Genomic DNA, 56248 nt, shown 5'->3' with positions numbered 1-56248 from the left:
GGGTGTCCGACCCATATCGGGGAGACGAAAGAGGACGGTTGTCAGATCCCGCTGGCCAAACCACAGGACGAAGTTACTGTCAGCATTGATGGCGTCTGCTAGAAGTTCAGCCGCGGCGAAGCACGCTGCTATCATTCGCTCGAAACCGAGGCGGCCAGTGGCGCGCAACGTAGTTGCTAATTTGAACAAATCGGGGCGCCGTGACGTTCGGATAGATCGTCCTAGCATATCTGGGAATCCACGACCAACGTCGTCCTTTGAGTTCAGATATTCTGCTGTAACTTCCAGCGGTTGCAAATATTCCCGATTGTGAACGACCAGGACACCACAGGATATTGGTTGCCACCCAAATTTGTGGAAATCCATCGCAACCGTCACACTGCGATCAATATTTCTTAGGTTGTGAGCATATGCGTCGCATAAGATGAGTGGTCCCCCATAAGCTGCATCTACATGAATGTCAAACCCATACTTCCGCGACAGATCGGCTATAGGGGCAAGTGGATCGATGCTGCCTGTGTCGGTAGTTCCTGCGGTAACAACCATCAACGTCTGTTCGCCTGGCTGTTCGCTCTTGAGTACATGCTCAGCGTGCTCGACATCGAGCTTGCCCGCGGTTGACCTGATCATTACCGGTGGCTCTACTCCAGCTAGCCACGCAGCGCGGGCAATACTGTGATGGGCATTCTCGCCGCAGACCACGCGCATTTTCATTCCTGCTCTGCGCGCGCCTTCCCTAGCAAGGAGTATCGCGACGAAGTTTGATTCGGTGGCGCCGGTGGTCGCGATTGCATCAGGAGTGGCCGCATCAGGATAGACCAGTGCAGCCAGTGCCTGGCATACTCGTGCTTCGATCAATGATGCGCCGGGGGCCTGATCCCACGAATCGAGAGATTGATTTGTGGCGGAAGCACTCATGTCGGCTGCCACAGCGGCAGATAGAGTTGGGCAGTGCAGATGGGCCACACACTTCACATCGTTTGGGTCAGATGCGTATGCCGCAAGAAACCTGCTGTATTCATAGACGGCCTGCTCTTCACCCACGCCCTCATCGGGAATCATCTCGGTCCATGCCCGTAGGCCGGCAGCAACGACCTCGGGTGGCCCACCGCGTGGCGCTGGCCCCTTCCTGTCTTCGCTCCCGTCATGCAAACCGATGCTGGCCGCATTGAGGGCCATCTCGAGTGAGCCGTCATCCGAGACAAACCCAACTATTCCCTCCGTCCGAGGGATGATGTTCTGTCGGGCCGGGTGTTGTTGTCCCATCTCAAATCTCCTCTGAGGCATTCGCTCGATGGGTCGCATGAGTGTGGCGAAGACATTCGAACGGCCAACTGGGGCCGGCTTCGATGCCAGGTATGTGGGCGGATAACGCTCATGCGAGTTCGAGGTTCTTTGAAACTTGAATCGGGCAGGCCAAACATTGCGTCTACAAATGAAATTTGTCGATGAGCACCTTGCGTATACCGCGTCACTTCACGGTAGCCGATGGCGCGCGAATCCGGACGAACCAGCTTCGAGGACGAGAGCGAGTGGACTCCCAGCAGATCAATTGTCGCCCCTGGACATATTTTTGGCCTCGGAACGTGTTCACCGACCTCGATCTGATCAATCTTTTCTGCGTGACGGCTTGCGCATTTCCCATCCTTTCGCAGGCATACCTTGCAACTGAGGACGTGCGGGCTGCGCGCGGGCTTGGCCGACGAAGAGAGTCAGCGAACGTCGCACGGGCGAGCTGAGATTTCGATGAACCGAACTATTCGGTCTGTTGCTAGATTTCTATCAACATCCGTTGATTCTGTCAAGAATTCGACGGGGGGCTGGCGGACCGTGCAACACGGCTGAATCAATATCTAGCTGTTGCTGCCCTTACGGTTTCACCCTTCGACCTTCCTCCGGCTGCCCGTTGAGTATCGCGCTTGTCGCGGAAAGGTAGGCGCGGGGCCACCCGCTTTTGTGGACCTCCCACTTCAAGGGCGGCAGATTCGAATCGGATTGGGGATCTCGACAAAGCGCGGTGACTCTGCGGATCCTACGAGTCGGCTGACCAGGTTCGCTTTCGCAGGAAGAGTTTGACTGCACAGCAGGTCCTCGGCATACGGACTTGCAGAACTGGAATCACCCAGGCTAGCAAGTACACCCGCAACTACACACCACAGCTTGTGTTCGTCCCTCTCCGCATGCCCTAGTACCGACACGACGCCAGCAAGCTGGTTCACGACTGCGTGGTAACGAAGTCGCTGCCAGGCATCATCTTCCGTATAGACCAGCGGACTATCTGCGGCAAGCCCAGCTGGAAGACGATCGCGACTTACGTGCGCGCCCTCCATATCTCGCACCCAGAATTGCGCTGGGCGTCCAGCCTCAGTGTGTAGCAGGCTGTTCTGGAGATGTGCCTCGAAGCCAAGACCATCCGAGCCAAAGACTTCAAGGAGGGGGACCAGTGAAATCCTCAAGTATGCCTCCAGCCAGGCGGTGCGGCCCATTCTCGCCCTTCGTACTTCGTCAACTAACGTAGGCGGCTTACTCCCGCTACCTGCCTCCACCAGTGCCGCAAGGACTCTCGGCGCGGCGGAACCGGTTGCGAACGGATTGTCCCGGTAGATCACGGTGGACTCGGCTGCCAGTTCTTCGCCGACAAAGAGTGGGTTCAAACCTTGCCAGCCAGTTTCTGACAGGACGCCGAACCCTGAGTGCCTCCAATCACTCCTCAGCCGCGCTACCAGTGCGCTTGCGTCTGCCGCCCGCCGCGCGTGCTCGGTCGGTATGTTGCGCGTGAAGTTCGTTATTCGGAGGTGGAGCGGGAGCTTCCAAGCTGTTGGAAACGCAGGATTGCACACAGTACGGACCGACGACGTCGGGTACACCAAACTGCCGATCGGGCCGAGGGGTATCAATGCGCCATCAGCGACAAGCATCGATACGACCGGATGATGTTGCAGATATTTCGCTTGTAGTGGGTGGACCGGAACCACCGGCCATCCACTGGGTCCTTCTCGTAGGACCTCCGCCGGGATCCATTGGCCTGGCCCTACCCTTTCTCCTGCAACTACTTCGGGCGACAAGGCCATGTAGTGCAGTTGAAAAGACGTTCCGAGTTCGGGTGCAAAGCGAGCAAGATCGCTTGCTAGCGGACCGTCGGCACTTTTCGGTGTCGGATGAAAGGGATGTCCCAATATTAGCGATTGTTCCGCACGCCGGGTTATTTCATGACCACAGACCGATGGTGCCTGTGCCTGGCTCGACGAGAGAAAATTTGCCGTCCGCTCGACGCTGTTGGCGATTTGGTCGAGCAACGCGTCGAATTCATGTTGAGGAATCCTCTTGCCGGCACCAACGGCCGCACCGACTTCATCCAAAAGTAGGTGGACGACGTCGGCATGCGCGACTGAACGGCGCCCTGTCCCGCGATCGACCTCAATTTCGTGCTCCCACCGGTGGTTTCCTGAAATCGACCACCATTGCAGTCGGGCGACAAGTTCGACGCCCGACGCTAGCCGGAAGTACACCGGGCCTTGCCTTTGGGCGGGCAGAGGATGGACTTCACGCACCAAACAATTCAGCAGCGACGATCGCGCGGCGTGCTCAGCGATCGCGTATGAAGTCCCATCGGTGGCTCCCTCTTGCGACGTGATCAACTCCGACCTTCCTATTGCCTCAACGGATTTGGAATGGACCCGGTACCCGCCGGCATACTCAAAGCCAACGACCGACCCGACTCCAACAAAGGGCGCATGACCGTCCTGCTTGGCCACATGGGTGCTCTCAAGAAACAATCCGCCAGCACGTCGGATACTGCACGAGGTAGGTCCAGTGCACTCAACGCGCGCTCGATCGCTCTACGAACACAGGACCACAACTCCCGCTCGTCGAGCGCATAGTGTCGTGCCAACGCAACTGCGATACCGTTAAGGTTTACTTGGAAAGCGAGCGTTTGCGCATAGCCCACCAGGTCCTCTGGAGAGTCTGGCCTCAATGATTGACTTCGCCCCGGGCGAATGATCTGTTGAGGATCTAGTGTGCCGGCAGCCTTCATCCAACCTTCGTTCACCCGAAGGGCATCATGGTCGCGCAGCACGAAACCCAGAATCCGACCTTGCAAAGACATTCGTAAAACTGTGTTCTGGCCGTGTAATTCTGGAAATACACCGCGGCTGAGGAAAGCCAAGGTGATGACGGCAAAGACGTCCGCCAACGCACCGAACCACTCGACCGGATCGGTCATGCCAATCGACATTGCCAAACTGCTCCACTCGTGCGCAGCGAGCGCCGCCATTGGAACAGCAAAATCGGCGTGAGTATTCGCGGGATAAGTGCGTACTTGAGCAGCGAGATGCCCCTCTCTTTCCAAGGAAGGGTCCCGCACACTCGATTCGTCCCATCCGACCCAAGCACCTTCGGCGCAAACATCCACAAGTGCGTGCAACCGCGTATCCGACTCAATAATTGCGCGCATGGTGCGTTCGTTCCTGACCCCGTTCTCCCGATTGCGAACCGGGAGTAGGCGTGTGGCGCCTAGTGTCGCCACGGCTAAAGGCAACTTGACATGATGCTGCGGTGCGACGGTAGTGATAAGGGTTCGCAATGAGACGGTGGGGTGAAATTCGCCCAAATCAGCACTGATCGGAACGATCTCGCGACGGGTGTACGCGGCTGCGTACAACTCAGGCAATACATTGATCGCCTGCCATGGATGCACAGGAAGCAACTGATAATCTGTGCCGTCCACCCCAGCAGAAGCCATTTCGTTTTCCAGAACCGTTTGATCTGCTCGGCTCAGTAGTTGCTGGTGAATGGATCCGGAAATTGGCTCAGGGCCGAGCCTCAATTGACTTCGCCGTACAGCAACCCATGCCAGAGCAAGAGGTTCACGCCGCATTGGCCCATACGTGAGGATATCGCTAACGCTCCATCCGCTGACTGCCTGAGAGGTCGGATGAAATGGCCGCCCACGGGTTGCCGCTAGGCGCTCGCCTTCGAGCAATCTCCCTGGCCGCAACGCTAGATCGACATGTGCGCGCTGTCGTGCAGTTGCGGTCCCATGATCAGCGGCGGTAACGATATCGTCTGAAAACTCACCGAGTGCCGCCCCACATAACCCTAGCGCAAGTACCGCATCACGCGGGGATACCCTGGTACCGTCTGCATCGAGCACCGGGCCCCTGGCAACCCGCCAGCCAGCAGCGCCGCCGGGTTGAAATCTCGCCCATAGCTTTCCAATACGGAACCACCGCGTACCGTCGCCAGCTGGCAACGCCCACTCTGGTGGGTCAGTCTGGCATAGTTCGACCAGTCCCTCAGATATTGCAACGTCGATGAGGTCATGGAGAACCGAATCGACTGCAAGGTGAGAGCCGACGGAGTCGACTACCGTATCGTCCCACGGCACGACTGATCTCGGATTTCGCCGCAGTTCGTTCGAATTTCCTACGCCTACAGAATAATTCGTCGGTCTGTTCACTAGGACCTAACCACTACCCTGACATCAACGGTGCTGCTCGCTCGGGCAACAACTGAACTTAATAGAGCAGACGCACCGACGCAGAAACCGCCCTTCAGCGACGCGCAATCGTCAAATCTTGACCCACGCCTCCTGCAAGAATGGTCTACCTTCACACTTTGCAGTGCACCCAGCTGCTTCCGAGTTTTGAGCGGTGACCGAAGACGAACCCGGGTATGGGGCGCATTCATGCACCCCATCATTGTGTGGCTTGCACGATAAAGTCAAGGAAAACCTCCGCGTGGCATAACCCCCAATGTGGCGACTGCCATGCCAAGTGGCGCAACAGGTCCGATGCCGGGCCAGCTAAGAATATGGTGCACCTATGAGCGATCTCCCCCGATTGGCTATCTTCGATTGCGACGGCGTTTTGGTTGACACCGAGCGAATAGCACTTCGGGTACAAGTCCGAATCGGAACGGAACTCGGGTGGCCGCTGACAGACAGCGAAGCCATCGCGCGCTTTACAGGGCACTCGCTCGCATCCATTGAGACTGTGGTCAAGGCACGACTTGGGGAGAAGTTGGCTGCAACGTGGGTTGAGCTCTTCGATCTCTATCACAGAGCTGAAGTCGACAACGGCCTAGAGCACATCGCGGGCGTACCTCGTGTTCTAGCTGAGCTGGCCGAGATGAATATATCGACCTGCGTTGCATCCGGCGGAACTCACGAAAAGATGAAACACACCCTTGGTCGGACAGGCCTTTACAAGCTATTTGTTGGCCGAATCTTCAGCGTGACCGAAGTTGATCGAGGAAAACCGGCACCTGACCTCTTTTTGCACGCAGCTCAGAGCATGGGCGTCCCGGCTTCATCGTGCGTTGTGATCGAGGACAGCTATCCTGGCGTGGTGGCGGCCCGAGCTGCTGGCATTCACTGCTTCGCATTCGCGGGCGGAGTGACGCCCGCAGATCGACTGAATGGTGATGGAACCACCGTATTTCACGAAATGAAGGAACTTCCATCCCTTGTGAACGATCGCTTGTCAGTCGATCCCGCTCTCGACTGATGCCCACCTGTTCTGGCTCCGTTCCAGGAAAAATCCCCAGATCTTCACCAAAATTGCGTAGCTTCACGATTACGCCTGATCGACCACCTCACCGGAAACCGGCGATCGCATCTTCTTGCGAGACCTTCGCCTGTTCAATTTTGACACGCCGATGACCGACCCGCGAGAAATTGGGCCCCTTGGACCAAAACTTCTGCCACTCGCGTGCCGCAGGGCTGGCTGACTTCCCATCATGCCGGCAAGTTTGTCGCCACGAGAGTCTCGGCTCGATCGAAACATGCGGGGGCAGCGAGGAACTCGGAGAATATCAAGCGCATCGTGTTCGCTTGATGTACTTTCGGAGTGAACGTCCGGTACCTTTTGCGTACGAATGCCTGACCACCGATTCCGGAGGGGCTACTTCAGCGTGACTATCAAAGCTGCTGCTCTCGAACGAGGGGCCGACGTTGACGATCACCCGTCAACGTTTGCACAAGAATTGCTATTCCCAAAAATGACATCGAATCCTGATCAAAACCGCGCCCACAACATCGAGAACATTCATGTTGTTCGCGGACTATTGGATGTCGCCGCTCTTAGTCACGCTATAGATCACATAATCGCGCGCCACGAGTCTCTGCGAACGGTATTCACTGTTAGTCCTCGTGGCCTTCGTCTCCGCGTTTTGCCTGCTAAGAGCGGCTCACTGATTGTCCGCGACCACCTCGCTTCAGGCTCCGCCGACCCATCTGAGATCGATGTCGCTGTGCGCGCAGACGCAGAACACCTTTTCGACTTAACAAGTGAACGGCCGAGCCTGTTCACCCTTCACAAGACCAGCGAATTAGAATACATTCTAGTAATTGTGGTGCATCATTTGGTCGTCGACGGTTGGTCAATGGGCATCCTGTTAAATGAGCTGGCCACCGCCTACGCGGCAGCCCGAACTGGACACGACTCCACCTACAGCCGCAAGCCCGCACAAATGAGTACGTTCGCGCGGAATCAGCGGGAACTCGCGGCATCCCCGGAAGTCGCACCGTACGTAGACTATTGGGTCGCACAGCTGGCCGGACTGCAGGAAGGTCCTACTGTCCCATACGACAACTTGGAGGATCCCGAGCGAACCTTCCTCGGGGACCGCCTGGACTTCGAATTGCCGGGAACACTAGTCCAGAACCTCCGGGAGATCGCCCGTTTGGAACGGGTCACAATTGCGGCAGTCGCACTGCTCGGTTTCCAGTTGCTGCTGCGCGACCATTCAGGTCAGGACGACATTTCCATCGGGGTGCCATTCGCGAACCGCACGACGCCGGAAGTTGAAGACTGTGTGGGCTTTCTGATCAACATTCACTGTGTTCGGGTGAGGCTGCCCGCACGCACTCCTACACGAGATCTGCTTCACAAAAGTTCCCGCTCTTTAACTGGCGCCCTTCGACACCAAGAAGTACCACTGATTGTCGTATACGAGGACCTAGTCTCTCGATTCGGCGCTGCGAGCCTGCCAAACCGTTTTTACCGCACAATGTACATCTGCCATACGCACCAAGTTGGGCCATTGCACCTGCAGGGCACTGTCTGCCTGAGGAAACCATTCTCGCAGCAAACGAGCAAGACTGATATTACGCTCAACGTGTGGCCTGACGACTCCAGTATCCGCTGTCAAATTGAATACAACACGGCGCTCTACGACTCCGTCACAATCGACCATCTAGCTGAATGCTATCGCGAAACAATGGCGAGAATAGTTGATGATCTCGTCTGGTAGCGCAGCAAGTTAGTGCGTCAACCTATGCCGGGAATCTCACCATTCCCCGTCACCGACTGAACGAGGAACCGCAATGTCTATCATCCCGGAAATTCTGCCTACGTTCGCCGAACACGACCCTGCCGAGCAGGCCGTTACTGCGCTACTTACCTCTCTCGGAGTGGACCTTAGCGGTGAATCCCTCGCTGACACGCCTCGTCGGGTTGTGGCCGCATACCGGGAGATGCTGGAACCTCACGAGTTCAAGGCAACCACATTCCCCAACGAGAGCGGATCGGACGATCTAATCCTTGTCCGCGCCATTCCATTTCATTCATTGTGCGAGCATCATCTTCTACCGTTCTTTGGCGTCGCTCATGTTGGCTACGTGCCCGGTGAGCGTGTCCTCGGGCTATCCAAATTGGCGCGTGTTGTGCAGGCGTCTGCGCGAGGACTTCAGATCCAGGAGCGAATGACTACCCGAATCGTGGAGCAAATGACCGATGAACTGGCACCCTTGGGTGTGGGCGCGGTCGTCGAGGCTCAACACACATGTATGGCAATCAGGGGAATCAGAGCAATCGGCTCCTGGACCACTACTTGTACCCTGCGTGGGGTCCTTCGTAGCGACCAGCAGCGGAGAGATGAATTTCTGCGGCGCACAGAGAATACGGGCAATGGGAATGCGTGGCGATGACATTCCAACCGTCAGAGCAATTGCCGAACGCCCACCAGAACCACCTCCGAACTGCGGCACCTCTTGACTTCCTCGATTTCTTCGTTGGAACTGGTCTGAAAACAAGCGACGCTCCCGCGCTTCGCGATAGTGCCGGTTATGCACTCACTTATCGGCAACTGACAGATGCGATCGCTGGTCGCGCACGTGACCTCAGTTCCGCTGGAGTCGGCCCGGGTCAACTGATTCGTGTCAGCGCTGCACGAAATTCTGCATCGGTGGTAGAACTTCTGGCGGTACTCGCTGTTGGCGCAGCCTTCGTCGCCTTGGCTCCGGACGCCGTCCCTAGCCCACGCATTCAGGAGGCATTGGGCGGCGCGGCCATGCCTCCAGATGCCGCCTACGTGATGTCCACATCGGGCAGCACTGGCGAGCCCAAAGAAACTGTCGTTACGCGTACAGGGCTACGACATGTGTTCCACGCCTTACGAAAATCACCTGAGATCGACTTTCCTTCTGGACTTGTCTGGACACAATTCCATCCACTTACTTTCGGCTACGCGATGTGCGAGATCCTCGGCGCGCTCAGCTTCGGCGGCGAGATCGTCATTGTGGACAGAGAAGAATCACTCACATGCTCCGGACTCTGCCATACACTAATTTCCGCACGCGCCGGGGGGCGCCGCGTTGCGGTCTGCCTAACTCCCTCAGAGCTATCTTTGCTCACGACTAGGATTGGCGAATCGGACGTGCGCGCGCCTGAGTTCGTTCTACTTAGCGGGGAACCTGCCTATCGTGGACAACTCGCCGAGTTCTTTGCCCTTCCCGCCGCCAATCAAAGCGTTGTCGTCAATACTTACGCCGCCACAGAGACCGCCGGTCAGGTTACGGCGCATAGAGTTACAGAAAACTCAGTTCCGGAGTTAATGGCCGGGTATGTGGGCCACCCACTTCCAGGAGTAGGTGTAACGCTTGTTGCGTCCGATGGGAAAACCTTGCGGCGCAGCAATTCTGACACACCGGGTGATATCTACGTAGAAGGTCCGATGGTGGCGGCCGGGTATTTGGACGCAGAGCAGACAGCCGCGAGGTTCCGCCCTACGGAAACAGGCGGGGCAGCTTTTCGTACGGGAGACATCGGCCAATGGGCGAAGGATGGGGGTTTGCGCATCGTTGGCCGCAATGGGAGGCGGTATAAGATCGCGGGCCGCTGGGTTCCGCTCGATTTCATCGAACGGTACATCCTCACCTCCGAATGCGTTAGCGATGTCGCCGCATCGATTGCCGAGGTGTGCCTCGATGGCGCTACGCCACTGGAATGCCTCCAGATCGTCGCGGTTCCATGCGACCGTTCCGTCGCGGGTGCCGAGCGGATTCGGAGGCAAGTCGTTGCTAGCCTTGCTGCACCGCTCACAATTCGTTTGATTCTCGTAGATGCGTTGCCCCGCAACCTCAATGGCAAGCTCTCTTCGGAGTACATTTCAACTGCCACTCTGAATCCTCCGACGATGGACGTTGCGACCGCAGTGTGTGCTGTGTGGGTCGAGATCCTCGGGGCGGGAGTCGGCCAGCGGACCAATCTGTTCGAATCGGGCGTCGATTCCCTTGGCATTGTGACCGCCGCGGCCCGACTGACACGAGCGCTTTGCCGCCCTGTCAGTGCGGAATTCCTCCTCGATCACCCCCGGATAGAACTCCAAATTTCAGCGCTCACAACACCATCCAGGAAAGTAAGTGATCCCCCGGCTTCTACTGGAGCAGCGCGGAGAGTGTCGCTCCCAGATCGAGGTGCGCAGCGTCGGAACGCGCGAAGAACCCTCCCTGTTCAGCCTCTAGCCAATGTCAAACCGTCACCGCACGAAGAGGAGTCACCAACTTGAACGGCAAAGGGATTGCAGTACTCGGCTACGCCTGTCGCGCGCCGGGTGCCCGCACTGTTGAAAACCTGTGGGACATCATTGCTGCGGGCCGTGACTGCGTTACTCGCGCCTCAACCAATGTTGGTGCCACAACCGGAGGGCGCGTACACGCTTACGGTGTACTCGACGATATCGGTCAATTCGATGCAGAGTTCTTCGGGTACTCTCCACGTGAGGCCTCGGAGATCGACCCGCAACAGCAAATGTTGCTCGAATGTGCTGTGGAAGCCCTTGAAGCCGCCGGCATCCGCGTAAGTGGACTCAACCACGACATAGGCGTCTATGCCGCGACTGGGTTGAGTAGCTATCTACTTGCGACGCATAGCGGAGCGATCGACGACCAAAACCTCTCCACTCTAATGGGTGGCGACGGCCACTACGCAGCAACGCGCATCGCGTACAAACTCGGACTGACCGGACCGGCAATGTCTATCGGATCCGCGTGCTCTTCGTCCCTCCTCGCCATCCACACTGCCGCACAAGCAATCGCCGCGGGTGAATGCGATCTTGCACTCGCGGGGGGCATGGATGTCGAATTTCCGCAGCCCATCAGCTACCTGTATCAGGCCGGCGGCATCATGTCCAAAGACGGTGTTTGTCGCCCCTTTGACGCCGCCGCGAGCGGCACAGTTTTTGGGTCCGGCGGCGGCCTCGTACTTCTTGCAGACTTTGACGTCGCAACGGAGCGTGGTTGGCCAATCCGGGCAATTCTCGCGGGCTCTGCCGTGAACAATGACGGATCGGAGAAGGCATCCTTTACGGCCCCCCGTGCCAGTCGTCAGGCCGACATTATACGCCAGGCTTTGGAGATTGCCGAATTGCATCCCGCACAGGTCAGTTATCTAGAATGCCATGGCACAGGCACTCAACTCGGGGACCGCAGCGAGATATCCGCTCTGACTAGTGTATTCGCGGACTCTCCCCTGCCCCCACTCGGTTCAGCTAAGGCGAACTTCGGGCATCTTCGAGTTGGCGCTGGCGTCGTCGGCTTCATCAAAGCATGCGAAGTCGTAAATCGCGGCGAGATTCCTCCTCTCACTAATCTCCACCAACCGATGGACTCCGTTTACACAGGCGATCTCTCGCTGCCCCGCACTCTGAGCAGCCTGGATCTGCCAGATGCTGAACGCGTCGCGGGCGTCAGCTCATTTGGATTCGGAGGCACGAACGTCCACGCCGTCCTGCGTGGACACAAGAACTCACCGATGGAGCATGGCAGCAGCAGCGGCCCTTTCGTTTTGCAATTGTCTGCCGCTGACCCAGACGCTTGTCTGGGTAACGCCAGTGCGCTTGCCGCTGCTTTGCGCTCAGACCCTGACCTCTCACCGGCTGATGTCGCGTTCACGCTCCAACACGGTCGCGACGATCATGCTTACCGATTGGCTACCGTTGGTGATAGCGACGTTGAGTTGCGTGCCGGGTTGGACGGAATCGGGGAACACACCGTCGAGGGGTGGCGTCAGGAAGGTGCTCAGGTTGTGCTGATGCTGCCGGGGCAGGGCAGCGACCTACTCCCCACAGCCCGCGCCCTCTACGGCTGGGAGCCTATATTCACTGCCTCACTTGAGAATTCATGGAACACTGCGCGCAGCATAGATTCATCGCTCGCTACTCTAGGGGTAGCGCTAAGTGGTGACTGTGAAGGCATGGTGACGACTCATACTCTGCACACTGCCGTTCTCTTGGCCTTGGCAGAACAACTCTCGGCGCGCGGGGTACATCCAGACCAAGTGGTGGGATATTCGCTGGGCGACTACGCAGCAGCAGCCACAGCTAAAGCAATTCGTAACCACGACGCCCTCCGCCTTGTCATTGAGCGGGCGCGAATCCTGAAACGTGCCCCAGAAGGATCAATGGTCGCGGTGCGCTTGTCGTCCGCCGAAATCGCGTCCCTACTGCCCAGCGACATTGCGCTGCCTGCAATCACCCTTGCTGACAAGCACACCGTGCTGGCGGTCGCCGCAGAGTCGCTATTACAGGTCACCCAACGACTTAGTGACGCCGACGTCCCACACCGAGTACTCGACCTCACCTTGCCCTACCATTCCCCGATTATGGCAGAAGCAGCCATGGAGCTTGCCCCATTCGCATCCGCGGTCCAAGTTCAACCGTCTTCATCGTTCATCCCCACAGTCGTTGGCCGCGACGCACTGGATGACGACTATTGGTCAGCTCACCTAGCCGGTCCGCTCGACCTGAGGGGAGCTGCCGCAGAGATCACACGGGCAGCCACTAGCCGAGGATGCATCGTCGTCGACCTTAGCCCCGACGGCTTCCTCTCTCGAGCCGTGGCGGACCAAAACGCGGGCCCAGTCATACGTCCACTGCGGGCCGATAAGGAACCAAAAACCGCTTGGCTTCACGGCCTCGCCTCCCTATGGGTGGCCGGCGTGCGGGTGGATACTGGCAACGCCGCCGGCCGAACGGTCATGCTGCCGAACCGTGTGTTCTCACGTGCGCAACATACAAAGGAAATTAGCCCGACGAATAGCCTCCCCGACAACCAAAACGGGTCCGGCGGCACCATCCGCCGAGAGAAATCGTTGGATCGCTGGGCCTATTACCCGAGCTGGAGATTCCGTCGTCGGGGACCAGGCGCGCACGACGGCAGCGGCGAACGATGGTTGATATTGTCCGAAAATGGCGGCCAAAGCGCTCATGTCGTAGAGACGCTCAGGGCCCGAGGGATCGAGTGCATTCAATTTGTGCCGGACGAAGGGGAACGCGAAGCCTGCGACAATGTGCTACCCGTCCATCCGGGAGATGAACACTCGGTGAAATCCGCCATCCGTGCTCTTCACCTGGAGCGGCGTCCGATAGACCGCGTGGTGCATATGTGGTGCACCAGCTCACTCGGAGAAAGCGAGACACTCGACGGACGACTGGCAACCCTACACAGCGAGTACGAACGAGGCTTCTACACCCTGTTGTTCGCGGTCCAAGAAATAGGTCTGCTGCAGGGATCTCGACATGTTCGCTTAGACATCGTCGCGCGCGGTATGCACCCGGTCGGCACCAACGCCGTCGACATCGTGCCAGATCGCGCTCTCCTCGCTGGGCCCGGCCTTGTCATTCCCCAGGATTTCCCGGCGATGTCAGCACGCACCGTAGATATATCCGGACTTTCGCCTGATAGCTGGTCCGCCGAGCTCGTTTCTGAATTGCTCAGCTCATCATCTGATCCCACGGTCTCTCTGGCTCCAGGGGAGAGATGGGTGCGCTGCTACGAACGCGATGAGCTGCCGCCTGTTCCAGAAGGCCAACTCCCTTTGCGTCTACGTGAGGGTGGCGTCTACCTCATCACCGGAGGGCTCGGTGGCATTGGAATGACCCTGGCCGAGTACTTAGTCCGAACCTGCCGCGCTCGTCTGATTCTCACAGGATTGGAAGCAGTCCCAGATGCCTCCTTGTGGGAGAACGGAAACTGCGAACCGATTGATAGCGACGACGAAGTTCTCGTCGAACGGGTTTCGCGAATTCGTAAATTGACTGGCTTGGGTGGGGAAATCCTTGCTGTCAGTTGCGATGCCGCCGATCGCGGGCAGACTGCGGCACTCTTCAAGACGATCGAAGAACATTTCGGTCGCCTAGACGGCGTCGTTCACGCAGCTGGCGTGTTCGAGACACAACGCGCCTTCCGTGGACTCGATGACACCGGCCGTGAAGACTGCATTCGCCGCCTACGCCCAAAGGTCGAAGGTACGCTTGTTCTCGCTGAGTTTCTGCGCGGGAAAAAACTGGATTTTGTACTTATGCAATCGTCCCTTTCCTCTCATCTTGGTGGTCTCGGTTTCTACGCTTACACCGCTGGAAACGCATTCATGGATGCGTTCGCCGAACGCCACCGCGATGCCGAGGTTCCTTGGATGACAGTGAACTGGGACGGCTGGATCTTCCGCGAACGCGACGACGATTCCTTGCACCAATCCGTCGTCTCGCCATCCTTCGCATCACCGGACTTCGGTGTGGTAGCCGAAATCGCCATTCGCCCAACCGAAGGCCAAGACTTCTACAGCCGCCTCATGAACATGGCCGAGCCACACCAAGTACTAATCTCCACTGCTGACTTCGAGCATCGCATCCACCAGTGGGTACGCGGCACGGTCGGCCGGCATGCACCATCACCCGTCCAGGACGAGGAACCCAAACCCGTCACAGACTCCAACATCGAGACGGGTGTCGTTGAGGTTTGGACCGATGTTCTCGGAGTCACGAACCTCAATGGCGGCAGTGATTTCTTCGCACTCGGAGGCGACTCACTGCTCGGTGTCACTGTCGCTCACCGGCTCAGCCTCCGTTTTGATGTTGTGCTGTCAGTGATCACGATGTTCGACAACCCAACAATCGCCCAAACCGCAACGGAGATTCGGCGCCTGCGTCGCCGTGTAGCAAATGAAGGAGCGAAATGAATGCCCGCTCGTATATCGCAACTGTGCCGGCTAGGACCTACACGCGTACGTCCGATGAATCCGAAACAGCCTCTCCCGGGGGGTACCCCGCCGCAGCCTTCACTGTCACAAAATTCTTCGACGACTTACCTTGTTGCCACCGCTCGTGGGCCCATGATGGAAAGTGCCGTTTCCTCCATGGGTATGAGCGATCCTTCGAAGTCGAATTCGCTTGTTCAGCATTGGATTCCGTCACTGGTTTCGTAATCGACTTCGGTGCTCTCAAGGATGTTCGCGCTTTGTTGAATCGGCAGTTCGACCACACAACACTTGTGGCCGAGAACGATCCCGACCGTCAACTCTTCGAAGAGCTTGATAGTCGTGGTGTGATCGACCTACGAGTCATGAAGCACACGGGCATGGAGGGGGCCGCTGCGTGGGTCACGGAGGAGGCTGGGCGCTTGGTGCGTGAAGCGAGTGATGGGCGGGTGTGGATCTGTCGTGTTACGGCTCGTGAGTGCCGAAAGAACTCAGTCACCCTCACGTCCGACCGGGTACATCCGTCTGTATGAGCGAAACCGAGTCGCACAGGGTTGCAGATCCCATTGAGGCACCCTTGATCCCCGTAATTCCCGGCTTGCACAGTAGCCGAAAGCGCCTCCTGCTGGTGCCGGGGCTCGGGCAGAACCGAGCTCACTGGGGCCCCTTTGCACGGTGGTTGGCAGAGCATCGAATGGCTCTATTGGCAGTCGACCCGGCGGGGCTTGCCGGCAGATGCACTGCCCCTCAGGGGACCTACGAACGCGTAGACCAGATGGCTGCCGCCCTCGCCTCAGCCTGCCAGAAAAATGGGGTGACTGGCGTCATCGGTCATTCAGCGGGTGCTCCGCCCGCACTACTTGCGGCGTCGCATGGGCAAATCAACACGGTTACCCTGCTGGAACCAGTTCCAAGTCACTTCGGGATCAATGGGCCGCACCCGTACACCGATCCGTTCGTGCCACCCTCCGCGGTGGCACGAACGGATCGGCTAGTTTCGACGCCCGGCGAGCAACCTAGCGAATCTCTGCGACGACTGCACCCCTTTGCCTCTCCTTCGACGCTGCGCACAATCTGCGCTGCAATCAGCGCCCAGGACTACCTCACGCCTTCGCCGATCTCCCAGCAAGGTTCCGCACCACCCACCCTCGCCGATCGTGGAGTTAGGACCATGGACGCGCTCGCCCACTATGCAGGACAAGTGCTGATCCTGCGTGGAAAGCACTCCGCACTGCTTTCAACCTCTCACGCGGAGTTTCTGACTTCCCGAGCTCGCAAAGGAATCATGCGCACTGTCGATCGTGCAGGGCACTCTCCCCACATTGACGCACCTCGTGCGACCGTTGTGGCGTTCCTAGGGGAAAATGCACTGTGACTTCCGGAATCGCAGAATCCTCAGCCTTACGTGTCCGCGACTTCAGGCTGCTACTCATCGGCCAAGGCCTCTCCATGGTTATGTACGGCGCATACTTGGCCGTACTCTCGTGGTACGCATACAGTCTCACTGGCTCGCCTAGTTCAGCTGGAATCGTGTTGGGTGCCGCCGCTGTTTCACAAGTCACCACCCTTCTCCTGGGCGGAGCGCTGGCGGATCGGTGGGACAGACGCTCGATGATTATCGTGGCCAACTCCGGACGCCTCCTCGGAGTTGGCACTCTCGCGGTAATTAGCGCAACCGGCCATACGACACTGGCCTTACTGACAGTGTGCGTCTCGTTCGTGAGTCTTTGCGATGGCCTATTCCATCCCGCGTTTGGCGGGATCGTGCCAGCGACAGTCCCCCCCGATCTCGTCGGGTCTGCCAACGCCGCACTCAGCTTTGTGCGCTCAATTAGTGCGATTATTGGGCCTGCCTTGGGCGGAGCCGTTTACGCCGCCGCCGGTATGCAGGCCGTTCTCGGGCTGACAACGGCGGCCTTCCTCGTGGCCGTAATCACCGCTATAGCCCTTCGACCCGTCGTCCGTGGGCAAAAGCGAGCACCGTCCCAACCTTTAAGGGACATTGTGGAGGGAGCACGCTACGTCATATCGGTGCCGTTGCTCGCCTCCATCCCCGTTGCTGCTGTGGCACTTATGGTTTCCGAGGGACCTACGCAAACCCTCTTACCGCGGCTGGTCGAGGAGCATTTCGCCGGAGGAGCCGGCACACTCTCACTCTTGACCACGTCTTATGGGGCTGGTGCTGCTGCCGGCGCTCTGCTCTACGCTCGCCTGATGCCTCGGCGTCGGCGTGCAGTGATCGTCTATACGATGTGGACCATAGCCCATGTATTTTGCGCAGCAATGGCTCTGACTACCTGGCTACCTGGTGCTATGGCTTTCGCTGCGGTACGCGGAATGTGTGGCGGGTTTGGGTTTGCGGTCTGGGAGACCCTGCTCATGCAGGTCGTTGCCCCCGACAAGCTCTCTCGTGTGTACTCGGTCAACTTGTTCGGAACAAAGGCACTTATGCCAATCGGTTTCGCGCTCGGGGGCTGGCTCGGCGCCTATGCACCCGCCGCCGCAGTGATTGCTGGAGGACAAATCACTGCGGCGGTTCTGATGGGCTCTCTCCTTTTCATCCGCCGAATACGAACAGTCCAGTGAAACTGCGAATCTCTGCGAAAGGACCCTATGAAGATCGTCATCCTTGGGACTGGCGAGGTATGCCAAGCTCTCGCCCCTGCTCTACTGAAACTTGGCAATGAGGTCATTGTCGGTACCCGCGACCCTGCGACCACCCGCAAGCGCAATACCGAATTCATCCGTCTTAGTCGAAGCTATCCGGAGATAGAACTGTCAACATTCGAAGTAGCGGTCCGCAAAGCAAGTCATGCCGATTTGATAATAAACGCAATTTCAGGGCCCGCCTGCCTAGAGATTCTCAGTCCGCTCGCTTCTTTCCTCACTAGCCATGTGATTATCGATGTTTCGAGTCCCTACGACTGGTCTAGCGAAGATTCTGTACTTTCGCCAGTCAACACCGATAGCCTAGGTGAAGCTATCCAACGGGCTATCCCAGGAGCATTCGTTGTCAAGACGCTCAACACTCTGGCGGCATCGGTGATGGTCGATCCGAGTGTTGCAGGCGCAGAACACTCTGTGTTTCTGAGCGGTGATAGTTCCGCAGCGAAAGATCGAGTCGCGGATCTACTCCGGAAACTTGGATGGCGAGATGTTCTCGATTTGGGAGGAATCCGCACCGCACGCGCGACAGAAATGATGCTCCGGATGTGGATCGACACTTCAAAGGCCCTCGGCACCCATCTCTTTGGATTCAAGATCGTCCGCTAATTGCTGACACGATCGGATTCACGACCTGGGTAAGTCTTCGACCTCGGACGTCGAATTTGGTCGATTGCGATGTCCAGTGGGGACGGCAATAACGAGAAGTTCCAACCTATCTCGAAGCCACTACCCATAGGACACCTCGTGCGGGTGACGGACCATTCGTATGTTCGGCGCGCTGTCCGTGCCGGGTTCGATCCCTACTGACCAAGGTGCTCGTACGAGACAAACTGCGTGCCGAGTACGCCCTGACAGCAGCACCCGGCTCGATGCTTCGTCAGCACTGTCGCCCGGCTCGATGCTTCGTCAGCACTGTCGCCCGGCTTCAATCCTTGAAGCTATTTTCACGACCGCAAGAATGTGCATACATTTCTAGCGACTCAAACTTCGAACACTCTGTATAACAGGAACATTCATGCCTCGAAAAGGTAGTTCAACGGGGTTGCCACCGCCCCTCCAGAGACACCATATGCGCGATCCTGCCATTCAACGAAGCTCACCAGAGGACGGCATTCCCCATGTCATGCTCCATTTCAGGAATTCGCTGCACCTCCCGATTCGATCCTTCGTCGTTTGATCGGCGTGCAGAAATGAGCGCTAGCCGACCAATGACTTAGACGGTGCGCGGACGACCCGCCCAGTCGCTCGACTCACCCATCGGCACCGAGTTAGTCAGTGGCGGAGTCTATGCCGAGTCCCAGTCCTTCAATTGGCGGCGTCGAGCGCTTCGGGAGCGCGCCACAACCGCTCCGTCCCGAAATGTCCTCGGACAACGGCGACCTCGTCTGTTTCTCCCTTGCGTATCAGCCCTAATGAGAATGGATCGACAGCGCGCTCCGTCAGAGGTATCGCGGTGTTCGTTGGTCAGCAGGTCGACGCAAGGTCCCGACTGCACGAAATCGACTTTGCCTGGTCGGCGACTCGGATCTTGCGGCGCTCGTACGGCGTCGTCCCGCCCCAGATTCCGTGAGGTTCGGTGGTCATGACGGCGTGTTCTCGGCATGCGTCTCGAACCGGGCATTTCCAGCAGATTCGCTTGGCCATGTTGGTGGCGGCGCTGCTGTATGTCTCTGGGAAGAACAGTTCGGGATCGGTTTGTGCGCAGAGGCCTATTGATATCCACATCCCGGGCATCTGGAAGTGTTCCTCGGTTTCAGTGAGGCTGAGCTGATGCACGGTCATGGCTGATCACTCCTTTGTCGATGTCGGGCAGGGTGTCGCGCTGCAGTCATCGGATGGTGTGGACGGTAGGTAGTGCGTTCTCCTCCCTGCCCACCGATGGCTACTTTGGTCATGCGTCCTGACGCGGTGCGCCGAGTACTGCTCGGGCGCGAGCGAGAGCGGCTTCGCGCAATTCTTCGGGTGCGTCGCGGAGGGCTTTTGCAACGTTGCCGCGGTCAGCTCGCTCGTCGAGGGCGATCCGAAAGTCGGTGACGCGTTCGTTGATCGAAGCCTGCACTGTCGCTGGATGGGCAAGTGACACGGCGCTGATGGGGTTCTCGAAGGTGAAGGACCAGTAGGCGGCGTCCGCGGCCGCCTGTGCCCACTCGCCGGAAAGCTCGTAAATGCCCTGTCGCTGTTGGGGACTCGCACCGACGATCCTCTGCCGCAGGATCCAGCCGCCGTCACCGGTCAGTTCCGCTGAGCGCGGGTCATGCCAGGATCGTTCAGCAAGGCGGCTTCGAACCAGGTCGTTGAGATCGGCCACGGTCGTCCCGGATGCGTTGATGGGCTCGAAGTCCAGCTGGGGACGCTGCCAGATCTCTTGGAGCTGGACCTGTGGTGCCCCCTGGTCGGGGATGTCGACTTGGAGCCATCCTCGCGGTGTCTCGTCATCGGAGAATCCGCGCCGAACGGTGGATCCGGTGTACCAGACCTGCCCGTATCCGTCGGCGGTTCCGAAGCCTTCGACGCGGCCGGGGGTGTGATAGTCCGAGAGCAAGGTGAGGTCGAACCCTCGTGTTACCCAGTCGGTCGGAATCAGCCGTTCCGCGCCGTGTCGTTCTGCCGCTTTGTACAGCCGTTCGTCACCTACGAAGATTCCGTGTGAGCAGAGAATGTTCACGCCGTGATCGAGTGGGCGTGGGTCGATATCGATGCCCTGTTCGCGCAGCTCAGGGTCGAGACCGTAGTGGGAGACGACGTGGAGGTAGATCGGCTGTTCGGGGTCCGGTTGGTGGATTTCGTACAGGCCGGGGTGGGGGCCCACGCAATCTTCCGCGGGGCGCCGTGGGTCCGGGTAGACAGTGAACGAGTTCATGGTGGGGCGGTCGAACATCGAAACTGCGGAGAGGTCGGAGCCTGCTCCAGCACAGTGGTTTCCGGAGTTCTTGCCGTTCCAGAGTCCTGCGTCGAAGAGGAGATCGTCGAGTCGTTGCACGGTTTCTACGTCGCGGGGTAGGGGACGTGACCAGTGGGTTACATCGCCTCCGTGCCAGACTCCGCGGCAGCCGGCATCGATGATGGCGGTGATGGCCTCTTGGTAGGCGATCTGGCCGTCGACGACTCGAAGGTTCCAGCGAGTGTCGCGGTGCATGCGCATTCCTCGTGCGCTGTAGCCGGTGTGCGTGCAGCCGAGGGTGGCGAATCGGTAGCTCATGCACCATACGGTGTCATTTCGATTCTCCAGTGTTGCAGTGTGATTCGGGGCCACCGAAACGGCAGCTCAATCCCCGAACTCACCCGTCGGCGGTGTATGGTGATTCTCAATCGGATCACCACAACCAAAAAACGGGGAAAATAATGGGCACACTTGTGCTCGGCGGAGCTGTACGCTCCGTCGACTCCGCAACGCCAGGTCGCATCTGCGACACCACACTCGACCTCTTCGAGTCCGAGGACACCGACGACCACGCGCGAGCGGTGACTTTGTGCGCTGATTGCCCTCTTCTCGCGGGGTGCAGGTCTCAGACCCGGACGGAAATCCTCGACAGTCGCGGTCCCGTCGGTGTCGTTCGCGCGGGCATCGCGTGGGACGACGACGGACAGCCTGACGCCGATATTCACACCACTCCTCAGGGGCGGAGTTGGGTCCCGACCACCGACGCGAATGCCGAACCGGACGTCGACGCGTACGTCGTGGAACTGGCGTTCAATGATCCCGGCCGAATCCGGGACGCGGTCCTGACCCCGGCCGAGACCGACGCCATCATTCTTCAAGCCGCCGAGCGTGGGCAGTCAATGAATTGGATTCGGAAGCTGCTTGGGATTCACCCGCGCGCCGTCGATCAGGCTGCCCGACGACTCGGGGTTCGCGACCGCTTCGGAAGCAAGTCTTCGCGACCGCGAAAGGCCGCCCCAGCTAAGGACTTCGGCACACCTGTCGACCTCGATGCGACAGCACCTGATGCGGACGGCTTCACATCATTCGTCCTCTTTACCGCTGAATCGGATGTCGCCACCCCCGCACCCTCGGTCAAGCTGTCCGAAGAGCCGAACATCGACGCACACGCATCCACCACTGCGAACGACACTCAGCTCACTCTCGCCCTGGGCATTGCCGTCGAGAACGCAGCCGGCACCGGTGTGAACGCCGATGCGGTCGCAGATACCGGGCCGCTACCGAGCTCCTGCGACGACACCCACCACAAGCATGCAGGCACTCCCCCTTCCACCTCCACCCGACTGCTCACACGTGCTGGCGCAGCGGTACTCACCTCCTTCTGGAAGCGACGCCGCACAGGACCTGTAGCGGTGCGACTCCTCGGCGTCGTGAACACTGTGCCTTCTCGCGGCTCCACGCGTATCGCACGTCATGCAGCCACTCGGGGCCACCACTTGGCAGCTGCCCGCCAATCTTCCCCCTCCGCCCGATCGTCCGATTGCCTCGGACAGCGCACCCCTCATGGGCCCGCACCTACAAGCCCGCGACACTCGTGCCGATCCAAACCGCCAGCGTTGGCGACACATTCACCTCATGCGGTCATTGCGACGGATGTCGACCCGCCCATCGCCAAGGCAAAAGGGACGTTGTGTGCTGCCCGAGCGGGGAGGTTCGGTGGCACGTGACCCGCTGCGCGATCTGACTCCCATCGAGCGCGACCTGCTACTGCAAGCCTTGGTGATCTCCGGGTGCCCTCGGTGTACAACGACACCTGAACTGTTCGATCATCAACGGAGGGGCGAAGGTTCACGCTCGTTTGAACGGCGCGCCAACAATGCGATCACAGCGTGCCGTACGTGTCCTGCCCTCGAACGGTGTGACTTGAAGGCACGACTGCTCTCGATCACTGGTGTCGTCGGAGGTCGCTACCGGCCTGACCGCAACGGCCACCGGGCCACTCCCGTTGATCTGCACATTGCAGAACCTGACGAACTCCTCCAAGAGGAGCTGATCTCTCACGCACGGGCGGCCGCAGTCGAAGCCGGCCGATGGCGCCACCAGAACGCGTAAGCCTGTTCTACGCCCTACTTCCCGTCTGAGGCTGCCCACAGCACGGACGATGCGGCCGACCGCCGACCCACCCCCGAACCCAGTCGGTGCCTATATATAACAAGGGCGGCCCCCCGAACGATGCAATTCAGGAAGCCGCCCATACGTTCACACCGTGAGATCAATCGGTGCGGTCAATCCACTGCGATTCTGTCCCGAACAGCGCAACTACCGGTCCCATCAACGTCTCTCTGACCCGTTGCCCGACAAGGATCGCCTCGTTCTCGAAGAGAATCGCAGACGAGGCATTCAGCACCGCACTTTCAGCGCCGTACGGATACACTCCCGCCATCCGCGTATCTCGAGCCACAGCCTGATGCGCGGCATAGGCTTTCGGCCTGGACTCCCGGAAGAACCCCATGCTGCCAGCGCGTCCTACAGCATCACTGAGAGCGTGAATAGCGATAGCCTGCGCGGCAGCCGCCTGCGCTGCGAGTTCGAGGAGCTGGCCCGCGCGCACAGGGTCCAGCGACGATGCCAGCTCGCGCAATGCATGGATGCGATCGGCCTTCGGTAGAGTCAGGCTGTCAACCGATCGGCCTGTACCGACGTCGACACTCATCAGACTCAGCCGTCTGCCTGGACGTCGTGCATCTCAAGACCTTCAGTGATGAACACCAGCGCACGCTCAAGTTCGGCGACAAGCTCATCACGTGCCTGTGATTGCGGAAGTACTTGCACCAAAGCTAGATTCGCGCGCGCAGCCCGGTTCGCGGCCGCGAATTCATCTGCGGACTTCGGTCCGTTCCGCAGCACCTTGATCGTGGCGTTGTTGTCGTTGATCTGCTGAGTGAGTAACTTGATCGCGGCTTTCGATTGCTCTGCGTTTGTCGCAGCGTTCACGATCTCCACCTCAGTAGAGGTGAGCACAACGATACTGTCGCGCTGAGGCATAGGTGTCTCCTGTCGTAGCTGGCCACCGACCGGAAAGTAGTCAGTGAACTCAACGACGACGCTAGGGAGCAGGTTCTCCACCTGTCCCTAGCGTCCATCGCACCTCTTGGCGTCGGCAACCTGCAGACGGCCGCGCCCAGCTCTACAACGTCATCCAGTTCTCACCGTCCCAATAGCGGTCCACCTCACCCTTTGCGCGAATTGCCTCGATCATCCTCGGGTCCTCAGCTCGGCCACGGATGAGCGCGTACTGTCCGTCACGGCGAAGATTTGCGCCCTTCACCAGTACCGGAATGAATCTCTTCGAGTCCCGGCGGAGTTGCTTGGCGATCTCGTATTCGTCGATCAACGACACGATCGCGAAGTACTCCGGCTCGAACCACTCGTCCTGCTTGTTGAGTTCGTTGTAGGCACTGACCCATTCGGCCCAGACGGCGCGGTGATCCGTGGCTGCATTCCCTCGCTTCCAATGCACGATCGGGGTTCCGCCGCGGCCGTCGTTTTCGATATCGGCGACCTTCGTCCCTCGGTAACGCAGGCTCGCCGTGTACGCCTCCCCGCCCCCCAATTGCAGGGACTTCACGGATGCGGCGGACCAATCAGTGTCCGGGACGCGTTCAGCGGTAGCAGCGAGAACAACGGGGCCGGCAGTCATGAGGTTGCCCTTTCGGTAGATACGATGTCGATCTCAACGCTATGGCCCACGCTCAGAGGGTGTTTCAGCCCTGAAGTGCTATGCAGACGCCTTCGCAAGCAGTACGTGAACAGGAGCGAGCGCCTGGTCAATCAATTTGCAGAATGCGCCGATCAGGTAGTTGATCTGACCGGCGGGATCGGTCAGGTAAGCCGTGGAGTAGAGATCCGTGTCCCGGACTGCCTTGGCGAGCGCGAGACGAAGGTCGCCGACGTTCGGCACGGTCAGATAGGCGATCCCGCCGACGGCGTATTCGTCCGGGTCCGAACCTATGAGGTCCACGGCCACCTCGAGGCTGACCCCATCGGGGGCATCGTGGAGGTCGATCACGGCGGCATAGGCATACTCGGACGACCAGTCGCCGTGAAGGAAGCCCTCCAGGATCGAGTAGGCAGAGTTCAGATAGGCAGCATTGTGGAACCACGGGTCTTTTGGGAGTGCCTGGTCTAGAACGCACTCGTCGAGAAGATGTTTGGTGTAGTCGGTGACCGCAGAAGCGTTCGGAGTGGTGGTCAGCATTGGCGCCTTCCTTCAAGTGGGGTGTTGATGCGCCCTCGACGCTATGGAGACCGGAGCAGGGGTGTTGCAGGATTGCGTCGAGACACGCAATCCGTGGCGGGCAGCCGGCTGTAGGCAACCTGTCGAGATGGTTGTTCCGCCGCGCAACGCACGTTCACTACTCACACAGAAATGGGGCACGGTGCGAACAATGCGAAATCGAACCGGACAGGGCCTGTAGCTCGAAAGAGATGGCGAAAGAAGATAGTCGATAATCAGGACACCAGCCCACGCGAACGGCGCAAAGTCGACGAGGGCATGAAATCACAGAGGATACAACCATGACCGATCAGTCTGAGGTCTGCACCTCGAACGCCGTCTCGACCCGAACGTACAAGCAGCCACGTGCGGAATTGACCCGAACGCAGATCGTCACCGCCGCTGCGACACAATTCGACCGCGAGGGGTACGCAGGGGCGACCGTCAACAGCATTATCGTCGCCCACGGCCTCACGAAAGGTGCTGTGTACTTTCACTTCCCGTCAAAGGAAGCGATGGCTCAACATCTCGTTGAAAGCTGGGGTGATGCCATCCAGCGCGCATTCTCGCTGGCAGCGGAAACTGACGAGATCGCGACCGCGCAGCTGTGGACCGCATTCCGTTTGCTCGCCTACCAAGCACACACTGACGTCGCCCTTCGCGCCGGGATGAAGCTGGCCCTCGAACCCGCGGTGGACGGCGCCCACGCCGTCTACCAGCAGTGGGTGGACAGCACCAACCACCTCATCGAGAGCGGCATTGCCGGAGGCATCATCGCGGACACAGAGTCCCACGGGCGTCTCGCCTGGAACCTGTGCGCTGGCTTCACCGGAGCAGTCTTTCAAACCTCCGCAATCACCCACGCGAACAGCGATGTCACGACGCTTGTGGCCGACCTGCTTGCTGCACACCTGCCGATGTGATGGTGTGCTCCCGCGGCCTCAGACGCTTCGTGCGAGCGCCGCAATCCGCTCTGAAAATGCGTGTGCCCGGGAGCATCGTCCGGGCATTCAATGCTCGAACGACGAACCCGGGCATCGCTCAGATCTTCGCCTGCAGCAGTTCGAAGAGAATGGCGATGACATCGTCCCTGGTGGCAGCCTCGGCCACCTCGGACTTCAATGTGCTTATCAGGTCAAGAATGTCGTGCGGGTCGTCCGCCTCCCCGGCCTCGTCCAGGTCGACAACGTGAATTCCATCCGAGGCGTATGAAATCTTGCCGTCGCGTAGAACTACCAGTTTCTTCGCCGAAGTCTCGGTGGCCTTCCGGTTTCGGGACTGGCGCTTCTGCTTCTCGTCTCGTTGTTCGGTGGTCGGCTGCGCATCGCGGGTTGGGGAGTTGGGCGATTGTTCATCGGCGGCTGTATCTGGTTCTGGCTCAGCTTCAACCGCAGGGGTTGCTTTCGGCTGCGCATCCGTAGCCGAAGCGGGCTCTTGCTCAGCCTCCGTCACAGGATCGGGCTCCAGCTCTGACGCAGACTCCAGCTCTGCGGTGGGTGTCGGTTCGATCCCTGCGGCGTGTACCGGGTCACCGAAGGTTGGCGCGTGGTCCGCGGCGTCGAGTGTTGCCGGCGACTGGGGTTCGATGTCAGCCTCGACGGCTCGGAGATGTGTCATCTCCACGGGCGCTGACTCTTTCGGTGCATCGGGTGCTGGTGCCGAGCTCTTTCCGATACTCGGGCGAGTGCCGCCGATCGGTGCGACTGGGCCGCGGCGACGACCGGTGGATCGGGGCGAGGTGAACGCTGAAGACATGACAGTCCTTCCAACAATTGCTGTTCGGGGCTTGATGATTGAGTTCTTCGACCGTATCGGTAACGCCCGACACACGCTTCTATGTGTTTCAGCCGTATCAATTGGTCAAGCGGCCGGCGAGATGCTCCGGGAAGCTTGTGGTCCGCCGTTCTGAGGCGTTCGGGGAGGCTGGTAGCGCCCCAGGATGGAGCGCACGGCAACGACTCGGGCCTCACGACGCGATTCGGCCATGCTCGGCCGCGGCGAGCGCCAGCCTGTGAAGCCACAAGGCGAGGTCTCCCCCGGCAGTGCCGCTGATCTGGGAAAGTTCCGCCGCGCTGAACTCGACTGTCACACTGACCGACTCACCCGCTGTGCGCTCCCGTGCCGCTGCCTCATCGAACACTGACGTCATGCCGACAACCGGGGAAGTCGCCGCGGTGTACAGCTCTGGCGCGATCACACCGCCCGGAGCCAGCGCAGTCTTCGCACGGGTAACAGCCACGTAGCAGAGCATCTGCTCATCACGCAGCACCGCATTGTCGGCCGCGCCACCTTCCTCTGCCGCTTCGGTTGCCTCCTGGAGCGCTTCGTCGAGGTCGCTCGCAAGTTCAACACGGTCCCATTCGCGCCCCTTGCTTCGGTGGGCCGTGGCCACGACAAGTTGGGCTGACGCTTCAGGTACGGAGTGGGCCAGCGCGGTCTTCACTGCAGGGACGCCATGGTCATCGATGAGAGCGACCAGAGTTTTCCAGTCGGCCGAGTCCGGAGAATCCTGAGCGTGATCCTGGACCTGACCCCAGGTGGTAAACGCGGCGAGGTCCTCATGCCCGGCCGGATCTCCGTTCTGCAGGTTCTCCGCACCTTCACAGAACCGCAGTGCGTACTTCTGGTCCCCCATCAGGTGAACTCGCACACCTGCGGCCTGTGCCGCCATAACTCTCTCCAGCGCAACGCCGTTGGTCCTGGTCAGTACGGCGTCGACGGTGGGTTCCCTTGTAGTGACGCGAGAAAGCAAGCTCGGATTCCCTTTGAGCCGCATGTCGTCTCCGAGGTCAGCAAGGAGCTGGTTCGCAGCGTCAGCGATCGCCGGCCCGAACCGCCACGACTGCGTCAACCGCCCCTCTGAGACATTTCCAAACTCCCGCATCGCATTCCGGGCACCGGTAAAGCGGTAGATCGACTGGCTGCTGTCGCCGACGAACACCTGCTGCAAATGGGTCTGTTCGGCGAGCACCCCTGCGAGTACCGGGGAGGTGTCTTGTGCCTCGTCGAGAAACAGTGCGGCACCTTCGGGCCCGAAGCGTGGTCGGATCATCGCCCACAACTTCAGATAGTGGCCATGGCTGAACTTCACTGCTGTCCCGGAGGTGCTGTAGACGTCGCGCCAGGCTTTGACCGCCAGCGGCAGCACGTGCTCGACGAGGGCGCGTTGGTTGTGGTGCTCGCCGCGTGAATCAAGTCCAATCATCGGCGGCACATGCTGTGGTCCGATGTCCTGATCAGTCGTTTTGCAGAATTCTTCGACGGTGCGCAGAACCTGCCGGGTGATCTGATACGCGGAGATGACCCGTTGTCGTCCGTCCGCGCCGCGCGCTGTCATCGGCAGGATCCCGAGCTCCCGTTCGGTGACGGAGAACGGCACTTTGCCCATCTCAAGCTTGTCGAGAAGCGGTGCGTGCGCTGTGCCGCGCAGTCCACGGAAAGCCAGGGCGTGGGCCGTCGACGACATCATGTGCCGCGGGAACTTCCGGCCGGCCTCCGTCGCGATTGACTTGTTGAACGCCAAATAGAGGCCACTTCTCCCCTGCTCACCGAGAATGTCCGCGAGCTGAAGCAAGGTGGTTGTTTTGCCGGTACCGGCGCCGGCGCGGACCAACAACGGATTCCCAGTTCGGAAGAGGCTGTGGATGTGCAGCTGCTCATCGGTCGGGGCGAAGGTCATCGCAGGGTCACTTTCGTCGGCGTTCTCGGCTGTCCCACCGCACGCTATGGGCCCTTCACCTCGGGTGTTTCAACCTGACAACAGAAACCGTAGGCGTGCGGTTCTCCGCTCCGAAGCGACTGAAACATCGGCGATCCGCCGCGGCGACGATAGATCGACAACACCGCATCAACCACGACGAGGAGCACATCGATGCAGAATCCGATCAGTACAGCGCTGGGCACAGTTCAGAACATCGAAGACCTAGTGCGAGTGCACACACAGCACGGAGTCGTCACTGCTGACTCCGACGCCCACGTCGTGGAGCCGAACGCCATGCTGGCTCTGAACGTCGCCGAACTTGTGCCCATCTACGCCCGCCGCTGCGGCACTACGAACGACGAGATCGCCTCCGTCCTTTCCGATCTCGTCAGCGACCTGAGGCACCTCGCCGATGCCATCGGCATCGAATGGGACGAACTCGATGAACGGGCCGCTGACCACCACGCCGCCGAAGTGGCTCGTTAATCCCGGGACGGCTGGGCGACAGAACGCGGTGTCGCCCAGCCCTTCCATGCACGATGGACGGACAGCGTCAGTTGAGTCCGGTATGACAGAGCCTGAACTGCCCATCGTCGGGGTATCCCTGTGAGATGCGATATTTCACGATTATCGGTGGGTGCGTTGAGGTGCTTGGGGTCGTCATCACCGGGTGGGGATTGATCTACGCGTGGCGTCGTTTGGGGACCCGCATTTGGCTTACCCACGGGCTGGCGCGCCCCATCGACCAGACCGTGCACGGCACGGATCAAGGCCACCGCCACCGAAGATCAAATGGTGCTGAAGGAATTTACACTGAACACCAGCGAACCGGTTGCCGCGCAGGTCGACTCGCTCTACAAGCAGATCGCCGACATCCACAAAGACATGAATCAGTTGAAACGAAAATTGTTCTGCCAGCCCTCTGGGGTCTCCGCGGACGCAGTTGACGGTCGGATAGGCGAGGCCGTCGACGCATTCGGCGCGCAGTCCAAAAAGGACACAGACAAAGATCTTAGGTGCGCGATCCTCGGCCTTGCCGTCACCGCACTGGGAGCTCTACTTACCCTGATATCCGCCATCGCTTACCTGCCACCACCATAAACATTTCCAACCCGCACCTCACTGCAGCGGCGGACAGCGCGCCATCGCTGCGACAAATCAGAACCTCAGAGCGCCTCTGGCAGCGCTACGTCCGCGTATCCGGTTGTGTACCAACCGCATGTGCAGAAGACGCTCTGGTCGTGGGTTTGGCACCCCTGTTGATAGCGGAGGACGGACGCGATCAACCCAGGGTGCGCCGGGCGGTCTAGCGCGACGCTGCCGGTGACGTACGGGTGACCATTCCAGCTGTCGGCGACGGAGAATCCCCTTTCCTGCAGAAGATCGTGGAGTTGTTCGAGCTCGCCATCGCGCAGTGGGTTCGTGGGGGAAAGGTGGGGCGACGGTGCCGGCACCACTGTGGCGACCTCCAGAACGACGACCACACGGCCCTCAGCCCCGATCGGAATGAACCGAAGAGTGCGATTCTCGGCGGGTACGTGCAGGTGAGCTCCATGGTGGTGCATGATCGCCGACGCCGTTTGATCGGTCTCGAAGGTCCATCGCAGGCCGGCAGTCAGAGCCGAATCAATCGACGACCAGTCCGGTCGTGTTCGTGCCCGCGGTGTTTCCGCTAAATCTGTCATGAGCGCACCTGCTCGGCGATTGCGCGCCCGCGGCTCGTGGAGCGATTGCCGCGCCACTGACCACGTGCCTGACGGGCGCGGGCGTTAGGCTGCAGCCGGCCGGACGCGTGGGAGACATTGAGCGCATGGCGCAACTGGTCAGCGGTCTTCTTGCCACTTGGGCGTGCTATCTGGGTAGACATCGGGTTCCTCCGGTTGGCGTTGCGTATTGCCTCAAGTCTCTCTACTTCCTTCACCAGGAGTTTCATCTTTTTCGCGCTTTATGTGCTTTTCATGGGTTTCATGGGTATTACGGATGTCACGTGTCTTGTGCGCAGCCGAGCATGGAACGAAGGTGCAGGTTACAGATCGAGAGGGGAACGATGCCCGTCAGCCGGCTTCCTGCGTCGAGCTATTCGACGCCGCGGCCGAGTACGACACAAGGAGTGCGATCGGCGAGGTGACTACCAACGTAGACGGGGTTCGGAGCTCACCCGAAGCCGGTCGACGAGCGGGCGTGCCCCGCTGAACGTCGCCGCCCATCGACAGTTGGTGGGGCGCCTGCGTTGTCCATTCAGCGTTCGCGCTTCTATGCACGGACGGACAGCTTTGGGCCCGAAAATAGGGCGGCACCCCGCGCGCGCTTCGGGGTGCCGCCCTTTTCGGTCAGGCGTGAGCTACCAGCATTTTCATTGCGCGATCCTTGGCCCCTTGTGCGGTGTTCTCGAGTTGACGCTGCGCGCGGGCGTCGACCGATCCGCGGACCGTGCCGAACCAGTCAAGATGTTCGGTTAGTGCCGCGTATGCACCCCAACGGCTTCCGCGGCCAAGATCGTTGGTGTCGGCGAATCGGAACAGTTCGATCAGTTCGCCACGACGGCGCTCCCAGATGCCGCGGGCGCGCTTGTCTTCGATGGGCGGCTGTGGGTAGAGGCCATCGATGAACTCGACGAACTGGGTGTTACTCATCGGGGTATCGAGCATGTGGTCGGCGACCGCACTGAATTCCTTGGCGTATCGAACAGCGCCTTGCATCATTTTCTTTGCCGCTGCGAGCCGGTCGTGCGCGGAGCTGGTGTGTCCAATCGCGAAAGCCGTCGGGAAACCGATGTTGGCGGTCATTCCGTTCATGCAGACGAGACGTCGCGCGCGTGCCTCACCGACCACACGTCCGGATCCGTCGTGTGCAGTCCGCAGGAGCAGCTGAAAGGTCACCAGGTCCTTTCCGCCAACGCTTACGGTCGCGTCGGGCATGTCGAGTTCGACGTAGGCCTGTTTTCCTCCCTTGATCTCGCCCGCAGTGGCGAATCTCGCGCCAAGGGCGATCGCTGCTTCCGCTGGGGCGAAGGCGTCTGCGTTGGTGACAGCGGTGTATCGGCCGCCGCCGAGGTGCAGTGCAGCTTTCGTGTCGGAGCGGAGGAAGAACCGCATGCCGGGCATGCCAGTGGTGGTGATCCCTTCCTCCGTCATGATTGCGAAGTTGTCCGCCGAGTGCTCCTCGATGGTCCAATCGAGTCGCGCAAGTTCGAGTGCGTCGTCGAGTGAGTGGACGCTTGAGATGTCGGTGCCCAGAGCGCGGCCGGCCGGGGTGCGGGTGATTGCGGATACGGTCATCAGGTCCTCCGTGGTGGTCAGTGGATTGGCTTGCTGACTACGAAGTTATGGAGGGCATATCTGCAGTGTTGCAGTTCAGTTCAGCTTGCCAGGCCGCTTCCTGGGCGTTGAGCCGCCCGTTGAAGTTGAGCGTCCGGACAGCTGACGCGATTCTTGCCTGTCGTGCGGAATCGGGCTTCTTTCGTGCGGCAGGCTCGTGGATGCCGTGGTGCGCAGACGCAGGATCTCGTCCGTGGCGCGTTGCCGGTGAGACCTGCGGACAGCGCGAGTGGCGGCCGGGTCGCCGATTCGCTTGTACCGGCCCGCCTCGGTGGCAGCGCGCCTGAACGATCCCGTGGCATGGTCGCCAGCACCCATCGATCGCGGTCTTCCGGCGGGGCATTCGGTCGGTGCGCAGAGGCGAAGGCGTTCTCTGTAGCGGCGTGCTGGTTCCACGTTTGGGACTAGCACTAAAGTACTAGTGTTAGTTGGACCACTTGGTCGCGATCGGTTACTGCGCCGGGTAGTTGAAAGTTTGAGCCTTTTGTCGGTTTCTGCAGAATGCCTTATCAGATATGACTCGGCCCGCAACCCCAGCTCTAGCCAATTTCAAGCTACACTCAAGCGACTCTCCGGCGGCTGGATTATCGGTTAGCGGCAGGTCAAATCGCATTCTCGGCCCGATCGTTACAGTTGCCGAATAATTGGCCTGAGATTGCCTTTGTGCCCTAAGGTGGCTCGTATGGCAGTGTCCAACCGAGTCCGCTTCGGGCAAATAGTGCGCGCACGGCGCGAGGAACTCGGCTTGACCCAGGACGACGTCGCGGCAGCCGGCGGGCCAGCTGACACCACGCAAACGCGGGTCGAAAACGCAGACGGGGACGAGCCTCGCCTGAGTACGCGAAACAAATTCGACAAGCCCCTCAGATGGACTCCAGGAAGTGCGGCACGCGTTTGGACTGGTGGCGATCCGACACCGCTGGAATCGTCATCGCCGCGATCACGCCATGCCCACCCCGAATCCACGCCCCGGCGCCAGTCAGCCCCGCTCGTTCTTGGACCTACCGAAGTACCAGTCTCTCTCGAGCAACTCACAAAACTCCTGGACATCAACACCACACTTCACGCTGCTCTTGATGCCAGCCCGGACAATGCGCTCCTCATTCAAGGCGTGGCGGACATCAAGAAGTTCGTTTCCGCACTCACCGGTACGTGGGTAACGGAGATCCTCGAGCGGAATGCAGGCGAGGGCAACGACATTCCATTGATCATTCAGTTCGCCTTCAGCAAACACTTGGAAGTCCCAGTCGACCCGGCAGATCCGGAAGCCGAGGAAAAGCTGTACCGCCGATGGCTGATCGGAAAGACCGAAGCTGTTTCGGGAGAGATGGAAACCGGATTCCGCCGACGACTCAAGGAAAAACTGACAGCCCTCGGCTAGCACTCTCCCGCCCGACCGCCTATAAGCATCTGGGCGTATTCGCGGTGCGCCAAGACAGAATCACGATTACTCGCACGGGCTTGGACGCACGCTGTCTCCGCCACACGCCGTCATCGGACGCAGCCGAAGTGGACCATCATCCGATCGTCGCACGCTTCGCGCCAACTGACCTTTCGGCGAAATCTAGCCGCGACGCACGCTCAAATCCTGGCCGCCGCCCCCTAAGGGCCTATCCAGGTGATGCGAACCACCCACGCCGGAAATCTGCTGCTCAAACGATGCCGTGGACGGAGACAAGCCCTCGAAGCCCCCAATAAGCCACGGACAGGCCAATCTGAAACTACTCATAGGGCACGGTTTGCGTTACACTCCTTCTCGTACGACTTCCGGACATAGCCCGGAACACCCATGACGTGGGATGCGAACCCAGACGTCACAGGTAGGCCCCCCGCCGTTGGCGGGGGGCCTACCTATTTCCCGAATTCCCTCTCCTGCCCTCCAACCCGTCGACGGCTACGCCTGGCGCAACGCCTGAACTGCCGCCTCGCCAAGAAAACTTCCTATCCGGGCAGGATTTTGCAGGACTCTCTCTGTCACCTTCGAAGGCAAGGCGATTAACTGCCGATCGTCACTGCTTAGCCACAACACGTGGACTCCTCGGTCGACGAGACGTTCAACCTCGGCGACGACTTCATCGGAGTTGGGCAGATCACCGTCGGTCACGATTGCAAGCACGCGAGCGCCGCTCTGGCCGCCTAAAGCAAGCTCCCGCTCCAGAACGCGCAATGCCGCCGGCAATCCTGACGAGCCGCCGCAGATCGTGGGTACGGGAACGGACGCGTTGTTAGCTCGTACCGGCAACAGAGATGCCTGATGGTTCCATGTCACCGTCGCTGTTCGGCCTTGAAGGTCGGTGACCGCGCGGGCCAACATCCACGCGGCGACTGCAGTTGGTTGCGCATACTCCTCCATCGATCCTGAAATATCTAGCGCCACACCAACCTTGAGGATCGGATTGCGGACCGTCCGCCGTCGTGTCGAGCTCCAGGGTGCAGCCGTCGGAGTCACTCGCGTATGAATCTGCGCCTGCCGGCGCACGAGTTGCGAGGTTCGCAGGTTGCCAGGAGGGGCGGTAGCCGACACCCTCACAACGTCTACGTCACGCATGGACGCAGATGAGAGTTGAGTCGCCAAGATCTTCGCTTGCCGATGCTCGTCTGCCATAGGTCGTCGGAGTTCATGGCGGTGCTCAACCTCGCGAGCCTGGCGGTAATCTGCCACGACTTGCGCCTCACGGGCGCGCGCTGACTCCTTCTGTGCGATCGCACGAGGCGTTGGATCGACAGTGCCGGCAGCTAAGCGAAGTTCAGTGGCGGCTTTGGCTGCGATCGCAGCAAGAGCTCCTCCAATGGCGCTGTCGACGTCGAGTCCTTCGCGGGCACAGCAGCCGGCGTCGCCCGTGTCATCGAATTCGGTTGCACTGTCGTCTATCCGGCTTTCGAACAGTGATGAGATGATCTGCGCTGCTCTCGCCAGGGTCGCGATGTCGCCGTCCGACGCCGCGACCACGTTGTCGGTCTGTTCGCAGATGACAGAAATTTGTTCGGCGCTCAACCAGTCTTTGGTCAGGGCATCCAAGTCGGGGAGGTCCTCGAGATCGAGCACACCTGCCATGGCCCGCCCACCGATCAGCACAAGCATTCGGGCTGCTTCAAGGCGATTCGTCGGCTCGGCACGACCCAACAGGTGCGCGACCGATGCTTGCAACCAGCGTCGCGAATCGGGCCGGCACGCAACGACTCGGCCTTCCATACGCGGTTCCTCCAGCAGTGCAGCCCACTCTGCGGCACTGCCAGCCAATCCGGGGCGCCGCACTGAGTGTGTGGCGTGCCCGATCTCGTGTGCAAGGACCCCGGCGAGAACTGGAAAACGTGCGCGGTCGCGGGCGTCCTGTAGATCTATCCGGTCAGGTTCGGGGTGCCCAGGAAGCGTTCTGGTCGCGTCGATTGTGACGGTGGCCTCGCGGTGGTTGAACAGACCGGCGGGGGTCGATCCCGAGGTCTGTGGAGAAATTTTGACGAGCACATCACGGCGATGGGTGAGGGTTTCCGTCCACTCGCATAACCGGGCGCTCAGACGTCGCCAGTCTGGATGTGTCGGTTCTTGCCAGGGCACTTCGCGCGTGGCTGTATCCATCGGTTTGTCTCCTGCGACGTTGGGCTGGGCTATTCGAGTGTGTCCAGCACTTCGCGCCGTGTTGCAGAAGTCGAATCAGTAACCCCAAGTTCGAAAGCGCACATCCGAACAAATCGAGCAATAGTCCTCTTCGCGGCGGTGCGTCCATCGATCGCCCGACGAATAGCCAACGAACCAATCCGTGCCTCGTTCCCAGAGCACCATCCGCCCGTCACCACCACAGCTCGCACATGTGAACGTGACGCCGAGAAGTGCACAGTCCTCCTGCCCATGACCAGCAGAAAGATCCTCGTTCATGCCCGTCACTCCCCCTCTGGTCCATTAGCCCACCAATACGCACACCGACTGGCTGCGCCGGGGCGGTAGACGGTAACTGTTGCGTATGGGTTCACCAGGACGAGCATCTGCACGATCGGACCGACAACGAATGCTTGCGGGAGCCACCATGGACCACGATTGCAGAGCAAGGCACGAATACGTCACCGGACAAGGTCACTCACTACAACTGATGTGATCTGACTCTCAAGTAAGTAGTGCTGGTTGCTACTTGTTTGCGCGATATCGTTGACTGGATGTCCAGAACCCGACAATCCGGGTTACATGTTGCGCAATGCGCGGCGTGGTGCAGCCACGACGAGGAGTCCACGATGAAGAAAGCACTCGCGGCGTTGGTGCTCACTGCGACAGTGCTCCTTCCCGCCGTGGCAGGCTGCAGCAGCAACGAAAGCGTGTCCTCCGCTATCTCGGAGTCGGACACACAGAGTTACCGAGGTACCGAATTCGTCAGCGAACCAAAAGAAGTCGGGCCACCGAAATGGTCTGTCGTCAAACCTGACGGCTGGACGCCGGGAGGGATGACTCTCCCCGGTATCGACGACATTCTCACCCTCCAGACGCCGGAGACGGCTACCGCGCTCGGATCGATGGACTTCGCTGGATTCTCTGCGAAGAACGCGCCCGACCCCGGTCTCAGCGCTGCCGATTTTCTGCAGATGGAAGTCGATGCCATGACCGCACCGGCCTCGGGCGCCGAGAGAACAACGCGGCCCACCACAGTAGGTGGATACGAGGCCATGGTCATCGAGTCCCGCCAGGAACTGTTCGAAGGCGTCTGGAGCCGCTCGAAGTCGACAGGCGTAGTAGTCCCTCGCACCGACGGTAAGGGATTGGCGATCGTCGTCTTGACCACCTCGACATCGGACGAGGTCGACCAGCAACTGATCGACGACGTCGAACAGCTTCACGACACCATCAAGATTCTCTGAAAGGACGGCGACCATGTTCGATTTGATCGGTGAGCTGAAATTCCCGGACACCACCGCTTTCACTGACGAGCAGCTCGACTTGGTGACCCGCAGCGCCGAAGCGGGCGACGTCGGCGCCATGGTCACGGTGGCTGGGGTCATGTGTGCGCGTGACGATTTCGGTGGCGGCGCAGTGTGGTTCACCCGCGCAGCGGAGGCCGGTAGCTCCATCTCCATGTTCTGGATGGGACTCATCTCGATGCGAGCAGATGACTTCGTCGCCGCGAGAACGTGGTTCGAGGCAGCGAACAATGCCGGAGATACGCGCGCTCACGACATGATCCTTCGACTTCCGATGATGATGGTCAGCGACGACCCCGACGCAACCCGCACCGCGGCACAGGCAGGTGATCCGGACGCGATGTACAAGCACGGCCGCGATCTGAGTGTCGACGGACATCGCGATGAAAGTTTCGACTGGGTGCGTAAAGCGGCCGAGGCGGGTCAGGTCGACGCGATGACCGAAGTCGGTGCGCAGCTTCTCGATACCGACCAACGCGCCGGGCTCGCGTGGTTGGAGAAGGCTGCCAGCGCCGGTCACATCCGGGCGGCGAACCTTTTGGGCGGTCATTTCATCAAGGCGCGTGTGCACGGCCGGGCGCGGGTGTGGTTGGAGAAGTCAGCCGCGGCGGGTAGCGGTGAAGCGATGTACCTGCTGTCGGCGTCGTATCTGGCAAGTGGGGACACGGAGAAGGGTCGGCGTTGGATGACGGCGTCGGCTGATGCCGGGTATGCGCGGGCTGAGCAGTTGCTGAAGGAGAAGGGCTACCCCCGCCCCTGACTGGGCTAGCCACCATCGACGAAACATCCTTCACGGGTACTGAATTGAAAGGACCGACAGGCATGGCGGACGAGAAGGCGCCGATCGACTACACCGTACTCCCTGCGGACGTCTCGCCGACGGACGAATCGCGGGGTGCACGCTACAGCGCGGTCGATTTCGATGTCCCCCATCATTTTTTCCCCACCACAGCGCGGCAAGACCGGATTTCGATGAGCGCGCGTACCGGAATTGCAGGGCAATTCGAGTTGCCGCGATGACCACGTTCTTCGCCGTGGCGGCTGGCGCCGCGGCCGTGACGGCGATGGTCGTCTCGACGCCGCCGGTGATGCACCGTCGCCACGCCGGATCGATCTACTGGTCTTCGTGGGTAGCGGCGATCGTTTTCCTGTGGCTCGCTGATACGCAGCAGTCGATCCTTGCCTACCTGGTGTTGGGTGGTCTCCTCGCGGTATGGATGGCGTGGCTGTGGACTCCTTTCCTGACGAAGAAGCACCCCAACGGATTCGACTACGTCTACATGCTGTGGCTGACACGAATCATCGACCGGAACAAGCGGCCCGTGAACCGATACGACAAACCTGGCTACACGCCCACCGACCACCGCATTCGGGACCGATGAAGGAGCCGTGCCATGACTGATCCGTACAAAGATCTCCCAGAGGCTCTGTACGCGCAGTGGGAGCGGCGATGGGGTTTCATCGCATTTCTCGGCGTGATGATCATGAGCGTCATGGCCGGCGTCGGGGCGATCGTGATGTACGAGGCCACCTCCACCGCCCCGTACGCACTCGGTATCACCGGTGCGCTGTGCGGCATCCTCGCCGGTGTATCCATGTTGACCGTGGCGGCGCTGCGCCCGAGAGCGGCAGACGTATCCGGCGCGGTCGGCGGCGGCGGAACGTTCACTCTCACGGCAGCGAGGCAGTGGGCGGCGGCGAGCTGGCTGTGGTTGGCGATGCTCGGCCTCGGATTGCTGTTCCTCGGCATAGGCCTGAACTACGCCAGCCGCGCCGACACTGGTACCGGCCGAACCGATCTGGTGATCGGTTCCTTCAACACCAACTGGTGGATGGTGATGAGCGCGTGCTCCCTCGCGGTGAGCCCCGTCATCTCGCTGCGGTACCTCGGCGCGTTCCGCATGTCGATCGATGACGACGGGATGCAGATGGAACTCGGCCACGCCTATCGCGGCTACCTCCGCTGGAGTGACGTACAGACGGTGCAACGAGCTGCACGCGGACAGTACGCGATCGACATCATTGTCAAACCCGATGCCCGCGTGGAGAACACCTCACCCGGTTCGCCGCTCTTTCGCCTCGGGCCGGGAATCATCACCGACGACTCACCCTTCCAGACCGGCTACGTGCACCTCGAGTGCGGCGGATGGACAGGTACCGAGAGCACCCTGATCGAAGAGATTGTTCATCACGCGCGCGCCGCCGACACAGAAGCGTGCACGCATGACAACCCCTGAGCCCCAACCGTGCCGTCCGATGTGGGAGCCGCAGTGGCCGCAGAACGTGTACTGGCGTGCTGTCGGGTTCGCCCTGATCTTCACGGCGTGCACCCCGGTGATGTTTGCGCTTGCGGTCGCGGTGTCCTTGTCGCGGACGGACTCGACTGGCGCGTTGGCTGTCAGCTATTTCGGTCTTGTCGTGGTGATGGCGATGGGGTCGGCGCAGTTCTGGCGGTTGGCGGGACTCCGTTTCCTTGCGCGGCGTCCGCACCTCGGGGTGCACGTCGACGGCGCCGGGACGGTGAGCATCGTCAAACCCCGAGTGCTCATTGTTCCGGCAGTCATCGGACTGTCAGGGTGTTTCGTGTGCTGCGCGGCGCTTGCCTGGGCGTGGTGGATGGGCTGGCCCTCGGCGTCCATTCCGGAGGACGATGGCCGGAAGGAGGCAGCCTGGGCCGGCTCCTTCGCGGCGTTCGCGCTGGTGGGGTTGATCCTCGTCGCGATAACGAAAGTGACGGTCACAGTGCACTTCACCGCGGAGGGCATCGTTGCGGAGGAACGCCGCGCTGCCCTGTTCTGGGACCGCCGATCGGTGTTGCGGGCGCGGTGGAACGAAATCGAGGCCATCCTCCCGGACACTATCGTCACACGGCACAACATCTTCACATCACGATTGCCGGTCGTCGACTTTCGGGTCGGGGACGGCGCGCAAGTGCAGGGACCGGCGTGGGCGTACAGCAGAATGCGGAATTATCGACTTGCGTTGCACAAACTGGCGGTGGAGCCGAATGTGTTCCTCGCGGTGCTTCGTCAGTTGCACGAGAACCCGGAGTGTCGCCAGCACCTGGCTGATCCCGCATTTCGTGAAATGTTCATCATCCCGCCGTTGCACCACCGATGGCGCCTACTCGACAACGCATCCTGAAACGCCCTGCACTGCAAAGCATTAGAGGACCCCGACCAACCCTGAGGTGAACAATGAGCAAGTCAGAAACGGCGCGAGAGCGGCAAGTGAAGGTCAGTGCGGACAGCGCAACTACCCGGGAGCTGACATGACGAGGAATCCTCTCCGAGAGGCGGAAGAGAACAACCCCCACGGCGTGGGATCGTTGACCGATACCGAGGTCTCCGCGTTCAGCGCGACCGTCGACTACATGCGCTTGGTCATTCCTGCCGCGTTCGGGTTAGAGTGGAACGATCCGGTGTTCTCCGGCGACGGATACGTCGTGACGGAACTTCCGCGCAGTAGCGGTGGTTACTTCGGCGGCTATCGCGGGGTGCGAAAAACGGCGGACGGGTACGACGTCATGTCGGGGGATGAACGGCGCTACGAAGGCGCGTCGGTGACCTTCAGTCGGCTCGAAGACGCGGTGAAAGGTTATGCGGCAGAGGTGATCGGATCGTTTCGGATGCACCGCAGTGGCCGCTACCTGGGGTATGTGGCGTGGATGTGGAATGGCACGACCGGACCTGGTGTGGTTGCCCAACCGCTGAATCGGTCGAATACCCAATTTCGCTATTCCCTCGAAGATGATCCGAGTATCTGGCTCGAAGGCAGAACGACGGCAGCGACACTTTCACACGGGCTGGGCATGTCGATGTCGGCGTTCATTGCCGCCGTCATCGCCCACCCCAAGGTGACCGGCAAGGACGCCACGGCCTGGCCGAAACCGGTACAACCCTGATCTGGGCACCACTGCCTAACCATCCCGAAGCCGGAGTCGTTCGCCATGTACCTGCGAACCGGCGGGATGCGCCGGACTCAGAAATCAGGTGAACGGTGGTCAAACGAGTTCCCAATCGTCCCTGAGATCGTCTGGGAGCGTGGGTACTTGCTCCAGTGATGAGATGAGGGTGCAGTGGTGGTGATTGCCCACTCCGACGGCGCCGGCCGAGAGTATGAGCTCTTCGAAGACCTGGTCGATTCTGTCGCCGGTTGGTTGGTTGAAGTACAGCACCTCGCATTCGTCGATGCCGGTGAGTTCTGATCGTGCTTCGGGGTCGTTGGACGAATGGGCGAGAATCGTAGCGGTGTCGCTGTCGCTGCCTTGTTGGTAGCTGTATCTGGACAGGACCGACATCACGGCCTCTCTGTCCATCGGCACCGGGACCTTGTTTTCGCCGAACCGCAGGATGATCATGATTGCTCCCATGTGAGATCACTGTATGCGTGTGAAGTCCACACAGTCCACGACCAAGAATGACGAGAGACCGGAACCAAAACAGATGCCGCATCGGTTCACGATGCGGCACCTCGCTTCTGCCTCTCCTGTCTCAGCCAGACGACTTGTCAGCGGTCTCCTGGCGCCGTGATCGTCAGAACCGGCTCCCCACAGTCCCCCGGACCGATCTCGATCCCGAGGACGACCCGTTCCGCATCCGCCGCGCCGGGTGCGTTCGGAACGACATACAACGAGAAGTCCTGGCGCCCGGTCAGGTTCTGCCGAGCAGCTGCCCGAAGGATGTGCCCGGCCATGGTCAGGACGTCCCAGAGTCGACCTGTCTCGTCCTGTAGCGCACCATTCTCGTCATTCCATGCCACCGCCAGCCCCCACGCGTGTGACGCGATCGCTGTGGGCAACAGAATTCCTTGCTGACCGGCAAGCGCTGTGACATCTCGAAGAGTCCCGTCCGTCAGCGCATCTGCGCGACTGTAGGAATGGATGGTCTCTTCGAACGGTGAAAATACTTCGGTCATCGTTGTCTCCTGGTGCATCTCGAGTGGGTTGGTCTCGAAACCAATCTACGAACCTCGAACCCGCGTGTTTCAACAGTCCCTCTTGAGTTGAAATGGGTTATCTCCCAACATGTTCAGCTTAGGTCGAACCAGGTCGTTCTTGTGGGCTGACGTCCATCAAGGTCGGGTGCTCTTCACGCAGCTAGCCCTGAGTCGCTGAGCGAATCCACCGGTCCCGCTACTCTCGGCTGAAACTGCATAGCTTCACCGCTGCGGTGCCAGAGCAACTCGCTGCCCGCGCCGAAAGACGCGCTCGATCAGCCCATCGTCGAAGTACTCCTTCTCCTTCGAGGACCACAGCCATCGCTCCACTGCGGCATTCTCGTTCAATGTTCGCTGACTGACGGCGAGGTGATCTGCCGAATGGGGACTCCGAGATCCGGGGCCCGGTGACGCACTTGGAGGCCTATCCGCACATTCACCGCCACGCCGGCATCGGAGGTCGTCAGCACCTAGTCGGTGTATAACTTCGAACCTGGAGATCACGGGTCCCTGTCGACGTAGCTCCGTCGAAACCTCTGCATTCCATAACATCTCACCCCTTGTCGGCCCGCGTTTCGGTGATTGACGGCGAAGATTCGACTAGGCGATGTTTCCACACCACACTCGCAGATGATGGACAGCGCCTCGCACGCAACCCTTCCATGCGAACGGATCGTTTTCCGTTGCGGCAGAAGGGCTTCACGTTGAAACACCCTCTCCCGCGGACTCGTACGGTGATGACACTTCGAGCGAACGCCGCTACCCGTCCCGATCAGGAGAACTGACATGAGCACGACCGTCGCAGGATTCGCTGTGCAGGATCCAAGCAGCCCGGATTCAAAGGTCTACGCAGCATTTGCGTATCGCGACGGCACCACTTACCGGTTTGCGACCACATCCGGCGGTGAAGGTGCGTGGGTGTCCCGAAACATGCGCAGCCAGCAAAACAAGACTCTGAGCTCGGCTGATGAACTAGCTGACGTCATGGCGAAGACATGGATCAGCAAGCGCGGCCGCGGATACCAGCAGCTCCTCGCTGGCCCTGTGACATTCGAGGTTCCAAGTACCCTCGGGGAGATCGATCCCGCTCATCTGGTCAGCGCGATCAGCAATGAGATGCCCGTGCTTTCCGCAACAGATGCCACCGTCTCACGAACCGTCCTTCACGCTTTCTCCTCAATTACGACGGCGCAGTCAGCTGCGACCGCACCTCCGTCTGCGGCGCGCACCCATCTCGATGTCGATGCCTCCGAACGCGACGGCATCACCTTGCCCAACGGGAAAGTGATGTATCCCAGACAGGTCGCGGGCCATACCGACGTCGCGATGCTGCGACATCTGCGCAGCACCGATTTGTACGTTCGATTGCACGGTCCTGCCGGCGGCGGCAAGTCGACAGTTCCCTACGGGGCATTCGGCGACGAGCTCATTGTGATGCACGGCCACGGCGACACTACTGTTGCGCACTTCGTCGGCCAGCACGTGCCGTTATCCGACGGCGGATTCGAGTTTCGAGACGGCCCCCTCACCCGAGCGATGAAGGAAGGGAAACCGTTCTTCCTCGACGAGGCATCCCGGGTCCCGTCGGAGACCATTTCCGTACTGATGTCGGTAGCCGACGGCCGTGGCACGCTAAATATCGACGATCTGCCGGGATCAGCGCCGATAGTCGCAGCTGACGGATTCTGGATGATCATCGGGTACAACGAATTCGGCCAGGGTGTGCGACCTCTCGACGACGCGATCAAAAGGCGCTTTCCCATCGCAATCGAAGTCACCGCTGACTTCACAGCGGCGGAATCGTCGGGGGTCGACCCCCGGGTGATCAAAGTTGCCCGAAATCTGCACACGCAGAATGCAGAGGACCAGGCTGACGGTGGCCTCGGCACGTGGGTTCCGCAGATCGCAGACCTCCTCGTGGCCCAGCGCGTTCTCGACGCCGGACTCGGTGTGGAAGTTGCATTGGCGACCTTGGTGTCGGCGTGCACGATCCCTGACAGCATCGAAGACGTTCGGGAGGCAATAGAAGCGGTGTTCGGTTTCGAGGCGCAGGCACTCGTCCTCGGTGGCCGCGCATGAGTGCCCCGATCGCCGGTGTGCCGACTACGTTGCCGCTCCCCTTGTGGCGTGGCGGCGGGACCATGCACGACGCTTCGGCACCAGGCGCCGACCTGACTTCCTACCGCCTGCTCGGGGTGGTACTCGCTTCGGATGTCGACGAGGACGCGCTGACCTACCTCGAGCAGGTCGTCGGGTACGCGTGGCCGGCGAACATGACAGGAGTGCCACGGATCGGTGAGGGCAGAGTGTCCGTCCATGGCACGGTGGTGGTGTTCGACGCTGATGTGCGCCTGCGGCAAAGCCGCACCCGTTGCCGAGAGGAAGCGACGAAGGCACTGACCGAGCAGATTCGCCAGTACTACAGAGAGGGATCGCTCCTACGTCGGGACGGAACCCGTCTCGTCGACCGTCCCACGGAAATTGACCTACCTGAGGTCGTCGGATTCATGATCGGGTGATCTCGCGGTGGCAAAGCGCGTCGCTCACCCGGCCTCCGGACCGCACTCTTCGATTTCTGTCCGTAGACCCTTTGCAGCAGTACGAATTCTGCCCCCCGCCACCGTGCGCGATCCGCAGACTCTCCGACAGCGGGTGGTTCTACCTATGCCCCCGGGGCGCCGGTGCCATGTGCGGACACAAGTGAAAGGACGCCGCTAGCTATCGTTTACGGGCTTGGAGCATGATCGTGCGAGCCCAATGCTGTGCGGCGGCAACGTCCTCGGAACGTAGGCCGAGTTGGTCGTCGATGTGCAGGGTGACAGTCGGCACGCCGGCCGCGGTCCGGTCAGCTGACCACTGGTGACTGGCCGCATTGTGCTCGTCGTCAAACCACCACACCGGCCGGTCTCCGACTCCTGCGATAACCGAGGACAGCTTGAACATTCCTTGGTCCGCGTCGTTCAGCAACGGCAGGTATGGCCAGTCCGGAACACCGAGTTCCCTGCTGTACACAATTGCTTCGTCCTCCCAGCCGGTGCACCACCACACATCCGCGCACTCGGATAGAGATGTCAATGCGTCCGCAAGGGGCACCGACACCCAACCCTTGTTCCATCCGCAGGAGACACGGCTCCAGGGGGCCCACCTGTCGTCCCGGTCGTGGGACGCGCACATTGGGGAGCAAACGCCGTCGATGTCGAGGAGAATCAGAGGGCGATCAGTCATAACTTTGCCTGTCTTCGTTGGAGTATCAGCGAGTGATCGAGCGGCGCTTACCATTTCGAATGACTTTGCTAGAAATTGTGTTTCGAAATTCGAATGGTGCTGCTGGCTTTTGTCTGTGGCTCCGCTGCCACCGTTGATCGGCGTCTTCGCCCACGGCATTTTCCTGCCGCCGGACAGCGTTGCGATGGAGCCGTGTGGGCCCGGGTCCTTGGGAGGCCCGGGCCCACATTGGGTTAGAACCCGCTCACGTCTACCCGGTAGACGCCGCCGTCAGCGTTGATTGTCTCGAATCGGTCGGCGATCGCTCCCCGAAGGTTCGTCGTCAGGATCTCCACGTCGGGTGCGGAAGCGTCTACGTCGCCGAGGACGCTGACACCGGCGTCGTCGGTGACGTCGTCGAGTTCGTGGTGCGGTCCTTGTGACGACCAGTCCAGGTGCAGGTATCGGGCGGTAGGGACGTGCTTGCGTAACTGCGATGCGATAAGCGTCATGCTGAGCGTTTCGATCAGGACGTCATTCTGGTCCTTCTCAGCGATGGCTGCGTTGAGTTGGGCTTCGAGGTCGGCGATGGTTGCAGCTGGTGTGGTCATGAGGTCCTCCGTGGTTGGTCGGTGATCCGATATCTCCGATGACGTTACGAAGCGCCGGTGGCGTATGTTGCAGTGCTTCAACACGACCGGATGCGAATAGCGTTGCCGAAACAAAGATCCCCACGCCGCCGCAGTCTCGGCATGGGGATCGTCGGGCTTGAATGGTGTTAACCGCAGCTGCCGCCGCCGTCCCCACTGCCGCCACCGTCCGAAGATCCGCCGCTTCCGCAGTCAGAAGACCCGCCATTGCTGTCGAAGCCGACGTACCCCGGGTATGTACCGCCATCCCCGTAATTCGTGCTGCGCCCTCGGTATCCGCCGCTCTTGCTGACTACGCCGCGCCCGAAGCCGCGGTTAAGACCTTGATTTCTGCGTTCGTGGGATCGCACGGCGTCGAATGCGAGATAGGAGCCGCAGGCAAGGGCTATGACCAGAAACAGAACTACGATTGTCATGGGCATTCTCCCCAGCATTCTCAGAGTCACCGGTGTTGGCGTCGTCGTCAGTATGCGGGCGCGCTTCTCCACCTCACACCAAGACATTTCGCAAACCATCAGGCCACGCAGTCAGGTGATCGATTCGACGTCTTCGGGGGGAAGGTCGAGTATTCCGCTGGCCTGGGAAGACAATCAGCAATGGGGTGCCGGACAGCCACTGATCCTCGCCCTCGCGACCACCGTCCCAGCACAATCGCCAAATCCTTTTCGGCACTGCAACACCAAGGGGTGCGCCCCGGAATTGTCGACATGCATCAGGACCGGGAACGACGAAGCCCCGGGCGATATGGAGGAGTGCAGATGGGATCGGTTGGGATCGCGGTTTCGCGTGACGAGAAGACTCGCGATGTGGTGCTGGCGCATGTCAGTGACGGTCTTGGGGTGAGATACGAGCTGGTCGACCACGCATTTGTCGCTACCGGCCGTGGCCGTCATGGGAACTGGTCGGGCGTGATGTACGCGCTGGTGCGTGATCGGAGCACGGGCGAGCTGCTGATGGACCTCTATCTGCACCTGCGCGCTCGGGAGACACAGTTCCGTTCCAGCGAAGTGGTCATCAAGGCGGTCAGCGAGACGAGCGGACCTGTCGAGCATTGTGGAGTGCCGATGCGGATGCTCAACGCCCTCTCCGATCCTGCTAACGACTGGGCTGCGCAGTGGCGCCGGAACGCCGAAAAGTGGCATGAGCGCCGCAAAGCCGCTCATGCCGCGGTCGGAAAGACCGTTCGTCTGCCCTACTCGCTCAGTTACCGGGAAGTGAGCACTGATTTGTTCACCGTGGTGTCGATGAACCGGTTCGCTTCAAACGATCCTGGACTGGTCGGTCTGACGCTCCGCGCGCCAGCTCGGTGGTGGGAAGCGGGCCTTGAGGTCCTCACACATGACGAGGCAGCGACGACTTAGCCGCGGCCGTGCACGGAGACCTGCCTCACGGCGCCCGTGCACTCCAACACTGCAGCGGACAGCGTCGAAACCATGTCGCGAGGGCCCGAGATAGGGCCGTATGCTGGCGAAAGACTAACCGAGATTCGAGCTTCTCCAGAGGGGAAGGGAAATGGGGGCGGTCATGACGGACGCGGCGATTGCAGGCGTGACACTTGATGAACGCATCAATACGCTGTTCCGCGCCTGGCGACGTCAAGGAGAGCCCGAGCAGACCAATGACGAGGTGGCGGCAGCACTGACGGCCGCCGGCACGACGCTCACGGGGGGCGATCTCGCAGATCTCCGCGCCGGGATCGTCAGCGACGCCGATCCCGTCGTCCTTTCCGCGATCGCCCGACATTTCAGGACGCCTGCGGAGTACTTAACAGGGGACGACATTCTTGAGACTCACGAACAACTCTTGCTGCTGGAACGGATGGCTCAGCTCAAGGTTCGCAGCATCCTCCTCCGTGGAGAACGAACCGCGGCGGATCGGCGCGCGCTTATCGAAACGTTGAAGCCGCAGTCTGCATCGGGTAATCAGTAGCGAGCTCGGTGGGCGGTCATCGTCTGCTCGCGAAACCTGCGTGCGCGTGTCCACTGCCGTGCAACCGCGGTGATCTCAGCGAGCATCTGCTCTGCATCAGGTGAGGCCGGGACAGTCGCTGTTGATATCTTGTCCAGGCCTGCGTCGCGACGGGCGATCGCGTTTTGCAATTGAGCTGCTCGGTACACAGCGGCCTGTTCGTCAGTTCCCAAGCCTTCGTCTGCCATCTGCTGGTCCCACCGGCCGTCGTCGATAGGTTCGGCGTAGGGACCTAGACGTTGCGCCACCTCGAACGCTTCACTGGCGAGCCTGATGCCGCGCTGCCGTTCGGAAAGAGCTCGACGGTCGCGAGACGAACCGAAGATCGCTCCTGGAGCCGCGTCCGCCAACGCGTCCCACAGTCTGTGTACTCGCATTTGGTCTATTGCTCGACGAGTGAACAACGTACGAGCGGACAGCGCAACAGCGACAACCATCATCACCGCATACAGCCAACCGTTGGTATTCGATTTGATGTCGGTGAGATCGTCGCCGGTCTTCTGGACCGTCAGAGCTGCGGAGACGAGCATCGAGACCGACTCGGTGAGCATCGAGACAAAGAAAATCAGTACCCCACCGACTGTTACCCGGGCCTGCCAGCTCCTCGTCTCCCCCCAGTTCCGGATGTAGTCGAGCGTGATGGATCCCAGTCCGTACACGTTGAGTAGTGCGTAAAGCCCGAAGTAGGCAATCGCCCGCCATCCCCCGGCCTGTTCAACAGTGACTCCCAGTTGTCGAGCGGGGGCAGATAGCAAGACCAGCGCAACCCCGAGACACGTAGCTACTGCGTACATAACTGGCTGTTTCCACGGGGATTCAGCGGGGTCCCACGCGTTGTAGACACCTATCAGTGCGGCAATCGCCCAAAGGATCAGGACGTGGACGAGGGTGCGGGTCAACGTCGACCCGAGCTCCGGGACAACGAACGATGCGACTGTCGGGTCTTTCAGCGTCAACGCCAAGCACGCAAAAGTGAGCGAATGCGTCAGCCTGAGGTCGTACATGTTGTAGCGCAGCATGATCCAGCGGGCACCTATCACTGTCCACACGAAAAGCAAGAGCAACGCGTGGACAGGCGCTGGAATGGTGTTAGTCATGCAGGGAACTCCCCGAGAAATGTCGACATCATGCGGTGACGGCGGCTATCGGTTCTGCCGCCCCGGGCACGGTCCATCATCAGTGTCGCCAGGTACTCGGCCTCGAATTCGCGACGTGCACTGAAACTACTTCGACCTAAGAGGGCCCGTACGGCGTCGGGGTCCAAGTCAGGAAGCCATTCGGTGAGACCGTCCAGGTCGAATGGTGGAGGCGTAAGCGCATCAGGCGCTTTCTTTGTCGATAGCTCGTGTGCGAACAGCATGTGCCCGAGTTCGTGGCAAATGGTCAGGTCGGCCGTCAGCGCAGGCGCCTCGGCCGAGTAAAGCAAGTAGTCGTGGTCGTCTGTGTTGACCCAGAGTCCGCAGACTTTGTCCTCGGTCGCGTTGTCAGAGTCGTTCATGACGTCCGGTGGAACGGCGGTGACCGTGATCGGTCGACCGCGACGCTCGGCGATCTGGTCGACGAGTTCTCGGCTGTTCCATGGGTCGGGTAGTACGAGGTCGTTGAGTATCGCGAGTGCGCGCCGCTTCGATTGCGCCCGGCCGGTGAACATGCACTCTCCTCCTTGCCCTGGTTCTGCTTGACCTAATAGTGCCTGTCGAGCTCAGCGGGCCACGCGCGCACCCAGCACCGCATTGATGCGACGTCGGATCGCCGTGTAGTCGAGGTCGAAAGCGAACCTGTGGCGGTCGCTCTGCGTCACCGACTGGCCCCACAGGCTGGCTCGGCCGTCGCTAGCGCGAAGGATGCGGCCGGTGAGGTCGGCAGCGGACAGCACCACTGTCGGGTCGAGCATTGCTGCAGCGGCAACGGAGTCATGAGAGGTGTAGATCGGCTCGGCGCTGCGGTAGGTGGTTGTGCAGTAGCGGTGGTAGTCGGTGGTGATGTCACGGACGAACGCGGCTGTTGTGCTCTGTCCGGCGAGGGCGGTCAGGTCTGCCCAGGGCATGCGCAGCTTGCCGGTGACATTCATACCCACCCAGGTGACCGGGCCGGGCGCTGCAGCGACTGCAGCAGACGCGGCGGGTGCGTGGTTGGTGTTCGTGTCACCCTTCGCCAGGAATAGCGGTTGTGCTGCACTTTCGGTGTCCCTGCGGCCGACAGGGCCCATACCTCCCATGATCGTCACCGCCCGGTAGCGAGTCAGTATCAGTGGATCTTGTTCGAGTGCTGCGGCGACGTTGGCGAGCGGACCCAGACACAACAGATCTACTTCGGAGGGTCGCTCACGACCGACTCGCAAGATCTGGTCGACGGCCGTCTCTGCCGATGGCGTGGCACCCGAGGGCGGCACCAGCCCGCGATCTCCGAGTCCGTCGCTGCCATGAGGGGACGGAGCCTTGGGTTGGCGACCCGGCCGCGACTGGCCGATGCAAACAGGGACGTCGAGGCGATCGGCTGCAGCAAGAACTACAAGTGCATTGGATGCGGCCTGCACTTCCGTGCAGTTACCGAAGACCGTGCCGATACCGATGACGTCTGCGTCGGGCTCGTTCAGAACAGTGAGGAGGGCGAGCGCGTCGTCGACACCGATGTCGGTGTCGACCAGTACGGATCTACGCACCGCTATTGCTCTTCTCGCCGGATTTCCCGTTTGTCCCGCGCCCGCTGCTTCATTCGGGCGGAGTGGCGACGTTGCCATTCCTCGTGCTTGACCTGGAATGCGGCGTCGTGTTCTTTCCACAGTGGTTTGGCCGCGTCACGGCGGGCGGTCAGAACCTCGACCGGTTCGGGGCCGCCAGCGAGCGATGGGATGAGAGCACCGTCTTTGTATCGCTCGAACAGGTCAGTGAACAACCATGCCGGACAGCCCTCGCCGCGCAGGGTTTCCACGGCTTCTTGCTCGTCGTCGATCCACGCAACGAGCGGGCATTTCTCCGAGTACTTGCTTTCCCATCGCCACCACTGCCGGCGTTTGACATCGAGCGCCGGCCGAACGGTTCCATCAACCCACAGACTGCGTGATTCGATATGCCCGGGAGGTAGGGAATTCGCGCGAATCCAGCGGTCAGTGGCGGGAAGGAACTGGTCGAGTCGGGTCGTCGTGTAGGCGATGGTGAATCCAGCGGCGTCTAGTTCGCGAACAAGTTTCCCTCCGGCGCGGATAAGTGTCGCGTTACCGAAGTTGGCGTGGAACGATTTCCAATCACGATCGGCATAGTTCGGAGCGGCGATGAGGTGTGCGAACTTGTCCATGTTCGCGATCACGCCATCGATGTCGATCATGACGGTGGGGCCGGGGCGAGGCGCGGAAAACCACGGCTTGGGCCGGTCTTTGAGGGACCCGGCCTCCTTGCGCTTCGCCATCGGGGGCGATCCTCCCGTCGTTCGCGGTATCTACCTCCGTGGATAGTAGTGGGGATACCGGCGGAGATCGGGAGACACCCCGTTTAGTGGCCGTTTGGTTCTCCGCTGATTCGAGCTGCGGAATCATCGTCCCTGGACATCACGTAGATCCGAGACCGGTCGAACGAACCCGGTAGCTCGCGACGAGTGCGTACCCGAAACTTCACAGTGCCACACCGGCGCTGGCCGCCCAGTGCGAGATCCCAGGAAATGGCACCGCGTCGTTGTCAATCAACGAGACAGATGACGAGCACTGCCGGTGGGCTATGCCACCGAAAGGCTTGCCATTGAGCGCGGATCTTCGGGACCCAGGTTGAGCTGCACCAGTTCTTCGTCCGGCCACAGCGCTGCCGATGGCGGCGGCCGCAACGGGGTAAGTACGTTGCCCATGTCCAGGTCGCGATGGGACTGCCACATCTCGCGCAATCGCTGAAACTTTGTCCACAGTTCGCCGAAGAGTGCGGGGTTGATGCGCTGCACGTCAACGCCTGAATCAGCAACGGCGATACCCGCAAGCATTGTCGGCCGCGACCATCGCCACTGCTCCCACACTCCCGGAGCCTCCGGATTGGTGCAGTATTCCTCAGCCTTCATTCCAGCGACCAGCTGGAGACCCACCTTCGAATCAAGCCGTTTCGGCCTTCCCGCGAATGATTCCTTGGACTTGTAGTCTCCGATGATCAGAATCCCGTTCGACTCGAACCCGATGTCGATCGTGCCGGCGTAACCGATCGTGTGGTTCCAAACGGTTGCCTCGGCAAACACCGGCTTGACGTCGTAGCGCGACCACCAGTTGTCGAACTGCTCGGCGTATCCAATTTGGCCGTGTTCAGCCAGATCCTGTCGTGCTGCGGCGATTTCCTCTCGTGTGCCGACGCCCAGGAAGAAGCGTGCGACCTGCTCGGCGTAGTCATGGACGCGGTCGCCGCGGATGGATGCCTGCTCAGCGAGCCATTCTCCTGTTCCGGCGATTGCTTTCCGGGCGGCGCGGTCAGAGTCGCGGCGGCGTGCGCGCGCCTCCTCGATCGCGGCTATGACATGGGGGAAGGCGGCTAGGGCGTCGCCGCCAGCCAGATAGGCCTTCATCGCATCGGCAGCCATTCGGCCATGCCAGCCATGGAGAGTGTCCGGCGCATGGCCGAGCACTGTCGTGATCGACGGCACTCGCGGTTCATCCCCGACGAACCGTCCGTACATCCGCTCCCACGGAGTGGCATGAGCGAGCTTCGGTTGCGTCATGCGCTGATCGCTCTTGCCCGCTCGATTCGACGTGACTCCCGTAGCGAAAGCGCAATGCGAGTTTCGGGGGTAAGGGCGATGAAATGCTCGCGCCCATCAGCTGGCTCGCGATCGACAGAGAAAGCCGTGATCAGGGCTTCGTCAACTTCGACGGCGTCCACACCCATGCGGGAAGCAACGTGAATGATGACGAAGTTGTCCCAGATCCAACGCCCGGCGGTATCCCGTCTCGATCCGATTTCGACCGCTGTGAGCGACGGTTCGGTAGCACGAGCCGCCTCGACGATCGCGAGTTCAGCGTCGGTCAGTGAAGTAGGCATCGCAGGTGCTCCTTGCGTTCGTCGCAGCGAGATTGGGTGATCCGATTGCGGCAAACGTATTACGCCCCTTCACCGGTGTTGCAGTGCCCGCGCTGCCGCCATCGCCAGTGATGCGTTGACCTGTTGACACCAAGTCCGTTTTTGGAACCTCGGTTAGCGATCGTCAAACAGGACACGTGGACTTGGCTCTCCAATACCCGCATCCGGCGTGAGGCTAGGGCGCAAACTGAGGTCAGGGTTGGGGGCGATGGCCGTCTATTCGACCGCGCGATCGGATCCGCCCTACGAGGGTGAAACGGAACAGCCTTCTACGAAAGGGGACGTCATGCCTGGAGACGAGCGTGAGCCGACAACCGATGAGAAAGAGGCAGGCAAAGCAGTTGGGCAGTTGATAGGCCAGGGGCTCGGGACGCTACTCGGGCAAAAGTTTGGAGCCGAGGAATCGCTGGCCGGTGCGATAGGTGGTGTGTTCAAGGATGTCGGCGGGCAACTCGGTGAGGGTCTTGCAGACCTCGCGGGTCTGCTCGCATCCGGAGGTGACGAGGTCATCAACACGCTAGGGGCTCTAGGTGACTTTATTGAAACTGCGCTCGACCCAGGTGGCGAACCCGGGGCGGGCGCAGGCGACGGCGACGGCGGGGACGGCGACGGCGGGGACGGCGGGGACGGCGGGGACGGCGACGGCGGGGACGGCGGGGACGGCGGGGACGGCGGGGACGGCGGCACCGAAGTGCCTGATGACGGAGAGGGTTTCGGTCATGACACAGGGGGGCCTGAAATCACAGGTTTCGTGTATCGCCCACGGCCCGGCGGGGATGACGATTCCGGCGAGGGGCTCGGCCATGACACAGGCGGACCGGAAATCATTGGATTCCGTCTGCGCCCAGGCCTGAATGGTGGCGGCAACGGCGGTGAGGGCGAGGGTCTCGACGACACGGGGGCACCGGAGGTTACGGGGTTCGTATACCGTCCGAGTCCTAGCGGGGGCGACGATTCCGGTGAGTGGCTCGGCCACGACACCGGACCGCAGCCGATTGTCGTTGCATTGACCGTCCAGCCGCGCCCTGCGCCGGATACATCTGCCTGAGCTCTTGTGTGGCGATCGTCGAACAGGACAGCTCAAATCAAGGTGAATCAGGAGCGTGGAGAATCCAGCCGCCGCCGGAGGAATGTGCGGGAGGTCGGCGAGGGTGAAGGTGGAAGATCGGGTTGATCTCCGCGATCCGAGGTCGTTTCGCGGCATGACGCCGATGGTTCCTGGTGCTCAGGCGGGGCGCTTGGCCATGACGACCAACCCCGGTCCGCTGTGCTCGCCTGCGGGGAGTCGAAGTTCGGCGACCGGGCGCAGCCCGGCCTGCTCGATCAGGTCCACGAGTTGCTCCGGCCGCCATTGGTGGGTCGTCCAGCTCACGGGTACGCCGCCGTATGCCTCGGTGCGCACCGCGTCCTCGTCGCCGACGTGTGTCGCGGTGATGAAGTGTCCACCGGGCATCAGGACACGCGCGAACGATCACTGGGTTGGGGCGCAACACCATGTTGAAGAGATCGTCGAAACCGTGAGGGGCGTACACCTGGAAGTCTGCGCCGGCGATTCGTGTGATGCCGAAGCAGCACGTGGTGGATGCGAAGTGGTCGATAGCGTCTGCGCTGCTGGTGAAGGGTACGGACGGAACACCGAAATGCTCTTCGTACCAGAGGTGTACGCGCGCCTCGTTGCGGACCTCGACAACGTCGTTGAGGTCGCGGAACAGGACCTCGGCCTTCTTGATGACACGGTCCTCGGCGTCATAGCTCAGATCGGACCCGTCGAAGTAGAACAGGTCGTAGTCCTTGATTCCGGCCCGCAGGTCACGGCCGTCGAGGTGATTCCAGACCGTCTGGAACACCCCGCCTGCAGTGAGATACCAGTCCTCCACGCCGAGATCGTCCGCCTGATCCACGATCCGGCGGCACACGGAATTTTCCAGAACCATCTCGAGTAGCCGCTGCTCGTTCGTGGCGCGTGAGGTCATCCCGGAATCATCGCGTAGCTGATGGCCATCACGGAGGAGCGGTTGAGCCCGGTTGAAGCTCGACTTCCCTTTCAGCTATTCCGTACTGCCCAACGATCGTCATACAGGACACCAGATTCACGGTGGTTGTTGCGATGACAGATCAGCCCGCAACAACCACAAGGGAAGGCTTGCCAAGCCTGGTTCGTCTCAGAATGTCGGGCAATTTCTGTCTCATTCGCGTTGTTGCCCCAGGCACTAGTCCCAGGCTTCCACGTCAGCGGCACGCGCCGATGCTCATCCCAAGTTCGTGGTTCGACGGGCATCCCATGTGGACCAGTGCCGGACAGCTTGTGGCGAGGCATGCGCGCCCAGGGCCCAGTTCATGGGCACTTACGCGCGAGGCCGGCGGTTCGGCCCAAGTCAGTTGCGCCGTCGAAGTCGACACCGGTCAACGGAGAGTCGTCAATCCCGACGTCCCACGCCTTCTTACAGTTCAGAGCTGAGCTGTCAGACCGGCGATGTCGCGCTTGGCCAGGTCGATCTCATGGCGAAGGGTTGCGAGCAATGCGTTGTTCCGTGTCGGCAGTCCACGCCCGGCAATGCGCGCCGAGCGTTCGGTACGTGCCAGATCGATGGCATCGCGCAGTTGTCGGGTCGTGTCGTGGTGAATGAATCCTCGCAGTTCGCGCAAGTCTGTCGTTCCGACATCGAAGAGTCGCTGCAGGTTCGGGCTCCACGCTGATCGAGTCGAGTCGCTAGGGCGGCTGCGGAGCAGGCGGTACAACGCGGTCGCGATGTCGATGACTCGCAAACTCTTCATGATGTGCGTTGCGGTAGGAACGCCGTGAAAAGCTCCATCGACGGTGACCTGGAATCCCGTGGTCGGGTCGATTCCGATTACCTCATCGTGGGCTGGGGTGGAGCAGGGAAGCAAGTTTCCGATGGCCATGGTGCACTCCGCTTTTCATCCGGTTCGTGGTCTGACTGCCCTATGGTGTCGCGGCGACGGTGGGGGTGTTGCAGATCGTCACGGTGATGTTGTCAGGCACAGGAGGCCACCACGGCGACCGTCGTTATTGCCGCGGTCACTACGCAACTGACTGTTCCGAGCGTTGTGGCCGCGACCGGATGGCGATCCATCCAGCGGTCGATCGCATTGAGCATTGCCGGCTCGATGGCTTCGATCCGTTCGATCCATGTGGGCGGAGCAACTGTGACGGGGGTGGGCCGGTAGGTGGGTCGGCGGTGGGTCTGAATCTGGTGCAGCATCACGGCGATTCCTTTCGGTGGTGGTTACCGGTGACGCTACGAACGGACTGGCCTGATGTTGCAACCGTTACACGGAGGCGCACAACCCGAGGATCAGATTTCGGTGCTCGGGATCGGGTTTGTGGCCGAAATACCCCTTCAAACTTCCTCGTGATCCTGCGAATACGGATTCCATGCCCATAGAAAGCACTTCGGTGTGCACGCTGCTCTCGTAGTCCTTGC

The 56248-nt window shown here is 60.5% G+C and carries 57 protein-coding genes (2 of these 57 cut by a window edge); 26 read left to right on the top strand and 31 right to left on the bottom strand.

Annotated features, from left to right (window positions below; genetic code table 11):
* The 3 genes from ACFWEM_RS28255 to ACFWEM_RS28245 form a co-directional block, all read right to left on the bottom strand.
* Positions 1–1062, bottom strand: partial view of a pyridoxal phosphate-dependent decarboxylase family protein gene (locus ACFWEM_RS28255; RefSeq protein ID WP_378539075.1) — the 5' portion only. Its footprint begins 219 nt before the window's first position; only the first 1062 of its 1281 coding nucleotides appear in the window; its start codon is at positions 1060–1062; its stop codon lies beyond the left edge, outside the window.
* 908 nt (positions 1063–1970) lie between these two features.
* On the bottom strand, positions 1971–3638 hold the full coding sequence (locus ACFWEM_RS28250; RefSeq protein ID WP_378539074.1) for an IucA/IucC family protein: 1668 nt from the start codon (positions 3636–3638) through the stop codon (positions 1971–1973).
* A gap of 11 nt (positions 3639–3649) precedes the next feature.
* Entirely contained in the window at positions 3650–5155 is a 1506-nt protein-coding gene (locus ACFWEM_RS28245) for an IucA/IucC family protein (RefSeq protein ID WP_378539073.1), read from the bottom strand.
* Between the two features lie 670 nt (positions 5156–5825).
* Between ACFWEM_RS28245 and ACFWEM_RS28240 the strand changes: the two genes are divergently transcribed.
* The 9 genes from ACFWEM_RS28240 (at position 5826) to ACFWEM_RS28200 (ending at position 18530) form a co-directional block, all read left to right on the top strand.
* The gene (locus ACFWEM_RS28240) at positions 5826–6509 is read left to right on the top strand and encodes an HAD family hydrolase (RefSeq protein ID WP_378539072.1); all 684 of its coding nucleotides are present in this window, start codon (positions 5826–5828) and stop codon (positions 6507–6509) included.
* Positions 6510–6915: 406 nt separating this feature from the next.
* Positions 6916–8256 (top strand): condensation domain-containing protein, encoded by a 1341-nt coding sequence (locus ACFWEM_RS28235; RefSeq protein ID WP_378539071.1) that lies wholly within the window; start codon positions 6916–6918, stop codon positions 8254–8256.
* 73 nt (positions 8257–8329) lie between these two features.
* Positions 8330–8932 (top strand): GTP cyclohydrolase I FolE, encoded by a 603-nt coding sequence (folE, locus tag ACFWEM_RS28230; protein WP_378539070.1) that lies wholly within the window; start codon positions 8330–8332, stop codon positions 8930–8932.
* On the top strand, positions 8929–10791 hold the full coding sequence (locus ACFWEM_RS28225) for a non-ribosomal peptide synthetase (RefSeq protein WP_378539142.1): 1863 nt from the start codon (positions 8929–8931) through the stop codon (positions 10789–10791). The genes folE and ACFWEM_RS28225 overlap by 4 nt, the downstream gene beginning before the upstream one ends.
* Positions 10788–15239 carry an SDR family NAD(P)-dependent oxidoreductase gene (locus ACFWEM_RS28220; RefSeq protein WP_378539069.1) on the top strand — a complete coding sequence of 1484 codons (4452 nt, stop codon included), beginning with the start codon at positions 10788–10790 and terminating at the stop codon, positions 15237–15239. Before ACFWEM_RS28225 ends, ACFWEM_RS28220 begins: the two co-directional genes overlap by 4 nt.
* The gene (locus tag ACFWEM_RS28215; protein WP_378539068.1) at positions 15236–15790 is read left to right on the top strand and encodes a 6-pyruvoyl tetrahydropterin synthase family protein; all 555 of its coding nucleotides are present in this window, start codon (positions 15236–15238) and stop codon (positions 15788–15790) included. Before ACFWEM_RS28220 ends, ACFWEM_RS28215 begins: the two co-directional genes overlap by 4 nt.
* Positions 15787–16632 carry an alpha/beta fold hydrolase gene (locus tag ACFWEM_RS28210; RefSeq protein ID WP_378539067.1) on the top strand — a complete coding sequence of 282 codons (846 nt, stop codon included), beginning with the start codon at positions 15787–15789 and terminating at the stop codon, positions 16630–16632. The genes ACFWEM_RS28215 and ACFWEM_RS28210 overlap by 4 nt, the downstream gene beginning before the upstream one ends.
* The gene (locus tag ACFWEM_RS28205; RefSeq protein WP_378539066.1) at positions 16629–17843 is read left to right on the top strand and encodes an MFS transporter; all 1215 of its coding nucleotides are present in this window, start codon (positions 16629–16631) and stop codon (positions 17841–17843) included. Before ACFWEM_RS28210 ends, ACFWEM_RS28205 begins: the two co-directional genes overlap by 4 nt.
* Positions 17844–17870: 27 nt before the next feature.
* On the top strand, positions 17871–18530 hold the full coding sequence (locus tag ACFWEM_RS28200; protein ID WP_378539065.1) for an NADPH-dependent F420 reductase: 660 nt from the start codon (positions 17871–17873) through the stop codon (positions 18528–18530).
* An 858-nt stretch (positions 18531–19388) separates the two neighbouring features.
* On the opposite strand, the gene ACFWEM_RS28195 is transcribed toward ACFWEM_RS28200, so the two are convergent.
* Together ACFWEM_RS28195 and ACFWEM_RS28190 are read right to left on the bottom strand one after the other, a co-directional pair.
* Complete coding sequence (locus ACFWEM_RS28195) at positions 19389–19706, bottom strand: WhiB family transcriptional regulator (RefSeq protein ID WP_378539064.1); 318 nt, start codon at positions 19704–19706, stop codon at positions 19389–19391.
* 109 nt (positions 19707–19815) lie between these two features.
* On the bottom strand, positions 19816–21123 hold the full coding sequence (locus ACFWEM_RS28190) for a hypothetical protein (protein WP_378539063.1): 1308 nt from the start codon (positions 21121–21123) through the stop codon (positions 19816–19818).
* A gap of 143 nt (positions 21124–21266) precedes the next feature.
* Here ACFWEM_RS28190 and ACFWEM_RS28185 point away from each other — a divergent pair, with 143 nt between their 5' ends.
* Positions 21267–22532, top strand: a complete 1266-nt coding sequence (locus ACFWEM_RS28185; protein ID WP_378539062.1) for a hypothetical protein — start codon at positions 21267–21269, stop codon at positions 22530–22532.
* Positions 22533–23077: 545 nt separating this feature from the next.
* On the opposite strand, the gene ACFWEM_RS28180 is transcribed toward ACFWEM_RS28185, so the two are convergent.
* The 4 genes from ACFWEM_RS28180 to ACFWEM_RS28165 all read right to left on the bottom strand — a co-directional run bounded on the left by ACFWEM_RS28180 (position 23078) and on the right by ACFWEM_RS28165 (position 25063).
* Positions 23078–23518, bottom strand: a complete 441-nt coding sequence (locus ACFWEM_RS28180) for a hypothetical protein (protein WP_378539061.1) — start codon at positions 23516–23518, stop codon at positions 23078–23080.
* Between the two features lie 5 nt (positions 23519–23523).
* The gene (locus ACFWEM_RS28175; RefSeq protein WP_378539060.1) at positions 23524–23931 is read right to left on the bottom strand and encodes a hypothetical protein; all 408 of its coding nucleotides are present in this window, start codon (positions 23929–23931) and stop codon (positions 23524–23526) included.
* Positions 23932–23992: 61 nt separating this feature from the next.
* Positions 23993–24505, bottom strand: a complete 513-nt coding sequence (locus tag ACFWEM_RS28170; protein ID WP_378539059.1) for a hypothetical protein — start codon at positions 24503–24505, stop codon at positions 23993–23995.
* A 78-nt stretch (positions 24506–24583) separates the two neighbouring features.
* Positions 24584–25063 carry a hypothetical protein gene (locus ACFWEM_RS28165; protein ID WP_378539058.1) on the bottom strand — a complete coding sequence of 160 codons (480 nt, stop codon included), beginning with the start codon at positions 25061–25063 and terminating at the stop codon, positions 24584–24586.
* 320 nt (positions 25064–25383) lie between these two features.
* Here ACFWEM_RS28165 and ACFWEM_RS28160 point away from each other — a divergent pair, with 320 nt between their 5' ends.
* Positions 25384–26004, top strand: coding sequence for a TetR family transcriptional regulator (locus ACFWEM_RS28160; protein WP_378539057.1), 621 nt, complete (start codon positions 25384–25386; stop codon positions 26002–26004).
* A 118-nt stretch (positions 26005–26122) separates the two neighbouring features.
* Here ACFWEM_RS28160 and ACFWEM_RS28155 read toward each other — a convergent pair whose 3' ends face one another.
* Entirely contained in the window at positions 26123–26836 is a 714-nt protein-coding gene (locus tag ACFWEM_RS28155) for a hypothetical protein (protein WP_378539056.1), read from the bottom strand.
* A 211-nt stretch (positions 26837–27047) separates the two neighbouring features.
* Entirely contained in the window at positions 27048–28760 is a 1713-nt protein-coding gene (locus tag ACFWEM_RS28150) for a UvrD-helicase domain-containing protein (protein ID WP_378539055.1), read from the bottom strand.
* Positions 28761–28952: 192 nt separating this feature from the next.
* Here ACFWEM_RS28150 and ACFWEM_RS28145 point away from each other — a divergent pair, with 192 nt between their 5' ends.
* Positions 28953–29267, top strand: coding sequence for a hypothetical protein (locus ACFWEM_RS28145; RefSeq protein ID WP_378539054.1), 315 nt, complete (start codon positions 28953–28955; stop codon positions 29265–29267).
* 306 nt (positions 29268–29573) lie between these two features.
* Positions 29574–29882, top strand: a complete 309-nt coding sequence (locus tag ACFWEM_RS28140; protein WP_378539053.1) for a hypothetical protein — start codon at positions 29574–29576, stop codon at positions 29880–29882.
* A gap of 65 nt (positions 29883–29947) precedes the next feature.
* On the opposite strand, the gene ACFWEM_RS28135 is transcribed toward ACFWEM_RS28140, so the two are convergent.
* The 3 genes from ACFWEM_RS28135 to ACFWEM_RS28125 all read right to left on the bottom strand — a co-directional run bounded on the left by ACFWEM_RS28135 (position 29948) and on the right by ACFWEM_RS28125 (position 32059).
* On the bottom strand, positions 29948–30466 hold the full coding sequence (locus ACFWEM_RS28135) for a hypothetical protein (RefSeq protein ID WP_378539052.1): 519 nt from the start codon (positions 30464–30466) through the stop codon (positions 29948–29950).
* A complete protein-coding gene (locus tag ACFWEM_RS28130) occupies positions 30463–30648 on the bottom strand; it encodes a hypothetical protein (RefSeq protein WP_378539051.1) in 186 nt (61 codons plus the stop codon). The genes ACFWEM_RS28135 and ACFWEM_RS28130 overlap by 4 nt, the downstream gene beginning before the upstream one ends.
* Positions 30649–31111: 463 nt before the next feature.
* Positions 31112–32059, bottom strand: coding sequence for a DUF932 domain-containing protein (locus ACFWEM_RS28125; protein WP_378539050.1), 948 nt, complete (start codon positions 32057–32059; stop codon positions 31112–31114).
* Between the two features lie 721 nt (positions 32060–32780).
* On the opposite strand from ACFWEM_RS28125, the gene ACFWEM_RS28120 reads away from it, so the two are divergent.
* Complete coding sequence (locus ACFWEM_RS28120; RefSeq protein WP_378539049.1) at positions 32781–33479, top strand: XRE family transcriptional regulator; 699 nt, start codon at positions 32781–32783, stop codon at positions 33477–33479.
* 513 nt (positions 33480–33992) lie between these two features.
* Here ACFWEM_RS28120 and ACFWEM_RS28115 read toward each other — a convergent pair.
* A complete protein-coding gene (locus ACFWEM_RS28115) occupies positions 33993–35675 on the bottom strand; it encodes a hypothetical protein (protein ID WP_378539048.1) in 1683 nt (560 codons plus the stop codon).
* Positions 35676–36322: 647 nt separating this feature from the next.
* On the opposite strand from ACFWEM_RS28115, the gene ACFWEM_RS28110 reads away from it, so the two are divergent.
* The 7 genes from ACFWEM_RS28110 to ACFWEM_RS28080 all read left to right on the top strand — a co-directional run bounded on the left by ACFWEM_RS28110 (position 36323) and on the right by ACFWEM_RS28080 (position 40904).
* Complete coding sequence (locus ACFWEM_RS28110; RefSeq protein ID WP_378539047.1) at positions 36323–36940, top strand: hypothetical protein; 618 nt, start codon at positions 36323–36325, stop codon at positions 36938–36940.
* Between the two features lie 13 nt (positions 36941–36953).
* The gene (locus ACFWEM_RS28105) at positions 36954–37760 is read left to right on the top strand and encodes a tetratricopeptide repeat protein (protein WP_378539046.1); all 807 of its coding nucleotides are present in this window, start codon (positions 36954–36956) and stop codon (positions 37758–37760) included.
* Between the two features lie 62 nt (positions 37761–37822).
* Positions 37823–38020: a hypothetical protein gene (locus ACFWEM_RS28100; RefSeq protein WP_378539045.1), complete on the top strand. Its 198-nt coding sequence runs from the start codon at positions 37823–37825 to the stop codon at positions 38018–38020.
* Positions 38017–38382 (top strand): hypothetical protein, encoded by a 366-nt coding sequence (locus tag ACFWEM_RS28095; protein WP_378539044.1) that lies wholly within the window; start codon positions 38017–38019, stop codon positions 38380–38382. The genes ACFWEM_RS28100 and ACFWEM_RS28095 overlap by 4 nt, the downstream gene beginning before the upstream one ends.
* Before the next feature lie 12 nt (positions 38383–38394).
* The gene (locus tag ACFWEM_RS28090; RefSeq protein ID WP_378539043.1) at positions 38395–39237 is read left to right on the top strand and encodes a hypothetical protein; all 843 of its coding nucleotides are present in this window, start codon (positions 38395–38397) and stop codon (positions 39235–39237) included.
* A complete protein-coding gene (locus ACFWEM_RS28085; RefSeq protein ID WP_378539042.1) occupies positions 39224–40144 on the top strand; it encodes a hypothetical protein in 921 nt (306 codons plus the stop codon). Before ACFWEM_RS28090 ends, ACFWEM_RS28085 begins: the two co-directional genes overlap by 14 nt.
* Before the next feature lie 127 nt (positions 40145–40271).
* A complete protein-coding gene (locus tag ACFWEM_RS28080; RefSeq protein ID WP_378539041.1) occupies positions 40272–40904 on the top strand; it encodes a hypothetical protein in 633 nt (210 codons plus the stop codon).
* Positions 40905–41003: 99 nt separating this feature from the next.
* Here ACFWEM_RS28080 and ACFWEM_RS28075 read toward each other — a convergent pair whose 3' ends face one another.
* The 3 genes from ACFWEM_RS28075 to ACFWEM_RS28065 all read right to left on the bottom strand — a co-directional run bounded on the left by ACFWEM_RS28075 (position 41004) and on the right by ACFWEM_RS28065 (position 42286).
* Positions 41004–41372 (bottom strand): hypothetical protein, encoded by a 369-nt coding sequence (locus ACFWEM_RS28075; protein WP_378539040.1) that lies wholly within the window; start codon positions 41370–41372, stop codon positions 41004–41006.
* Positions 41373–41509: 137 nt separating this feature from the next.
* Entirely contained in the window at positions 41510–41917 is a 408-nt protein-coding gene (locus tag ACFWEM_RS28070) for a DUF6573 family protein (protein ID WP_378539039.1), read from the bottom strand.
* 243 nt (positions 41918–42160) lie between these two features.
* Positions 42161–42286: a hypothetical protein gene (locus ACFWEM_RS28065; RefSeq protein ID WP_378539038.1), complete on the bottom strand. Its 126-nt coding sequence runs from the start codon at positions 42284–42286 to the stop codon at positions 42161–42163.
* Positions 42287–42724: 438 nt separating this feature from the next.
* Here ACFWEM_RS28065 and ACFWEM_RS28060 point away from each other — a divergent pair, with 438 nt between their 5' ends.
* Both ACFWEM_RS28060 and ACFWEM_RS28055 read left to right on the top strand, forming a co-directional pair.
* The gene (locus ACFWEM_RS28060) at positions 42725–44017 is read left to right on the top strand and encodes an AAA family ATPase (protein WP_378539037.1); all 1293 of its coding nucleotides are present in this window, start codon (positions 42725–42727) and stop codon (positions 44015–44017) included.
* Complete coding sequence (locus ACFWEM_RS28055; RefSeq protein ID WP_378539036.1) at positions 44014–44457, top strand: hypothetical protein; 444 nt, start codon at positions 44014–44016, stop codon at positions 44455–44457. The genes ACFWEM_RS28060 and ACFWEM_RS28055 overlap by 4 nt, the downstream gene beginning before the upstream one ends.
* Positions 44458–44656: 199 nt before the next feature.
* Here the strand turns inward: ACFWEM_RS28055 and ACFWEM_RS28050 are convergent, their stop codons facing one another.
* The 3 genes from ACFWEM_RS28050 to ACFWEM_RS28040 all read right to left on the bottom strand — a co-directional run bounded on the left by ACFWEM_RS28050 (position 44657) and on the right by ACFWEM_RS28040 (position 46208).
* On the bottom strand, positions 44657–45163 hold the full coding sequence (locus ACFWEM_RS28050) for a hypothetical protein (RefSeq protein WP_378539035.1): 507 nt from the start codon (positions 45161–45163) through the stop codon (positions 44657–44659).
* 233 nt (positions 45164–45396) lie between these two features.
* Positions 45397–45753: a hypothetical protein gene (locus ACFWEM_RS28045; protein WP_378539034.1), complete on the bottom strand. Its 357-nt coding sequence runs from the start codon at positions 45751–45753 to the stop codon at positions 45397–45399.
* A 167-nt stretch (positions 45754–45920) separates the two neighbouring features.
* A complete protein-coding gene (locus ACFWEM_RS28040; RefSeq protein WP_378539033.1) occupies positions 45921–46208 on the bottom strand; it encodes a hypothetical protein in 288 nt (95 codons plus the stop codon).
* 342 nt (positions 46209–46550) lie between these two features.
* Here ACFWEM_RS28040 and ACFWEM_RS28035 point away from each other — a divergent pair, with 342 nt between their 5' ends.
* Positions 46551–47153 (top strand): hypothetical protein, encoded by a 603-nt coding sequence (locus ACFWEM_RS28035; RefSeq protein ID WP_378539032.1) that lies wholly within the window; start codon positions 46551–46553, stop codon positions 47151–47153.
* 163 nt (positions 47154–47316) lie between these two features.
* Positions 47317–47721, top strand: a complete 405-nt coding sequence (locus ACFWEM_RS28030; protein ID WP_378539031.1) for a hypothetical protein — start codon at positions 47317–47319, stop codon at positions 47719–47721.
* On the opposite strand, the gene ACFWEM_RS28025 is transcribed toward ACFWEM_RS28030, so the two are convergent.
* The 6 genes from ACFWEM_RS28025 to ACFWEM_RS28000 all read right to left on the bottom strand — a co-directional run bounded on the left by ACFWEM_RS28025 (position 47715) and on the right by ACFWEM_RS28000 (position 52763).
* A complete protein-coding gene (locus ACFWEM_RS28025) occupies positions 47715–48857 on the bottom strand; it encodes a DUF6545 domain-containing protein (protein ID WP_378539030.1) in 1143 nt (380 codons plus the stop codon). The genes ACFWEM_RS28030 and ACFWEM_RS28025 overlap by 7 nt on opposite strands.
* Entirely contained in the window at positions 48854–49411 is a 558-nt protein-coding gene (locus ACFWEM_RS28020) for a hypothetical protein (RefSeq protein ID WP_378539029.1), read from the bottom strand. Before ACFWEM_RS28020 ends, ACFWEM_RS28025 begins: the two co-directional genes overlap by 4 nt.
* A 51-nt stretch (positions 49412–49462) precedes the next feature.
* Positions 49463–50428, bottom strand: a complete 966-nt coding sequence (locus tag ACFWEM_RS28015; protein ID WP_378539141.1) for a nucleoside hydrolase — start codon at positions 50426–50428, stop codon at positions 49463–49465.
* Entirely contained in the window at positions 50425–51165 is a 741-nt protein-coding gene (locus ACFWEM_RS28010; protein ID WP_378539028.1) for a hypothetical protein, read from the bottom strand. The genes ACFWEM_RS28015 and ACFWEM_RS28010 overlap by 4 nt, the downstream gene beginning before the upstream one ends.
* Before the next feature lie 303 nt (positions 51166–51468).
* Entirely contained in the window at positions 51469–52443 is a 975-nt protein-coding gene (locus tag ACFWEM_RS28005) for a hypothetical protein (RefSeq protein ID WP_378539027.1), read from the bottom strand.
* Positions 52440–52763, bottom strand: a complete 324-nt coding sequence (locus tag ACFWEM_RS28000; RefSeq protein WP_378539026.1) for a hypothetical protein — start codon at positions 52761–52763, stop codon at positions 52440–52442. The genes ACFWEM_RS28005 and ACFWEM_RS28000 overlap by 4 nt, the downstream gene beginning before the upstream one ends.
* Positions 52764–53088: 325 nt before the next feature.
* Between ACFWEM_RS28000 and ACFWEM_RS27995 the strand changes: the two genes are divergently transcribed.
* Entirely contained in the window at positions 53089–53850 is a 762-nt protein-coding gene (locus ACFWEM_RS27995; protein ID WP_378539025.1) for a hypothetical protein, read from the top strand.
* Positions 53851–53887: 37 nt separating this feature from the next.
* On the opposite strand, the gene ACFWEM_RS27990 is transcribed toward ACFWEM_RS27995, so the two are convergent.
* From ACFWEM_RS27990 to ACFWEM_RS27975, 4 genes are all read right to left on the bottom strand, one after another.
* Complete coding sequence (locus tag ACFWEM_RS27990; RefSeq protein ID WP_378539024.1) at positions 53888–54775, bottom strand: nucleotidyltransferase family protein; 888 nt, start codon at positions 54773–54775, stop codon at positions 53888–53890.
* A 475-nt stretch (positions 54776–55250) separates the two neighbouring features.
* Positions 55251–55706, bottom strand: a complete 456-nt coding sequence (locus tag ACFWEM_RS27985; protein ID WP_378539023.1) for a hypothetical protein — start codon at positions 55704–55706, stop codon at positions 55251–55253.
* A 92-nt stretch (positions 55707–55798) separates the two neighbouring features.
* Entirely contained in the window at positions 55799–56029 is a 231-nt protein-coding gene (locus ACFWEM_RS27980; protein ID WP_378539022.1) for a hypothetical protein, read from the bottom strand.
* 64 nt (positions 56030–56093) lie between these two features.
* A protein-coding gene (locus ACFWEM_RS27975; RefSeq protein ID WP_378539021.1) for a hypothetical protein crosses the window boundary here: on the bottom strand, positions 56094–56248 show its end. It continues 1273 nt past the right edge of the window; 155 of the gene's 1428 nt are visible here — the last part of the coding sequence; its start codon lies off the right edge, out of view; it ends in the stop codon at positions 56094–56096.

The sequence above is a fragment of the Rhodococcus sp. NPDC060176 genome (genome assembly GCF_042728675.1).
In the GTDB taxonomy this organism is placed as follows: Bacteria; Actinomycetota; Actinomycetes; order Mycobacteriales; family Mycobacteriaceae; genus Rhodococcus_F.
Note: the sequence above shows the minus strand (reverse complement) of the source record. Positions and strands in the feature narration are given on the sequence as shown.

Bases quoted from the DNA above. Each gene is read 5' to 3' on its own strand.
- ACFWEM_RS28190 (WP_378539063.1), bottom strand. From the start codon at position 21,123: ATGAGCTACCGATTCGCCACCCTCGGCTGCACGCACACCGGCTACAGC.
- ACFWEM_RS27995 (WP_378539025.1), top strand. From the start codon at position 53,089: ATGCCTGGAGACGAGCGTGAGCCGACAACCGATGAGAAAGAGGCAGGC.
- ACFWEM_RS28120 (WP_378539049.1), top strand. From the start codon at position 32,781: ATGGCAGTGTCCAACCGAGTCCGCTTCGGGCAAATAGTGCGCGCACGG.
- ACFWEM_RS28160 (WP_378539057.1), top strand. From the start codon at position 25,384: ATGACCGATCAGTCTGAGGTCTGCACCTCGAACGCCGTCTCGACCCGA.
- ACFWEM_RS27990 (WP_378539024.1), bottom strand. From the start codon at position 54,775: ATGACCTCACGCGCCACGAACGAGCAGCGGCTACTCGAGATGGTTCTG.
- ACFWEM_RS28095 (WP_378539044.1), top strand. From the start codon at position 38,017: ATGACCACGTTCTTCGCCGTGGCGGCTGGCGCCGCGGCCGTGACGGCG.
- ACFWEM_RS28155 (WP_378539056.1), bottom strand. From the start codon at position 26,836: ATGTCTTCAGCGTTCACCTCGCCCCGATCCACCGGTCGTCGCCGCGGC.
- ACFWEM_RS28035 (WP_378539032.1), top strand. From the start codon at position 46,551: ATGGGATCGGTTGGGATCGCGGTTTCGCGTGACGAGAAGACTCGCGAT.
- ACFWEM_RS28090 (WP_378539043.1), top strand. From the start codon at position 38,395: ATGACTGATCCGTACAAAGATCTCCCAGAGGCTCTGTACGCGCAGTGG.
- ACFWEM_RS28105 (WP_378539046.1), top strand. From the start codon at position 36,954: ATGTTCGATTTGATCGGTGAGCTGAAATTCCCGGACACCACCGCTTTC.
- ACFWEM_RS28200 (WP_378539065.1), top strand. From the start codon at position 17,871: ATGAAGATCGTCATCCTTGGGACTGGCGAGGTATGCCAAGCTCTCGCC.
- ACFWEM_RS28080 (WP_378539041.1), top strand. From the start codon at position 40,272: ATGACGAGGAATCCTCTCCGAGAGGCGGAAGAGAACAACCCCCACGGC.
- ACFWEM_RS28040 (WP_378539033.1), bottom strand. From the start codon at position 46,208: ATGACAATCGTAGTTCTGTTTCTGGTCATAGCCCTTGCCTGCGGCTCC.
- ACFWEM_RS28045 (WP_378539034.1), bottom strand. From the start codon at position 45,753: ATGACCACACCAGCTGCAACCATCGCCGACCTCGAAGCCCAACTCAAC.
- ACFWEM_RS28170 (WP_378539059.1), bottom strand. From the start codon at position 24,505: ATGACTGCCGGCCCCGTTGTTCTCGCTGCTACCGCTGAACGCGTCCCG.
- ACFWEM_RS28225 (WP_378539142.1), top strand. From the start codon at position 8,929: ATGACATTCCAACCGTCAGAGCAATTGCCGAACGCCCACCAGAACCAC.
- ACFWEM_RS28010 (WP_378539028.1), bottom strand. From the start codon at position 51,165: ATGGCGAAGCGCAAGGAGGCCGGGTCCCTCAAAGACCGGCCCAAGCCG.
- ACFWEM_RS28025 (WP_378539030.1), bottom strand. From the start codon at position 48,857: ATGACTAACACCATTCCAGCGCCTGTCCACGCGTTGCTCTTGCTTTTC.
- ACFWEM_RS28180 (WP_378539061.1), bottom strand. From the start codon at position 23,518: ATGAGTGTCGACGTCGGTACAGGCCGATCGGTTGACAGCCTGACTCTA.
- ACFWEM_RS27985 (WP_378539023.1), bottom strand. From the start codon at position 55,706: ATGGCCATCGGAAACTTGCTTCCCTGCTCCACCCCAGCCCACGATGAG.
- ACFWEM_RS28055 (WP_378539036.1), top strand. From the start codon at position 44,014: ATGAGTGCCCCGATCGCCGGTGTGCCGACTACGTTGCCGCTCCCCTTG.
- ACFWEM_RS28115 (WP_378539048.1), bottom strand. From the start codon at position 35,675: ATGGATACAGCCACGCGCGAAGTGCCCTGGCAAGAACCGACACATCCA.
- ACFWEM_RS28100 (WP_378539045.1), top strand. From the start codon at position 37,823: ATGGCGGACGAGAAGGCGCCGATCGACTACACCGTACTCCCTGCGGAC.
- folE (WP_378539070.1), top strand. From the start codon at position 8,330: ATGTCTATCATCCCGGAAATTCTGCCTACGTTCGCCGAACACGACCCT.
- ACFWEM_RS28150 (WP_378539055.1), bottom strand. From the start codon at position 28,760: ATGACCTTCGCCCCGACCGATGAGCAGCTGCACATCCACAGCCTCTTC.
- ACFWEM_RS28020 (WP_378539029.1), bottom strand. From the start codon at position 49,411: ATGTTCACCGGCCGGGCGCAATCGAAGCGGCGCGCACTCGCGATACTC.
- ACFWEM_RS28140 (WP_378539053.1), top strand. From the start codon at position 29,574: ATGGTGCTGAAGGAATTTACACTGAACACCAGCGAACCGGTTGCCGCG.
- ACFWEM_RS28165 (WP_378539058.1), bottom strand. From the start codon at position 25,063: ATGCTGACCACCACTCCGAACGCTTCTGCGGTCACCGACTACACCAAA.
- ACFWEM_RS28125 (WP_378539050.1), bottom strand. From the start codon at position 32,059: ATGACCGTATCCGCAATCACCCGCACCCCGGCCGGCCGCGCTCTGGGC.
- ACFWEM_RS28195 (WP_378539064.1), bottom strand. From the start codon at position 19,706: ATGACCGTGCATCAGCTCAGCCTCACTGAAACCGAGGAACACTTCCAG.
- ACFWEM_RS28145 (WP_378539054.1), top strand. From the start codon at position 28,953: ATGCAGAATCCGATCAGTACAGCGCTGGGCACAGTTCAGAACATCGAA.
- ACFWEM_RS28085 (WP_378539042.1), top strand. From the start codon at position 39,224: ATGACAACCCCTGAGCCCCAACCGTGCCGTCCGATGTGGGAGCCGCAG.
- ACFWEM_RS28070 (WP_378539039.1), bottom strand. From the start codon at position 41,917: ATGACCGAAGTATTTTCACCGTTCGAAGAGACCATCCATTCCTACAGT.
- ACFWEM_RS28050 (WP_378539035.1), bottom strand. From the start codon at position 45,163: ATGACTGATCGCCCTCTGATTCTCCTCGACATCGACGGCGTTTGCTCC.
- ACFWEM_RS28240 (WP_378539072.1), top strand. From the start codon at position 5,826: ATGAGCGATCTCCCCCGATTGGCTATCTTCGATTGCGACGGCGTTTTG.
- ACFWEM_RS28135 (WP_378539052.1), bottom strand. From the start codon at position 30,466: ATGACAGATTTAGCGGAAACACCGCGGGCACGAACACGACCGGACTGG.
- ACFWEM_RS28060 (WP_378539037.1), top strand. From the start codon at position 42,725: ATGAGCACGACCGTCGCAGGATTCGCTGTGCAGGATCCAAGCAGCCCG.
- ACFWEM_RS28075 (WP_378539040.1), bottom strand. From the start codon at position 41,372: ATGGGAGCAATCATGATCATCCTGCGGTTCGGCGAAAACAAGGTCCCG.
- ACFWEM_RS28210 (WP_378539067.1), top strand. From the start codon at position 15,787: ATGAGCGAAACCGAGTCGCACAGGGTTGCAGATCCCATTGAGGCACCC.
- ACFWEM_RS28005 (WP_378539027.1), bottom strand. From the start codon at position 52,443: ATGACGCAACCGAAGCTCGCTCATGCCACTCCGTGGGAGCGGATGTAC.
- ACFWEM_RS28215 (WP_378539068.1), top strand. From the start codon at position 15,236: ATGAATGCCCGCTCGTATATCGCAACTGTGCCGGCTAGGACCTACACG.
- ACFWEM_RS28130 (WP_378539051.1), bottom strand. From the start codon at position 30,648: ATGTCTACCCAGATAGCACGCCCAAGTGGCAAGAAGACCGCTGACCAG.
- ACFWEM_RS28000 (WP_378539026.1), bottom strand. From the start codon at position 52,763: ATGCCTACTTCACTGACCGACGCTGAACTCGCGATCGTCGAGGCGGCT.
- ACFWEM_RS28030 (WP_378539031.1), top strand. From the start codon at position 47,317: ATGACGGACGCGGCGATTGCAGGCGTGACACTTGATGAACGCATCAAT.
- ACFWEM_RS28110 (WP_378539047.1), top strand. From the start codon at position 36,323: ATGAAGAAAGCACTCGCGGCGTTGGTGCTCACTGCGACAGTGCTCCTT.
- ACFWEM_RS28185 (WP_378539062.1), top strand. From the start codon at position 21,267: ATGGGCACACTTGTGCTCGGCGGAGCTGTACGCTCCGTCGACTCCGCA.